Genomic DNA, 57,671 nt, shown 5'->3' with positions numbered 1-57,671 from the left:
CGCCGCGCCGAGTGCACAACGAGAACGTCGTACGGGTCGGCCGGCTCACCGCCGAGGTGGTGTACCTGTCCGAGCACCCAGACGGGCAGGTACTCGGCATCAAGGACCTCGGCGTCACCGCCGACCCCGACCAGCTCTACCTGGTGCAGCTCTCCACAGGTCGACGCGTCATCCCGCACATTCCACACGCTCTCGACACCACCGTGCAGACACCGCCACTCGCCAGATTCATCGCCGAGGTCGCCGACGCCCGCAGCGCCGTGTTCGGCCCACTCGACCTCGGCGCCGCCGCCCGTACCCTGCCCTACACACCCCGCGTCCGCTACCGGCGCACAGTCCTGGCCCCTGCCCGCTGGCTGCTGAGCACCGACGACCTGCCCAGCACGTCGACCGCAGGCGCGTCGGGCCGCGACGACCCGTGGGAACAGGCGATGCACGGATGGCGGCAGCGGTGGCGTGTCCCGGCCCGCGTCATCGTCTGCCACGGCGAATTGCGCCTGCCTCTCGACCTCGACCAACCCCTCGACCGTGCCCTGCTGCGGACCCGCCTGACTCGCGCGGGCCGGCTCGAACTGCGCGAAGACGGCCCCGCCGACGGGCACGGCTGGTTCGGCCGACCCGCCGAACTACTCATTCCGATGACTCTGCACGCGCCGCCACCACGGCCGCTGCCGGTGACCGCCCCGCCCGGCCCGACGCTGCGCCCAGGCAACTCCGCCGTCGTCCACGCGCGGCTAGTCGGCAACCCCGCACGCTTCGACCACCTGCTGGCCAGCCACATCCCGGCACTGTGCGACAGCCTCACCGACCTCGGCGTCGACCGGTGGTGGGTACGACGCCACCGCGACACCATCCGGCTCGACGCCGACCAGCACCTGTCGCTCTTCCTCCAACTCGCCAGCCCCGCCGCGTACGGGCCAGTCGCCGCACGGCTCGCCGAGTTCACCGCACGCCTCCACGAGCAGGGACTGCCGGCCGAACTCACCTTCGCCCCGTACCACCAGCACCCCGCCCGCTACGGGCACGGACCGGTCATGGCGGTGGCCGAGCAGGTCTTCGCCGCCGACACCACCGCGGCGATCAACCAGCTCCGCCTGGCCGACCAGGCCAAGATCCCCACCCAGTCGCTCGCCGCCGCCTCGATGGCCCACCTCGCCGCCGGATTCGCCACCGACCCGCCGACCGGATACCGGGCACTGCTCGCCTGCCTCCACCAGCAGACCGAGCCAGCGGACCGCATGCTGAGCGACCTGGCGCGTGCCCTCGCCGACCCCACCGGCGGGTTCCGAAACCTTCGTACGCTGCCGGGCGGCGACGCCGTCGCCGCATCCTGGCAGGCTCGGCACACCGCCCTGCACGCCTATCACACGGCCCTCACACCACAGCGGGACCCGGCGAGCGTGCTCCGAACCCTGCTGCACGAGCACCACGTACGCGCGGTCGGCGTCGACCCGGAGTTCGAACGCAAGACCGGCCACCTCGCCCGAGCAGCAGCGATGCGCTGCCTCGCCCGAACGGACGCCCGATGACCGCCACCCACACCCCGGCGGCCCTCACCCTGGCCGAGGCCGGACCGCAGTCACTGGCGACCGGCGCCGTCGGCGCCGCGCTGGTGGCGATCGAACGCGCACTCAACGGCACCGACGACTGGACAGACGCCCAGCAGTCCGTCAGGCAGGCAACCGTCGGACCAGTCGACGCCGGGAGCCACACCGGCCTCTACTACGGGGCTCCCGCCATCGCCTTCATGCTCCACACCACCACAGCCGACGGCCGTCCCCGCTACCAGACGGCGCGACAGACACTGGACCAGCACATACGGCGACTCACCCGGCAACGCCTCAACGCGGCAGGGGACCGCGTACGCCAGGGCCGGTCCGCCACTTTCGCCGAGTACGACCTCTTCCACGGCCTCGTCGGCATCGGCGCCCTCCTGCTGCACCAAGCGCCAGACAGCGACGAACTCGGCGACGTGCTGCGCCACGTCGTCCGGCTGACCGAACCCCGCCGGCACGACGGGCTGCCCGTCCCCGGGTGGTGGGTCGACCACGACCCCGACCCGATCCTGCCCACCCCTGGCGGGCACGCCAACGCCGGCATGGCACACGGCGCGGCCGGACTGCTCGCCCTACTCGCCCACGCCACCCTCGCCGGTCGAAAGATCGACGGCCAGGCGGAGGCCATCGAACGGCTGTGCGCCTGGTTCGACCAGTGGCGACAGGAGTCACCGGACGGACCGTGGTGGCCGCAATGGATAAGCCGAGACCAGCTCCGTACCGGCCGCATCCACGGTCCCGGCCGACCCTCCTGGTGCTACGGCGCCCCCGGAATCGCCCGCGCCCAACAACTCGCCGCCACCGCCACCGGCGACCGAACCCGCCAGGCGACCGCCGAGCAGACGCTGGCCGCGTGCCTCACCAGCCCCCAACTGGATCGGATCACCGACCCGGGCCTCTGCCACGGGCTCGCCGGCCTCTACCAGACCGCGTACCGGGCAGCCGCCGACGCCAGCACCCCCACCATCGCCCAGCGGCTCCCAGCCCTGGCCGAGCTCATTCTCGGAAGCGGGCGGGCAGCCGGCGACGGATTCCTGACCGGCCACGCCGGGGTCGCGCTGACGAGGGAAACCATCCGCACCGGGACACCGCCGCGCACGAGGTGGGACGCATGCCTCCTGATCACCTGACCCTTTCCGCCGAACGGCTCGCCACCCACGTGCAGGCGCTCCTCGCCGGGAACCCGTTGACGCAGGTCGCGACCGAGGCCGACATCGACCCGGCCGACCTCGCCGACGCGGCGGAGACCTACCACGCCGCCGGCCTCGCGGCGCTCCAACGCCGGCAAGAACAATCCTGGTACGCCGTACGGCTCACGCTGCCGAACTGGGAAGAAGCGGAAAAGACCTTTGCCGTACGCGTCGCGCCCCGCCTCGACCAGCTCGACAACGGGCAAGCGGCCTGGTGGTTCCTGCGGAAGCACCCGTGCTGGCGGCTGCGCGTACGCACCAACCAGCCGGACGCGGTCACGGCGCTACTCGACGAACTCGTCGCGGCCGGGGCGATCGACCAGTGGCGGCCCGCCATCTACGAGCCCGAGTCCGCAGCCTTCGGCGGCTCCGCCGGAATGGACCTCATCCACGACCTGCATTGTGTCGACAGCCGGGGTGTACTCGCCTACGCCCACCAGCACACGCACCAGCTCGGCCGCCGCGAACTATCACTGCTGCTGATCAGGGCACTGCAACAGCACGCCGGCCTTGACTGGTTCGAAGCCGGCGACGTCTTCGACCGTGTGACCCAGATCCGCCCCGCACCAGCTCCGGCGGACACGCCGCGAATCGACAACCTGGCGGAGCGGACGCGGCCGCTGCTGACCATCCCGGTCCAAGCCGACAACCCGCTGTTCGCCCCAGACGGACCCGCCGCCAACGCCGCCCCCTGGCTGCACGGATTCATCCGGGCCGGGCGGCAACTCGGCGAAGCCGCCACCGCCGGACGACTCGACCGTGGCCTACGAGCCGTTCTCGCCCAGTTCGTGATCTTCCACTGGAACCGCCTCGGCCTGTCCGCGAATACCCAAGGCCTCCTCGCGCACGCGGCGAAGACCGCCATCCTGCCCCGGAGCTGACCATGCCCCACGACGCCCTCGCCGCCGCCGTCCGACGCTTCCCGCTCCTCGGCCGCCCCCGACCCACCTGCCCAGCCCTGCCAACCCGCGTCCGAGAGGTCACCGACGCCGTCCAGGTCGCTGCTCACAAGGCCGAGCACGGGATGGCCGACGCCGCACACGCCCTCAACAAGGCCGCCCTGATCGCCAGCGACTGCGGACTGCCACACCTCGCCCGCCGACTGTGCTGGCAACACATCGACGCGTACCGCCGCGCGGACCGGCCGTTGACCATCCTCGAAACCCGATACCTGCTCGAACCCGTCCTGAACCTCACCCGCCTGCACATCCGCGCCAACCAGACACTCCACGCACTACAGCTACTCAAAGCAATGCACCAAGCGATCACCAACCGCTGCGACCTCACCGTGGACGACCACTCCCTACCCCTCGCCAACCTGACCGGCGAGCAGCAGGAACGCCGCCAGCTTCGCGAATGGGTCTGGCTACAACTCATCGGCGAAGGCGTACGCGCATTCGCACTGGCCGACCGTTGGACCGAAGCCGCAGACCACGCCCGTGCCTACCATGGCATCGGCGTCCACCTCATGGAGGGCCGCCAAGCCGCCATCATCGCCTACTGCACCCAAGGCGAGCTGACCCGAGGACGGGCACTGCTCGCCCAGAGCGCCCCGACCCAGCCCTGGGAACAGGAGATCGGCACCTGCCTGCTCGTGATGTGCACGCAGCCCGACGACCCGGTCATGGCGCACCACCTCACCAAGGCCGCCGCCCGCTTCACCGCACGAACACCGGCGGCCGGCTACGCCTCGTACCGCGCACGCCTCGGTCTCACCATCGCCACCCTCGCCAGCGGCACGCGACCCGACCTGGCGACAGAGCTAATCCGGCAGACCGCCGACGAAGCGATCGCCTCCGCCGACGGGTACACCGCACGCGACGTACTCGTATTCCGAGAGCCCGTCGACGGCATCTCACAACGCCAGTACGAGCGACTCACCCAGCTTGTAGCAGAGTCGGGCTTGGGCGCCGGAACGCTACCCGAACTGACCCTGCGACGGCTGACCGCAGCCGCCGACGACGCGGTCGGCGTGCTCGACTCCGCACTCCGCACGGACCCGACGTCCGGTGAACGGCGCTCCCCATAAAGCGGTCACCTCCTTTGGACCGCCCGAGACGCGCCTCCAGTAGGTACGAGAACCCAGGCTGCGCGGGCGCTCAAGCAGCACCAGCGGCGAGCGTTGCTCCTGGGACGCGGCGGGGCAAGCTGCCCGAGATCCGGTTTCGTATGGGCGTCGTGCTGCCCGACCAAACCGCGCGGATCGCCCTGCCGGAGGTGGCGGCGACACTGGCGGTGAACCACCCGACGGACCATTCGGGCCTCCGGTGCTCCGCGGACGGCGCTCGCACCCCGGCGACTGCCATCTGAGGTTGGGGCGTTGCACTGGGTGTGGTCTTGTTTCGTGCGGCCCGCATAGCGCGTTGGGCTTGCCTGGCCGCGGAGCAGAGGCCCGCCTGGTCGGTGCATTGCAGGTTCACGCAGCGGTTGTCGGGCCCAGGCTGGTGCGCCGTGAGAACGTCGACCGCGAGTCGCCACAGCAGCGGGTCGGTGACATCGGCGGGTACGCGTGCCAGGTCGGAGGGACGGGTTCGGCTGCGGTCGGGCATCGTGGTGACCTCTCACTGGGCTGCGGGCAGGGGTCACCGGCCGAACATGTCAGCTGCGTCTTGCCTGCTGGCATGGTTCGGACGATGACCACTACGATCGACGCTCATCTCTCGATCAAGGTCAAGTCGTCGCGTAATGGGCGGTGCTTTCGCGGAGGTCTCGGAGGCGGTGCCGGTTTGACCGGTAGCCGGTAGCCGGGCTTTGTGGGTGGCGCCGCGCCGTTGCTCAAACGGGTGCTGAAAGAGGGAAAGGCCGGCCGTCTTGCTGGCCGGTAGCGGTGAGCGGATGCCCCTGCCCTGGGGCGGCAGGCGTTTGTCGCGACACCTGCGCTATGCAGGGATGTGGAAATCTTGGCTTTCCCGTGGCGGAGCCGGGTTCTGGTGGCGGTGTACCTGTTCGGTGGCGGCTGCTCGAATCGGTGACGGGACCGGTGGCGCCTGCCGCGTCGAGGAGATCTCCATTCTGGGCGGTCCCTACCTCAGGGTGGGTGGGGCAAGCTGGCCGCGCGTGCCGGTGGTCGCCTCTGTCGTGCGGTTGGGCTCGACGTACCCGGATAATCGCGAGTTTGTGCCGGTGGCCGTCTCGGAGCGGACGTGCAGGGTGTGTGGGGCGTCGGTGCTGCCGGATGAGGTGGGGTTGGTGGGTGCGACCGTCGGAGGTCGTCGCGGGCGCGTGGGCCGACCGGCCGGCGTGCGGCGGGTGGGCGTCACTTGCCGGGATGCGGCGAGCGGGTCCGAGGGTGGGACCTACCGGGTGGATCTGCGCGAGGTGTTGTAGTTCCACGAACGATAGCCCCCTGGTCTGTCAGACGAGGGTCGCCTCATGATCCTCGCATAGGGCTTTGACCTGCACTGTGAGTCACCCCGGCGGGGTGACGGCTGGTGTCGGCGTGCGTACCGCAAGGTCTCGCCGCACTCACAGATGACCTTGTTTCCTGACAGACGCGGACGGCAGTCGGCGACGCGGGTCTCGAAGAACGCGGCGGCGGCGATCTGGGGGTGGTGGACAGCAGGTAGTGCTCGGCGAGCAGCGACAGCAGGAACGGTCGTGGAGAACGATACGACTGAACACGGCGAGCGGGTCGGGCTTGGCGGAACGTGAGGGGACACGGGTATACACGGATGCTCCTCAGGGAGGAATGGGTCCCTCCCTATCGGGAGGGTGTCTGGACGGGCAGTGATTGCTGAGGTGGCGCTGTCAGGGGCACGTGCGGCACTGACAGCCCAGGTCGCCGGTGTTCCGGCAGCGGAAATGGTGACCTGGGGCGAGCCGGATCGCGGCCCGGTTGACGGCCCAGTGGACGCCACCGTTGACAGAAGACCAATCTGGTTAGGGGCCGGTGGTTCTCGGCCGGGTCCGTCGAGCGTCGTCGGGCTTGCGGCTGAGTGTGTCGACGAGGTCGTCGATCCCACTGAGGGCCTGCGGGGGACAGCCCGGTCCGCGGCCTGCCGGATGGCCGTCGCCTCGCCGACCACGGGCTTCGGTCCCCGGGTACGCATCGTGGAAGCCACCGTCTGTCTACCGTCCACGACGAGGCGGGCGGCGGCGGTGTAGGCGTCCAGGTGGGTCAGGTCATGTTCGCCGAGTTCGGAGGGTGTGGCCCTCGAGCCCAAGCGGACCACGATGGTCACGATCCGGACGGCGTTGACACACGCCTCACGTCGCCCGGAGGCGGGCAGGACCAGCGAGCGTAAAAGCTCCGAAAAGTCCCGCACCCCCAAACCGGGTCTTGTGATCCCTGGCGAACACTTGCCGCACTCACAAACCGCTCACACCGTTCGGTCAGCACTCACAGTGCACGCCAGCCCATGTCTCACCGACAAACGAGCGGTCGGACACGAGCGGATTGCAGACCGTGCGGCACCGCCAGCCTGTGAGTGCGTGTCAGTGCGGCAAGGTCTCCTGGCCCTCGACAGGCCTTGACATCGAGCGTCGGTCAGACGGACTTAGCGAGCGGATTCCGCCACAACGGGCTCACGGAACCTCTGACGGAGTTGCTCACAACCGATCACCGCTCACTCCCGGCCCCTGTCAGAGATGCGTGCACGAAAGATGTCATCGACTGTGATTGATGACAGAGGCTCTGGTAAAGGTAGGTTGACCTGCCCTGTGACAAGCGCTCGCGGCAGCTCTGACACGGCTCACTCTCGCAACCTGTGACACGACGCCAACACTCACAGCGCCCCCAGAGCAAATTTTGTGACAACCCGGCCCGCTCACGGCGGTGGTGCGCAGGTCGCCATCTGCCCACCTGTGCCAGCTCGCCAGGCACCGGTGGCAGTCGCGGATCCTCTGTCACCGCTCGCTGACACGACGAAACCTGTGACAGATGGCGTGATGGTGCCATCGGCCCAAAGCTCTGACGCTCACACAACTCTCACAGTGCCGGCCAACGCAGCGATCCACCTCGACGCCAACAACTCGCCACACGCCGCGACCGCAAATCGTCGCCGCTTCTGTCAGTGACGTACCGTAACTGAGCTTAGGAAGAGCTCTGCCAGCGTCTGTCGTTCGACGGGCTGTGCTACCCGTAGTGCCGGCGGCCGACGGCAAGCTTGCGGCGGGCGGGGTTGAGCTGGTTCTCCATCCGGGCCTTCGGGCCGTCGGCTTCCCCGAACTACACGGCTTCGCCGCCGGACTGGACAGAGACCGCGACGCCGTCGTCGCCGGCCTGACGCAGGTTTGGAGCTCCGGGATTATCGAGAGCCACGTCGGTCAGGCGCATCGCGGCGAAGACGGCGTAGTGGGGGATCGTCGTCGATGTTGGTCAGATGGGGCGGTGAATGGAAGGCTCGCCGCGGTCGCGGCGGCGTAGCCGTGCGGGGTCGTGCACGTGAGATTCGATCTTCCGGAAGATGCAGACTGCCGGCCCGGTGAGGTCCATCAGTCCACATTTGATTGATCTCTGCGTCGGTCGCTGCGGATGTAGGGGAGTCACGCGAACGGTTGAGTGCGCGCAGCGGCGGGACCGGTACCGAACGGACAGGCCTACTTAGCTCGTGATGGTCGGATCGCGTGTCCATGGTCTCGTCGGTAGGACAGGGCATTCTCCAGTCGGTAACCCGACGAAGCAGAAACGACTCGAGTTGTGACCGGTACGGTGCCGACGGTGCGAACACTCACTCTTAAGGCTGGCGGCCTCGGTCGTTCGTGGCACGCAGCCCACATACTTCTCTCGATCGTCACGGGTGGCTGGTGGCTTCCCGTTTACGGCATTCACGCCATTGTCTCCAGTATGAACCGTCCGACGGTGCACCTCCAGGTTCCCGATGGGCACCGAGTCGAGTATCGCGATGGCTGGCCTAACGTGCTTGGGCCTGACGAGTACTTGAAACCGCGCACGGCCAGAGACAAAGCGCTGATCTTTGTTGGCTACGCGTCGCCGATCCTGATCGCCGCTGCGATCCTGGCTGGAGTGGCAATCAGAACCTGATGCTATGGACACCACGACTCTGGGCTCCGAAATCCATCACCTCGACCACGACGTTCCGCCCCGGGCGAGCGGCGAGAGTCTGATCCCAGGTTCCGGTGGGCCACCATGTCCGCGACCTGCTGGTTACTGCCGGAGCCAGCCCCGCCGGCAGACTCGATCTGCCGGATGACCTTCTGGACCAGGTTGGTCAGCCACAGGCCACGTACCGCTTCCTGTACTTCGGGGCGGAGCTTGTACCGGTCGTACATCGACAGCCGTCGCCGGGTCCATCGGCTGTGCGCGTCGACGCCACAGACCTGCACCGAATCTACGAGCCCGATAGGTTGCCGGGTGGTGGTTGCAGAGTGAATGCGGTTCGGGTTGTGCCACATCGGTCCACATGCGTCCGATCTACCCGCTGGGCTGAAACCAGATGATTTTGGCGCTTCGCCCCCGCGCTGACTGTGTAAATTCAGGATTGACCGGCATGGGCGGCCCTTGCTGGCTGGTCATTGCTTGCTTCGCCGAGATGGTGAGCCAGGGCAAGCGGCACTACCGTGCCCGCGAAGCGGCGCCCCCGCGCGGACCGAGTTGGGAATGCTTGCGCCGGCGACGAGCGCGGCGGGAGTAAGGCTGGCTGGTCGCGGTGCCGAGGCTGGGCCCGAAGCGTGCGGCAAGAACGGCCGCGCCGGCGTCCCCCGTTCGCAAGTTTAGTATGAACCTGCGGCCGTATTCTCTGTCACATTCCCGCGCTACTGTCCCCACCGTGGTGGAAACAGTGAGTGATGTCGGGTTTGCTCAGCGCGTCAAGGCGCTGGCCTGCACTGCACCGTTACACGATCTTGACAACCGCAAGACGCAGGTCCAGACCGGGGACTTCTCCGTCTACCAGATGAGCGAGCTAGCGCTGAACGCTATCGATCTGGTCACCCTGGCGATGGACTTCGACGCGGGGGCTCCGCCCGAGCGTATTGAAACTGATCTTTCCTGCTTTGTCGCTCGTCAGGCGCCCGACCATGACGAAGCCGAACACCGACGGGTTGCCCGGTGGGTGCTGGAGAACCTGCTCAACGTCGGCTCGACCGACCGGGGCTTCCGCGCGTTGTACGGCATGACCGCCGGCGATGGCAGCTACAGCCGCTACGCGTTCGACTTCAAGCTGCTGGAAGAGGTCTCTGGGCCGGACGGCGGGATCTTCCTGCGGGCCACGAACGAGGCAGTCAACGTGCTCGTCGGTGCGCTCGAAATCGACATCGAGTCGGCCCAGATCGCCGCAGACCTGCGCTTGGAGACGCTGATCAGGCGCGGCCGGCTGTCCGACGCTCAGGCTGCCGCCCAGGCCGCCCGCTACCGAACCATTCAGTACGGGGAGAAGCTGCGCCGGCGTCTGGAAGCGACCGAGCGCGATGTGCGCACCGTCGACTGGCTGCATGAGATCCCGCAGTTCATCGCCGAGGCGATCGAGCACATCGAGGCCCGCTACAAGGCGGAGAACGCGATTCTCGTCAACATCACCGAGGCGCGTGACACCGCCGATACCGCGGCCCGCAAGCTGCAGGCCGCCCAACTGGTCGAGGTCGTCCGTGACTGCCTGCGCCGGCATGAACAGTTGCAGGCAGCGTTGCAGGGCGCGGGTCGGCGGTTCCGGGCGCAGCAGGACCGGCAGACGTTCGCCCCGGGGAGCGCCGGGGCAGCCTTGGATCTGCACGCCCAGTTACTCCTGCCGGTCCTCGCGCTGCCGGTCGCACATGCCGACGAGGTCCTCGCCGCGTATTTCGTGCGTGGCGTCGGCGTGCGGGTTCCGTCGGCGCTGCGCCTGGTCGACCTGTTCACCGCGCTGGTGACCGCGCCGACCGAGCGGGAGCTGCTCGGCGGCGAGATCGAGGACCCCGACCTCGACGAGGTCGTGGAGGAATCCGCCTTCCCGGCCGAGTGCTACGAGCTGCTCGACGACCTGCTCGATCTGGATGTGGAGGCGCCGCGGAGGCTGTCCGGCCTACTGGAAGAGGCCCGCACCCGGCACCCCGAACTCGCCGCGCTCGTCGTGGTCCGGGTCATTGCGCTCGCCGCGCAGGAAATCAACCCGGCGATGCGTCATCAAGCATCCAGCGTCTTTATCGCCGTTGACGATGGCACGCCACTGCACGATCCGGAGTACGGCGGAGCCGACCTCCTCGTGGCGCGTGCCGCCATCGAGCGCGTGTACGCCGCCGACCGCCCCGTTTCTCGTATTTCGACGTCGATACCGGAGGAGGACGCCGCGTGACAACCGCAGCGCAGCTCACGGCAGATGCGGCCCGGCTGATTGGCTACGGGTTCCGACCCAAGCTCGTACCGGCTCGCGATGACACGTACCGCGACCTCGTCCTGCGCGCCCGCACCGATGACGACTTCGCGGCGGCGGTCCAGGCGGTCGCTACGGGACTCGACCTGGTCGTCCTGGAGATCAGCGACCGCAGCGGCATTGTGGTCGGCTCCACCGAGGACAGCGTCTTCGCGGTGAAGATGACCGACTACGCCCGCCGCACCGGAGGCGAGGGCAAAGCGTCCGAGCGGGTCCTGCACGCCCTGGCCCATCTAGGCGCGGCGACATTGGCCTTTCCCCGGCCGGCCGACCTGGCCAACGAGACCTATTTAGGTCGGATCACCGTCGACGGCGTCGAAGCGTTCGTTCGTGAAGCGGCCGGCCGTCTCGCCGAGGCGGCCGTCGAAACCGACACCGCGGACGTCGCGACCGATCAGCCGGGGCTGGAGGCAGCCTGGCGTGTCTACACCCGGCGGGCACGAACCGGTAGCACCGGCGACGGCCGCAAACTGGCCAGCAGCACGACGGGAATCGTGAGCAAGGCGCTGACCTTCCTGGCCGATCAAGGACTTCTCGTGCGCACGGGCGATGAACGCCGCGGCACCTTCCGCACCACACCGCGCTACCGCACCCAGGTCCGCGAGGCCGGCGTGGTGATGTTCGAGGAGCTGCTCCGGCTCGGGATCACCGAGATCAGCGATGGCACCGGGACCGTCACGGTCGGCTGGACGGCCGAGTCGCTGGCGCAGATGTAGGGAGAAAACGATGTACGAGCTCAACCGCGTCCGGTTGTTCTGTGTCGGCCCGCGCGGGGCCCGGTATACGGACGTCACGCTGGACCTGTCCGGTGTGGGGCAGATCATCGCCGGGCAGGGCAGCCTGTTCAGTACGACCGTGCGGCGCCCCAGTCCGTACAGCCTGCTCCTGCTCGAGAACGGCGGAGGCAAGAGCGTACTGCTCAAGCTGCTCTTCTCCGTCGTGTTGCCGGGCCGGCGCAACGCCGTCGGCGGGTCGGCCGCGGTGATGGAGAAGTTCGTCCTCGGCGACGATGCCGCACACATCGTCCTGGAATGGATGCATGTCCGCACCGGTGACCGTGTCATCACCGGAAAGACGCTGCAGCGGCGACGGAGCGGCTCGGCCGCCGACCGGCTGGCCGAACACTGGTGGTCGCTGCGCCCGCACCACGGCGTGGAGATCGAGACCCTGCCGTTCACGGCCGACGGCCGGCGGCTGCGATTGGAGGGGTTCCGCGAGGCGCTTCAGGAGATTGATCGCGCGGCACCGATCACTCAGCTGACCTGGGTCGGCGCGGAGGTAGGCGCCTGGGCCGACCATTTGCGAGACACCGGGATCGAACCGGACCTGTTCGGGATCCAGCGACGGATGAACGCGGACGAGGGCGACGCGGCCAGCGCGTTCAAGTTCAAGTCCAGCCGGGAGTTCGTCGAATGGCTGCTGAAAATCGTCCTCGACGCCGAGGACGCGGTGAGCGTCGCGGGAAACTTCGACAGCTACGCGCGAACGGTCGGCGATCGACACGCGATGCTGTTGGAGCGTGACTTCGCGGCTGGTGCTGTGGCGGCGTTGCGGCCGGTGGCGGACGCCCACGAGCGTCATCGCGCCGTGCGCACCGGCCGCGAGAGCGCCGTCCACGACGGGACCGCGCTGCTGCTGCGCGTCCGGGCTCGGGAGGCGGCCGAAGCCGATTCCACGCAGCGGTTGCGCCAGCTGGCCAAGGACGCCGCGGCGACTGCCACTGCCCGGGAAGGCGACCGCGATCGGGCGCGCGACGTCGTCAACGAGACCCGCCGGCAGACATTCGTCCTGGAACGCGCCGACGCTCAAGAAGCGCATGATCAGGCGAAAGCTGGGCGTGACGCGGCCGATGCCGACCTGCGCGGATGGGCACTTGCCGACCTGATCGAACGCAAGACGGCGGCCGAGCAGAAGTCTGCCCGGCTCGCTGAACAGATCACCCAGGCCGAACGTGATGCCCGGCCGGCGTTGGACGCTCGCGACCGAGCTGCCGGTGCGTTACTGAGCAAGCTGCACGCCGAGGCAGCAGCCGCCCGCGACGAGCGAGACCGACGGAACGAGCTCGCGGCGGCGCACTTGGGCAACGCCGCAGAATTAGACAAGGAAGGTAGACAAGCGCTCGTCGAGGTCGAGCGGCAGCGGGCCGAACAAAAGGCGATCATGAAAGAGGTCGCTAACAGCCGGGCGAAGGTGGAGGCCGCTGTCACGGCAGGCCTGCTCGCGGCGGGCCAGGGCGTGGCGGAGGCATCGTCCGAGGCGCAGGAGACGGCCAGGCTCATTGCCGAGCGAATAGAACAGGGTGAGCAGGCGCTCGAAGGCGCGAAGGGCGCCGTTCGTGACACCGCGAAGGCCGCTCAGAAAACACGCGAGGCGTTGAGCGTCGCTCGCGGTCGCCACGAGGATGCCAACCGGCATCTTCAAGCTGTCCTCGACCCGGCCGCCCGGCTGACCGCGAACGAGCTCGTCCAGGTGGCGCTGTCCACCGATGTCGTCGACATCGACATGCTGGACGACAGCGCCGACGCGCTGGCCGAGCGGTTGCACGACGACGACGTGGAACGCGGGCTGGAGCTCGACGAGCTACGCGACGCTCAGCGCGAGGACCAGCGCCTGCTCGACGCGCTCGGCGACGGCGGCCTGCTCCCGCCGCGCGTCGAGGTCGAGGCAAGCCTGGAAGCCCTGCGAGCCGCCGGCATCGGAGCGCATCCCGGCTGGCGCTACCTAGCCGAGAACGTGCCCGCCGCCGCGCGCGGCCAGGTGATCGAAGCGCATCCGCAGCTGACCGACGGCGTCGTCATCGTTGACCCCGCCGCCATGCCCGCCGCCCGCCAAGCGCTGAACGCCGCGCGACTGCTCCCGGCTGCCGCGGTGGCCGTCGGCACCGGCGCCCGCATGTTGACCACCGTCGCCGAGCAGCCGGGTTTCGATCCGGCCGATGCCGTCGACGAGCAGTTCGTCGTGCAGCCCAACCCGGCGCTGTTCGACGCCGAGGCCGCGGAGATTAAACGTGGCCAACTCCGCGAGACGATGGAACTCCGCGGCAGCGAGATCAACTCTGTCACCGCCACGCTGACGGGCCTTCGGGAGGTTCAGGTTGAGCTGACCGCCTGGCGGCGAGGTTGTCCTGCTGGACGGCTCGACGAGCTACGCGAGGCCCTCACCACCCGTGCGCAGGAGCTGGCGGATGCCGAGGAAGCCGACGGAATCGCCGTTGCAGCAGCCGAAGCGGCTGCGACGCTCTGTGAAGGGATGGAGGACGAGCTCCATGATCTTCGCCCGGTCGAACGGGCCGCCGCTGACCGGGCGGGGGAACTGGACCGGCTCGCGACAGCCGTAGCGGCTACCGAAGAGCAGCGCAAACGACTGCCCGAAATCGACGATGCGATTGCCTTGGGCGAGCGGACCGCCGAAGAACTGACCCAACAACGCGACCGAGCGCAGGAGCAGGCGACCGAGGCCGCACTTGCCGCCGAGAACGCGAGCGCCCGTGCCGAGCGTCACCGTGCCGAAATGGGCGACGTTGTCACCTCCACCGGTGAGCACGCCGCGACAGTGCCAGCCGACGACATCCCGATGCTGCGCTCCGCCTATCGGGCTGCGGCAGCCGCCTACGCCGCGGTCGAGGTCGGCCAAGACCTGCGCGCCGCAGCCGACACCGCGGACTCCGATGCAGCACGGCTCCGAGCCGACGTCAACGGCCACGACCAGGACGACATCGCCCGCGCATCGGAGCTGCTGAGAAGTCCAGACGGCGCGGATGCGGCCGGTCGGCAAGCCGCCATCGCCCGAACCAAGCGTGAACGGACTCGCTGCGACGAAGCCATGAGCGCCGCCAAAGAAAAGGTCGGTGTGGTCACCGGAGAGCTGAAAGCGGTGACACCGTCGGACAACCGCAACGTGTGGATCCAGCTGCCCGAGGAACGCCGGCCCACCAGTGTTGAGCACGGCCGGCAGTTGCTGACGGCAGCGATCGTTGACCAGCGGGCCGGCCAGCAACGCTACGAGGAGTCATTCGCCGAGGCAACTCGCCTGCAACAGCGCGCTGGCGACGCCGGCGAGGCGACCCGTGCGTTCGGTGCGGTCGGTGAGCCCCTGGCAGCCCGGCTGGACCAGCCCGACGTTGACTTGGATACCGGCTCCGTCGAACCGTACGCCGGCACCTCGGAGCAAGCCCGCATAGCCGCCGTGGCAGCGCAGGAAAGGCTGCGGGAGACCATGGCAGCCGAACGGAGCACGCATCAGGAGGTCATCCGGCTCGTCGACGTGGCGGTGCGTCTGGCCAGCGAACCGAAGTTCGAGGCGATGACCAACGTCGCCCGGCGCGCCCTTGTCGGCCTCGACCGGGAACAGCTGGCGGCCCGCGCGGGCGAGTTCGCCACCCAACTCGAACAGCGCCTGGCCACCCTCACCAGCGACCTCGACTCCGCCAGCCGGCACCGCAAACTAATCGTCGACCGCCTGGCCGCGCTCGTCGACGGCGCGCTCAAAACCTTGCGAACCGCATCGCGGCTCTCCAAACTGCCCTCCGGGCTCGGCGAATGGGAAGGCAAAGAGTTCCTTCGCATTCGCTTCGCCGAACCCGATCCGAGCCTGCTCACCGCCCGGGTCGGTGAGGTCGTGGACGAGTTGTCCGCTACGGCCACCGGACGGGCCGGCGGCGCATCTGCACCAAAGCGGGATGGCCTTGCTCTGCTGCTGCGCAGCATCGAGGCAGCCGTGCCGAAGGGCTTTCTCGTCGACCTCCTCAAACCCGACGCGGTCCTGCGTGACGAACGAGTGCCGATCGAGAACATGAACGAGGTGTTCTCCGGTGGGCAGGAGCTGACCGCTGCCATCGTCCTCTACTGCACGATGGCGGCCCTGCGGGCCAACGAACGCGGTCAGATTCGGGCCCGGCACTCTGGCGTGTTGTTCCTGGACAACCCGATCGGCAAGGCCAGCGCCGAATACCTGCTGGAACTGCAACAAGGCGTCGCGGCGGCGCTCGGCGTGCAACTGGTGTACACGACCGGGCTGTCCGACGATCGCGCCTTGTCGGCCTTCCCCCTGTGGGTGAGGATGCGCAACGACGCCGACCTGCGGGCCGGACTGAAACACATTCGCGTCGCCGAGGTTGTGCGTCGCCAACTGCCCGAGCCGTTCGCCGACGATGACCCATCGCCGAGCGGGACCGCGCTGGGTACGGTCACCGCCACGCGTGTCTACCGCAGGCCCGTATGAGCGTCGGGACTTACCTCGCGTCGCCAGCTGACCATCCGCTGAGCCCGCGCGCCGCGCGGCTGGCCGCCGAGCTTGAAGCCTGGGGCAGGCGCACCATCACGCTCGCCGAGCTCTGGCCGCTGTTCGCCCGCGCTGACCCGGCCTCAGCCGCCCGGCCGACCCGCCGCGCTGATCTTGCCGCCACGATCGCCGTACTGGCCACGGCCGGCATGGTGACGACGTCGAGGAACCTCGACCGAACGGCCGAACCGCCGCTGCCGGCGAGGCTGACGATGTCTCAGCCAACGGCAACGATGTCCGCCGCCGCGCTCGCTCTGGCGGTGCCGTGGCGCCCGGAGCTCGCCTGGGCGGCCACGGCGCGGCTCACCGTCGGGCAGGTCGGCGTACTTCAAGTCGTGAACACCTGGCTGCGCGACCACGGCCGGGACAACGACTTCCTGCCCCTGCGAGAGCGATCCCTGGATCTGTTCGGTTACGAGAAGCGACTCGACGCTCTGCTGGGCACGTCGCTGTTCGGACCGGACCGTCTCACCCTGCGAATGCTGCGCACCTTCCGATCCCATCCGCCGCTTCCCGTCCGCCGCATCGGCGACGGCCCAATCCTGCTGGTCGTCGAGAACGCCGACACCTTCGACTCCCTGCGCAGGGCGTTGGCCGCCGCCTCCAGTGCGGTCGGGCACATCGCATGGGGTGCGGGCGCGGCCTTCGAGGCATCGGTGCTCACCATCGGCGAACTACCCGAGGTGCGCGACGTCGCCTACTTTGGCGACCTCGACGCCGACGGGCTGCGCATCCCAGCATCGGCCGCGGTGTCGGCCGCCGCCGAGAATCTACCTCCTATACGCCCAGCCCACGGCCTGTACCAACTGCTACTCGATCAAGGTTTTCCGCAACCAGGGCAGAGACCCGTGGACCCGCACCGGGCCATCGAGCTCGCGGGCTGGCTGGGCAAACCAGCGGCGACGGTCGAAGATCTGCTGGTCAGAGGGCTGCGCATCCCGCAGGAGGCCGCGTCGGCCAGGATGCTCGGCCACACGGTTGGCAGCTGGATTGCAGACTTGCGCTGACCCCCTTTTGGGGCACCGCCGTCGCCGTGGGAGCAACCCGGGCTTTGTGCGGTCGCCCGATAGGCTCGAACCAGAAGATCTTGCCGGATCTCGGGAACGTACCGTCTGGACGCGCTGGCATCGGACGGCGGCAGTCATCTGCTGGCTGTGAACGGCCCAGGAAGGTGAGGACGCCTCTGCTTTCGCTCTGCGTGTCGGCTTGGTGATGTGGGCTGGCTGAGGGCTGGGAGGCGGCACCGGAACTGGTGTGTGTCCTCCATCCACCGGTGATCGGGTGCACGCTCATCGACCGATCAAGATGTTGAGCGACGACAGAGGCCGCTACGGTGTGTGATGGTGGGCGGCGCGCCGCCGCGCACCGTCGGCGGCAGAAGCGCGCGGCATCGATCCTCGTCGTGTTTAGGAGTGGCATGCCATGAGCATGATGCCCGAGGCCGGCGGTTAGGATCGGTGGCTCGCACTTGTCGATACCACGAGGAGCGCCAAAATGGCGTGGTTCCGCCGGGCCAAGACGAGCGACGAGGGGGAGGCGATCGGTGTGGGGCGGCTGCGGTCGCCAGCCCACGGGAACCTGTACGCCGACGATCCGGTGGGGGCCGGGCAGGACCGGCTCGACCGCGGGCGGCTGGCCGATCAGCTGACGCGTTCCGTCGTGGCCGTCTCGGAGCAGTCGGATAGTGCGGTCGTTGCACTTGTCGGGCCGTGGGGAAGCGGCAAGTCGAGTCTCTTGCTCGGCATCGAGGAGCGGCTGCGGACGGGAGGGTGGTATCTGGCCCGGCACAATCCGTGGATGTACTCGTCGTATGACAGCGCGGTCGCGGGGTTCTTCGCCGAGATTCGCGACGCGGTGCCCGACGAGGTCATGGGTCCGGACCGGCGCCAGACGTTGGGTGAGTGGGTCGACCGACTTGCCCCGGCGGGCGCCATCGGTTCGTTAGCCGGCGTCGATGCCACTGGCGCCGTGACGGCGACGGCGGCGCTCATCAAGGGCGATCGAAGCCCCGAGCGGCTCCGGAAGAGCACTGCGGAGGCGTTGGCCGCACTGGACCAGCCGGTGCTGGTGATTCTCGACGATCTGGATCGGCTGCAACCTGATGAACTGCTGCTGACGTTCAAGCTGGTCAGGCTGATCGGTCGGCTGCCGAATCTCTACTACCTGCTCGCCTATGACGAGGAGACGCTGTCTGAGGTCCTTCAGCACACCAAGCTGATAGGCGCGGACCCAGGGCGTGCGCGGCAGTACCTGGAGAAGATGGTGCAGGTGCGGCTTGACATCCCGCCGCTGCTCGAGGACCAAAAGATTGGTCTGGTCGACCAGGGCATCGACGGCATTTGCGCGGCGCACGGCTTTCAACTTGGGCCGGCCGACCAGGAGCGCCTCGGGGCGGCATGGTCCGACTGCCTTACGCTGTACCTCAACCAGCCCCGGGCCGTCAAACGCTTGTTCACTCAGGTTGACGCATTCTGGCTGGAGGTCGACGGGGAAGTCGACTTCGTCGACTTCCTGTTGATGACGTTTCTACGCACCTTCGAGCGCGACGTCTACGAGTTGGTCGTTCACTCCAGGGACGAGCTACTTGGCTCCGATCTCGCGGTGAGCCGGGGGACAGAGACGAACGCCGAGCGGTGGAACCGCTGGAAGCATCTGATCAGCGAGCAGGGCAGACCACGGCATCCCGACGGCATCGCCGCGCTCCTCGCCGTACTGTTTCTGTACCTCCGCGGCGCCCAAGAGAACACCTCCTACTCCTTTGAGTTCCGCGAGGACGTGCGGCGGCGGCGCGGCGTGGACAGCGAGGAGTTCTTCGACCGCTACACACAGGTCGGGGTGCCCGCCGGTGACCTGCCCGACAAACTGGTTGCGGCCGCCGCTGCCGAGCTGCGCAACGGCCAAGTTGGCCTTGCGCTAGACCAGTTCCAGGCATGGCTCGAAGAGGACGCTGCCAAGGCCGTGCAAAAACTCTCGCGGGCCGACGAGCAGGAGCCCCTGCCCGTCGATTCGACCCTCGCCTTGCTGGGCCGGAACTATCTCACCGCTGCGCAGCAGCGGTCGGGATTCTTTGCACTATCCGCCGATAGACAGGTCTTGAGCACCGCGCTGCGCATCGTCGATCGGGCGGATGCGGCTAGCCTCGACACACTGGCCGCCTGCGGGCCCTCGGAGCTTGCTCTCGCTGCGGATCTACTCCGGAAGACTAAGCGTAACGCCTCCGCCGCGAGGCATGGATGGCTGGCGGACGCGAGCCGTGTCGTATCGGCTGCACTCGAGGCACACCTACGATCAGCGTCGGCCCGGAAGCTAACTGTGGCCTCGGACATCGCCCGGTATGCCTACGCCTTCTGGGATCTGCGCGGGCGTGAGAGCACCCACATTCTCCTGTGGGAGCTGCTCGAGTCCCCGGAATGGACACTGGAAGACCTGCTTGCAGCCCTCGTGCCGGTGGGGCAGGCTGCCAACGGCAGACGGACCTGGCAGACCCTGGGCGACCTGGAGGCCGGCAACGTTGACGAGCTCCTTGGCCTTGAGCGGGTGCTCGCGGCGCTGCCCGAGACCTCTACGGAGGATGCGGACGAGTCCGATGTCTCGTTCGAGAGCCGCAGGCGCCTTGCGCTGCGGGCGATGGAGCGCGTACGCGCTGGTCGTGGCGATCCCGCGGTACATCCTGCGACGTAGCGTACGACGAGGATTCACCTGGTCAGGCGGCCTCGCCGTCGGATTATTGATCACCGCAGAAATTGGCTACACCTCATTCGTCTTCGCGTATGGACGGCCCGGCACGTGTGAACACGCCTTCGCCGAGTTAGGAGACATCCTTTAGGAAGTCCTCGCGGTCGCCGGGCTTGGGTCCGGCTTGATGCGAGAGCTCGTCCACAGCGGCAGCGTAGGCATCCGCTCCTCGACACGACCGGACGTCCACGCACCTAGCCGCGCTAGGGTCCACGGCTACCGAAGGTGACGGCCTCGCTGGCAACGGCGCGTACGACCTGCGGCAGAACCGTGAACCTGGCCGTAGAAACGGGACGGCCGTAGCGGGCAGAGATCGCGGGCTGAGGGCCGGTGGTCAGTTCCATCCCGTGGCGTTGCAGGACACGGTCTGGCAGTCCTCGCAGATGAAGAGGCTGCGCCAGCCGTCGCCGTACTCGCGGATCCGGTTCTCGACCGTCACGACGTGGAACATCAGCCGGCTACAGGAAGGGCAGGACGGATTCGAGTAGAGGCCGATCGGCGGGCCGCCGGCAGTGCCGACGACACCGGGGGTCAGCTGGATGTGACCGTTGCAATATACGAGGTCCGCGTCGTAGGGCCGCAGTTCCACGGAGCCCAATCCAAAGCCGGGTACCTCCAGCGAGCGGTAGGTCTCCTCTTCCTCGACGGCAGGCGGCTCGTCGTACGTCACGGCCGCGTTGTGGTAGCGACCGTAGTTGTCAATACCCGCGTGGAGGGTCCACGGGTATCCGGCCCGTACCCCGACGAGGTGGACACGGTCAGCCGGCCAAGCTGGCAGGCCCGGCACATCCGTGTGGCGCAACGACAGGTAGTGCCAGGAGATCAGGGTGGCCGAAGGCCCCTGCGCTACCTGATCGACGGGCAGTCCCACGGGGTGATCTACGGCCGCGAGTTCTTCCGGCCCGTTGACGGGCTGCAGACAAACGGCGCGGCGATGGAGTGAGAACCGGATTCGTGCCGGTCCTGTCGGCGGCACCCAGACCCCGCAGAGCTCATACTCTTCACGGTCTCCGCCGTTGCGCACATCCTCTGCGATCGCCTCCAGAGCGGCAGCACTGCCGATCGCGGCGAGCGCCCACGCGTCACCGAACGACCAGTGATGACGCAACCTCCGCGCCAGGTGCTCCACACACTGATCCGGTGCACCACCCAACAGCACACACTGGTCCGCGAAGCTGACACCGAACCGTCCCAGCATGCCGGTAATGACTGCCTCTTGGTACGGCCGGAACAACTCCGGTTGCGTCCCTGCGAGGAAAGCGAGATGGTCACCGAGCCCTCGGGCGTCCGAGTCAGGCCGTTGGAGAAGTTCCATCAGCTTGGCAACATCATCCGGACCATCCAGCGGCATCGGTGCCATACCCGTCACGGGCTCGACCGGCATCGCAGCAAAGTACCACCTCAGCCTGCGGACAACTGGCTCGGCCACACAGCCGGCCATCGTCCAACGGCTGGCGTCTCAACTGCCCTGCTCCTCAGCAGTCAGGATGTCGGGCACGACATGGGCCCAGACCGAACACCGAACGTGACGGCTCGTGGTTCGCCTGCGCGCCCGGTCGGCGGCAGATGAGGTTGTCTGCCACCCCCTGCCCATGTCGGTCAGCCACGAGGCATTTCGAGGCTATGTCTCGCCCTCGGCCAAGGTTAGATCCTCTGGCGCGACGTTCAGCTCGCCTTCGCCCTGTGGATGCTTGACGGCGTAACGCAGGGGTGGCCCGGACGAGGCGGACAACCGATACGTGCCGCTGACGACGGTGGTTACGGAGCCTGCGAAATCACCTGAAAGCAGCCGCACTCGGACGCCTGGCGAGTAACCAGCCGAGCCGGCCAACGGTGGCATGGCGGGATCTCGCCAGTGCGGTCCGGGTGCGCGTGCTGACACCAGCAGTTCACCCGGTCTGTATTCGTCCGCATCCACTTGGACGCCGTATCCGAGCGACCGCAGGATCGTCTTCAAGGCTTCTTGCATGGCGTCCCGGACGACTGCGCAGTGGTGCATGGCGGGATGACCGTCAAACCCGTCAGGACTGTCAGGACGCCACGCGCCGACCTTGAACGCACGCGCCGAAGCCTCGCTCAGCGGGCTGTTGATCTGCCAGGACACCCACACGCCTCCTTCGTCAAGCTCGATCGAGACACCACTGGCCTCCTCGGCAAGAACGTCATAGTTGTCTGGGAGGACCGGTAGGCCCGTGGCTGCCAGTTCGGTACGCACCTCGTCTGCCAAAGTTTGAAGCACGATCCACCGTAGACGCACACTCATCTCGGCAGTTCAGGATGCCGGCACCACGGGACGCCCGAACACCGAGCGTGACGGCTCGTCGTCTGCCTGGGAGCACGAAAGGCGGCAGATCCGAACGCCTGATCATGATCGCGATTTTGCGCAGGTAAGAACAGAATCAGCTCCTCGTCCTGCTGCGGACTTCAGCCGGCGATGCGGCCCTCTGGGGCGTCAACCACGAAGCATGCGGATTGCAGGATCTCCAGGAGTGCGGCACGGACCCGTCGGATCGCGGCGGCGTCCATGTCGAGGTCTAGGCGGCAGTCGCGCGGGAAGCCGAGGGCCGCGGCGGTCTGTGTACCCAGTTCGAGGGAGAGCTCGTGGCCGATGAGGGTCCAAGCGCCCGACCCGTTCGCGACCGATCCGGCGCTGTTGATCACCTCGTCCGCCCAGCCGTCGTAGCGCAGCCGGATCAGCATGACGTGGACACCTGCGGCGCCGAGGATCAGCGTGAGTCCGTCGTCGGTCTGCCGCACGTCGGCCCGGTCGACGCGGAGCGGCGTACTGTCCACGCGGCGACCATACGGCGACGCCAGCACGGGCGCGACAGCAATACGGCGGCGCACACATCGACACGTCCGGACGTCCTCGTAGCTGGCTACGCTGATTTCGGCGGCTACCGAAGGTGACGGACGATCTGGCACTGGCGCACACGACCAGCGGCAAATTCGTGCACCGGATCAGACTCGGGCGGCCGTCGTCGCGGACCTGATTCGCGGCGTCGCGCTGGCAGGTACGCGAGCGATGCTAGTCGTGCCTATCCTCGGCGCGTACTCAAGCCGGTGCACTCGAACGGATATCCTGGGCGGCTGCCCGACGGAAGGCTGACCACGTTGACGGTTGATCGTATCGAACTGCCCGATTTTAGGCTGTTTACCTGGCGTGACGTAGACCCTGCCATGCGCCCCGATTTCGATCCGGCCAGTGTGGCCGAACTGGTGCGGTCGCTGCCCCCGGCCGCCGAGGTCCCGCCGGCCGGCACCGACTGGCGGCTTGCCGATTTCTGGTGGGATCGGATGACGGCGGCTCTGGTCGAGCGGCTCGGCGAGTGGGCGGTGGGCTGGCAGCACACGGTGGTGATGGAGGACTACCCCGGCCGCGGCGTCATCCCGATCTGGTGGAACGTGGAGCTGGCGATCACGACGCCGGCCGAGACCCTGGACCGCCTCGCCCGAGCCCTGGTGGCCTGGCACGAACTGACTGTCGAACTCGCCACCGACGCCTACGGCCGGTTCGCCGGGGCGGCGCCGGCCACGACCGACAGCAGTGGTGACCCGGTGGCCTGGCGGGCGGTGAAGGCGCCTGGTATCAGCCGCTTCAACCCCGCACACTTCAGCCGGAGTTTTCCCCACCCGGCAAGCCTCAGCTGGGTCGACGTCGACCCGCGAGACCGGGACTTCGATCCGGCATCGGTTGCGGCCGTGGCCGCCGAACTGGTCACGGCCGAAAATCTTCCGGCGAAGGACGCGGACTGGCGTCTACGGGACCTGTGGCTGGAGAGCGTATCGATCGGTTTCACCGAACGGTACGGGGTGTGGACGGTCGGCTGGCGCTGGTCGGTCGGCGAGGGCGACCTCGACGGCGGGCCGGTCGGCAACTGGTGCTGCTTCCCGCACTCGGTCGCGACCCCGGACCAGACCGCCGCCACCGTCGCCGCCGCACTGATCGAGTGGCGCGACTGGTTGCAGGACATCGCCGAACGGTTCGACCGATTCCTCCCGCTGGCCGCCGATGACCTGGACGGCTGGGAACGCGCGGTCGCTCACCTGGTGACCGCCGTTGGCGACCGCACCCGGTACGAGTCCGCCTGGTACGGCTGCTGCACCACCGTCCTCGGCTGGTTCCTCGAAGCGGCCGGCATCGCCGCAAGCGAGCACGGGAAGCTGCTCGAACACGCGATCGGCGGCCGGTTCGCCAGCTGGGCAGAGCCGGACCGGAAACTCGTCGCATCGGTGGCCGAGCGCCTGGCCGGGCAGGTGGCCGGTGCCTGACCAGCTCACGACCTGGCAGCGGGTCCGCGAGCAGGTACCCTGGCGCGAAGTCGTTCCGCACCTGCAAACCCCGGTTCGGGCTCTCCGGGACGGGTTCGTCGCTCATGCCACGATCGGCGATGACCAACGACGGCAGAGTCTGCTGCTGGCCGCGTACGGCGACGTCGGGTGTACGGCAGCGGCCGGAGTCGGCCTTACCCCGGACCTGACGGCCCGCTGGAACGCGATGCTGCGTGGCATCCCGGCCGCCGCTTTCCGCCGGGGCCCGGCATTCGCCAAGAACGGCCGGGATCGGTACGGGCTACACGCCGACACCCAGCAGCGGTACGAGTCGTGCCTGTCGGAAGCCGCCGACCTGACGATCCCGGTGGCGGCCCGCGCGGCCCGAACATATCTCGACGTCGCGTTCTACCACCCGTACGACGACGGCAACGCCCGTTTGGGCGGCCTGGTGATGCACTTCGTAATGCTGCGTGCCGGCGTCGAGCTCGACGAGGCCCACCCGATCCTCACCACTGTCCGCCGCGCTGACGACCCGGAAGGCGCAGCCGGCTTCGCTCGCCTGGTGCACGGGATAGCCACAGCCACTCACCGCCGCTGGCTCCGCTCGGCGCATTCCGACCGGCAGCCGACGACGCCATGACCTCCGACGCACGACAAGGGGCAGGCATCGCTGCCAAAGCAGAGCTCCCGCGCCTCGCGGAGTAGAGGCCAGTCTCCGAGGGCCCGCGCTCGCCTGGCCGGAACTTGTTGCCGCCGCCCACCAGGCAGACCAGGGAAACGCTTGGGGTGAGCGGTTGCTCTTGCTGCTGCCGGGCTGCGCGGACAGCGACCGCCCGAGCACAGCAATCGACATGGTGACGGCGGCCCTGACCTCTCTGGGCGCCGGACCCGATGCGCGTCAGGTAGGCGCCGAGTTGCTCGACAGCCGCCGCTACTGGACCCAATCGTGTCAGTGGGCCACCGTTGACGGCGTACTGGTCTGTCTCGGAGCGCCCGCATACCGCAGCCTCGGAAGCGAGCTTTCGGCAAGCGACTTGCGCCTCGTCACCGAAGCGTTCACCGCGCTGAAACCCGGGCGTCCATAGCCGCAACGCCCAGTCGTCTCGGAAGTGTGTTAGGCGGCCCGTCGCTGGTGGTCCGATGGCTCGTTCGGCGTAGATGTAGGGGAGGAGATTGGGAGCAGCGGGGCGCTCCCAACGGCGCTGAACAGCGCTCAATGCCGTTGAGCTGCGCAAATCCGATCCGCGTGACCTGGGTTCGGTTGTGTTGTTCCTGGTCAGGGCGTCGCGGACCGTTCCTTGACACGGAAGAGGTCACTGGTTCAAACCCAGTATCGCCCACCAGCTATATGAGCAGGTCAAACGGCTCGTTACCGGAAGTCCGGTAACGAGCCGTTCCCGTTGTGCCCCTTACGTTGGGAGCAAATTGGGAACACATGATCATCTTCCGTGGTCGGGCGGCGGGAGTGGGACTGCGTAGATTTCCGTGTTTGACCTGGGTGTGGTCCGTTGGACAGGACGTCGATCCTGTCCAGGAAGGACCACGTCATGGCAGACAAGAAGAACGCTGCTCAGCTTCCGCAGCCGACAGCGGCGGAGGTGGAGTTCGCCCAGCAACTGGTCGAGCGGGCCAAGGCCGACGGAGTGTCGTTGGTCGGGCCCGGTGGGCTCCTCGCGGGGATAACCCGCACCGCGCTCGAGTCGGCCCTGGACGCCGAACTCGACGCCCATCTCGACGAGGCTGGTGTCGATCAGAAGTCCGGTCGGCGAGTCAACATCCGTAACGGTCATGGAGCGAAGACGGTGCAGACCGAGGTCGGGCCGGTGCGTATTCAGGTTCCTCGGGATCGGGCGGGGTCGTTCACCCCGAGGATCCTCCCGAAGCACGCCCGGCGGTTGGATGGGTTCAACGAGGCGATCCTGTCGCTGTATGCGAAAGGGTTGACGACCGGGGAGATCGCCGCTCATCTGGCGGACGTGTACGACGCGGACGTGTCCCGTGAGCTGATCAGCCGGGTCACCGACAGTGTCGTTGACGAAATGGAGGCTTGGCGGCAACGGCCTCTCGACCGGGTCTATCCGGTGGTGTTCATCGACGCCCTGGTGATGAAGATCCGGCAGGGGCAGGTCGCGAACCGGCGCGTGTACGTCGTGGTCGGGATCAGCCTCGACGGGGAACGCGACGTGCTGGGCATGTGGGCCGGCACCGGCGGGGAGGGCGCGAAGCAGTGGGCCGGGTACCTCACCGAACTGCGCAACCGGGGCGTGCAGGACGTGTTTATGGTCTGCTCCGACGGCCTCAAGGGCATGACCGACGCGATTGAGCAGGTCTGGCCCCACGCGGTTCACCAGCAGTGTGTCGTCCACCTCGTCCGGGCGTCGCTGCGATACACCAACCGCAAGGACTGGCAGAAGATCACTCCCGCGTTGCGGGAGATCTACACCGCCCCGACCGTCGCCGCCGCGGAGGCACGGTTCGAGGCGTTCGCCGCCGAGTTCGGCGACCAGTACCCGGCCGTCATCAAACTGTGGCGGACCTCCTAGCCGCAGTTCGTGCCCTTCCTGGACTACGACCACGAGGTCCGCAAGGTCCTCTACACCACCAACATCATCGAGTCCCTCAACGCCCGGTTCCGGCAGGCCGCCCGCAGGCGCGGGCACTTCCCGACCGAGCAGGCCGCGATGAAGGTCCTCTACCTCGTCGTCCAGCAAAAACGCAAGGGTGGTGGGAGCATCACCGGCCGGGTCTACGGTTGGGCCAAGGCACTCAACGCCCTGATCCTCGCCTACGGCGACCGGATCACCATCTAACAACCTCGATCACACCACAGGCCCAAACACGGAAATCGACACACTCCCGGGTGAGGAGCGGGTGTGCGCACACGGGAACGACTGGTCGGCCTGCCTGCGGGCCGGCGTGCCAACTGGCTGGTGCTCGGGATCTGGTTGATCGTCTTGGCCTCGTTCGGCTGGCTGGCCTCGCTCTCGGGCGGCGTTCAGGACAACGACGAGGCGAACTCGATGCCGGCCGGGCGCGGGATCGACCCGGCAGCGAGCTCGCGGGCGCGCGGCAACCGGCGTGGCCCGCCGGCTCTTACGCCGGTGCGGGGACGTGCACATCTCCAGTCACATCGGCCGATGCCGGTCCACCCGCCGCCCCTCGGCTCTGGCACCATGGTCATCATGAAGCGGATTTCCTCCCGGATAGGCGCAATCGCCGAATCCGCCACGCTTGCCGTCGATGCCAAGGCCAAGATGATGAAGGAGGCCGGTCGACCGGTCGTCCTGTTCGGCGCTGGCGAACCTGACTTCCCGACTCCCGATTACATCGTCGAGGCAGCCCGGCAGGCGTGTGGGGCACCGAGGTTCCACCGTTACACGGCCAGCGCAGGGCTGCCCGAACTGCGCGAGGCGATCGCGGCGAAGACCCGGCGTGACTCCGGGTACCGCGTCGATTCCCACCAGGTGCTGGTCACCAACGGCGGCAAGCAGGCGGTGTACGAGGCGTTCGCGACGCTGCTGGATCCGGGCGACGAGGCGATCATCATCGCCCCGTACTGGACCACCTACCCTGAGGCGATCAAGCTGGCCGGCGGCGTGCCTGTCGCGGTCACCACCGATGAGGGGACGGGCTACCTGGCCGACGTCGCGCAGTTGGAAGCCGTACGTACCAGTCGCACGAAGCTCCTGGTCTTCGTCTCGCCGTCGAACCCCACCGGTGCCGTCTACCCGCGCGAGCAGGTGGCGGAGATCGGGCGCTGGGCCGTCGACCAGGGCATCTGGGTGGTCACCGACGAGATCTACGAACACCTGACGTACGGGGACACCGGGTTCACCAGCATCGTGACCGCGGTCCCCGAACTGGCGGACCAGTCCATCGTGCTCAACGGGGTCGCCAAGACGTACGCGATGACGGGATGGCGGGTCGGCTGGCTGATCGGCCCGCGGGACGTGGTGAAGGCCGCCACGAACCTCCAGTCCCACGCCACCTCCAACGTCTGCAACGTGGCACAGGCGGCCGCCCTCGCTGCGGTGTCCGGTGATCTCACCGCGGTAGCGGAGATGAAGACGGCGTTTGACCGCAGACGACAGACGATCGTACGGATGCTCAACGAGATTCCCGGCGTCGTCTGCCCGGAGCCGCGCGGTGCCTTCTACGCCTATCCGTCCGTCCGGGGCATCCTCGGGCGGGAACTGCGGGGGCGGTGCCCGAGCACCAGCGCCGAACTGGCCGACCTGGTGCTCACGGAGGCGGAGGTCGCGGTTGTCCCCGGCGAGGCCTTCGGCACCCCGGGCTATTTCCGCTTCTCGTACGCGCTTGCCGACGACGACCTGGTCGAAGGGGTGCAGCGGATCGCAAAGCTGTTCGCCGAGGCGCAGTAACGCCGAAGGCCGAGCCCGGGCACTCCGGTGGAGATCGAGGCGGAGGTGCTATTCCACGAGCACCTCCGCCGGCCGGCGGGCGTCGAGCGGTGGTGTCGCCCGCCGGACCACCGCCGGCACGGTGACGGCGACGAGCAGCAGGGCCGTCCCGAGCAGCAGCCAGCCCCAGCCTCCGTGGGGAAGCACGAGAGCCGTCACCAGGGTGGGGCCGACGATGCCCTGCACGATGGTCCCGAGGTTGAACACCGCCAGGTACTCCGTGCGCCGGTCCGGCGGGGCCAGCTCGAAGGAGATCCCCCAGGCACCGGCGGAATGCCAGAGCTCGCCCAGGGTCAGCGCGATCGCGGCCAGCAGTACCGCGACGACCGCTGGCCCCGCCGTGAGCTGGCTCGACAGCGCCAGGAGGACACAGAACGCGGCCAGTGCCGCCCCGGCTCGCCGTAGCCGTCCGGCGGCAACCGGCAGGTCGTCACACCCGCGGGACGCCCGGACCTGCAACAGCACGACGAGCACCGTGTTGGCGAGCAGGCAGAGGCCGATGACGGAGGGTGGCGCCTCGGTGTGCTCGACGATCCACAGCGGCAAACCCACCGTCAGCAGGGTCATGTGCAGCACCAGTGCCCCGTTGAGGGCGGTCAGCAGGAGATATCGACCGTCGCGCAGCGACCGCAGCTGCCGCCAGCCGGCGACGCGGCGGACACGGGCGACGGGCGTGGCGCGCAGTGGCAGCCCGCGCAGCAGCGCGGCGGCTACGAAGAAGGATACGGCGTTGAGCACGATCAGCCCGGCCAGTCCGATCTTCGAACCCACACCGATGACCAGCGTGCCGGCGAGTGCCCCGAGCCCGAACCCGGCGTTCTGGACGGAGCGCAGCAGAGCCATGGTCGTCACCCGCGCGGACTCCGTCGTGCTCGCCGCGACCACGGACTGTGTGAGCGGGCTGACGACCCGCAGCGCCAGCCCCAGCATGCAGCACACCACCAGATACGCGGGGAAGCTGCCCACGGCCAGGTAGGCGAGGAACCACCCGCCGCGCCAGACCTGGAGCAGGACCAACGCACGCACGATCCCGAGCCGTTCGGCGGCCACCGCGACCGGCACCGAGAGGAGCAGCGCCACCCCGGCGGACACCGACAGTCCGATTCCGATCTGACCCGAGGTGAGTCCCGCCAGCCGGGTGAGGAACAGCACCGAGGCGGTCAGGGACATGCCGCTCCCGATCGAGTCCACGAGCGTCACCGCAGCGAACCTGCGGGTCGCCGGATTGGCCGGGATCAGCTTGCCAAGCGCGGCCCTCATGCCTGGTCCGGGACGTACAGGATGTCTGCGTATCCGGCGCCGGCGGTGGCCCGGGTCCACTCGCGGAGCCGTCGGGTGACGACGTCCCGGGGTATCACCTGGAGCCGTTCCAGGAACCAGGACCGGGTCTCCTCAACCCGCTGGTCAAGTTCCTCCGTGGACGGCGTCACGAACATCACCTGGCCGATCCGCTTGCTCGTGCCCGAGAACGCACTGGGCAACACCGTGCCCGGCGGCAGGTCGATCCGGGCGAACTCCACCGCCGGCAGTTCTCGCAGCCGTTCCGCCGAAGAACACGACAGGAGGATTCCCGGCCGGCTGGGCAGGTACGACGAGCCGACCGTGCCGGGCCGGACCTTGACGTCCGGCACCTGACGATCGCCGAGGGCGCATCGCACCGCAGCCTCACCGAGATCGACGTTGAACTTGCAGTGGATCTCCTCATGCGTCAACGCCCCGCCGCGGCGCAACGCACACTCGCTGAACGCCACCCGTCCGCTATCCGGATCGTGGAACAGTTCCATGTGGAAGACGCCGTCCGTGGCGCCGAGCGCCGCCAGCGCCGCGTGCACGACCGGCCCCGCCAGGTCGTACGCCCATCGTTCGGCGTCCGGGTCGAACTTGCGCATCCGCAGCGGCGTGCCGGACTCTATCGCCGAGAGGCAGGAGGAGGCGTACTCGCCGAGCCCGTAGAAGATCACCTCACCGTGGGACACGACGCCGTCTGCCGTCCACTCCTGGCCAGGCATGAACTCCTCGGCCACGAACGTCCGGTTGGCCGTGCGCTGGTCCCGGTAAACCGAAGCCAGCCGCCGCAGCTCCGTCGCGTCGTTGACCACCGAGGTGAGGGACGTTCCCGCGCCGGTGATCGGCTTCACCACGGCGGGCGCGAAGGGCAGTCGCGCCCCTTCGCCGACGAGGTGGATGTCCTCCAGTACCGCGGAACGGGCGGCGGGGATTCCAGCGGCACGTACCCGCTCCTTCTGCAGGTGCTTGTCGCGGAACAGCACCGCGGTGCCGGGGTCGACCGTCCGACACCCGAGCGCGGTCCCGAGCACCGAGGTCGCCACCAGGGCCCACTCGTCGGTGGTCTGCACGGCGTCGAACCGCCGCCCGGCGAACCCGGCGCGGTGCAGGGCGGTCAGCACCGCCTCCGGGTTGCGGTGGTCGTCGCAGAAGACGGGCCGGACATGATCCGGGATCTCCTGCAGGCCGTTGTCCCTGGTTCCGGCGCCGTACACGGCCACAGCGTCGACGCCGAGCCGCCCGCAGGCGTCCAACACATACCGGTCAAGGCCAATCAACAGCATCATCGGCCGATTCATCCCAGACATGGTTCTTCCTCTCGGTGGCCGGCGGTCGACCGGCGGTTCGGGTCGCGGAAGGAATTGCGCGCCGTGCGAAGGCGCCAGGTTGTCGGACTCACCTGTCCCCGAGCCCGAGGTGCTGCCACTGTTCGGCGTTCCAGAGGTCGATCTCCGCGGCTGTCGGCGGCGTGTCGTCGGCGAACAGCGTCCACAACGGTGTAACGACCGCTCCTCGCAGGCGTTTGGCCTGTAGCGCGCTCTTTCCGAGTTGCACCCGCTGAAGACCGGCTGCCGCCGCGATCCGCAGTGGCTCGTAGTAGACGAGTTGGAAGTACTCCGCGTGAGCGCCGGCGCGGTCGTAGTCGAGGCCGTAGTCGAGGACATACAAATCCCCGTCCCACGGCACCAGCGAGGAGAATCCCACTATGCCGCTGGTGTCTCTCAACAGCAGGACGGTCAGATCGGGGCTCCAGTGCTCCACCATCCGGCGGTAGCGGGTCAGCCGCTTGCCCTCGGCCCCGACCGCGCCGTAGCGCTGGAATACCTGCGCGGACAGGCCCGCCAGCCTCCGCCAGTGATCACCCAGCCGGCCGCGCTCGAGGGTCAGCTTGCTTGCCTCGAAGGCCGCCTGCTCGCGACGAATGTTCAACCGCCGGCGGTAGGGGCATGCGGCCAGGTAGTCGCTCCATGCCGGGCCGGGGACCGGGAGGTACGCCTCGGCGCTCTCCACGACAGGAGTCAGGTCCGGCGCCGCGTCGCGCATGTCGGGCAGTGCCTCGTCGATCACATGGCGGTAGAGCAGCGCCGAGGCGCCGATCTCCCGGCGCCGGTCGTGTGCCGCGCGGTGCAGCAGCCGGAGTGCCGCCGACCGCTCGGCGACGGTTAGGGCCGGATGCACGATCAGGGTGCTGCGGTAGCCGTGGCCGACACCGGCAAGCAGGGCGTCGCGCCATTGAGCGGCCGGGGCGGTGTGCCCCATCGGCCAGTCGGCGGCCAGCCCGGGCAGGACGTCTAGGGCCGCCGGCAGGTACGTTGGGAGCGCGGCGAGAGCCCTCCCCGCCCCATCCGTCACCACGAGGTACTCCGTAGCGGCGCCCGGAACCACCTCGACCGTACGCAGGTAGCCGTAGCTCTGCTGCAGCGGTGCTCCGGCCGCCATGGCGTCCCATGCCGCCTGCCCCACGTTTGCGACGCTGCTCACGGCGCTAACCTGTAGCGCCGCGCCGCCCTGCTCGACCGGCGTGACCGTCACCTGGTCACCTCCCGTGAGCACCCGGCGGCTGCCCGGTTCATCCGCGCGATCTCCAACACCGACGCCGCGGCAATGAGTTCGCCACAGCCGCTACGCACCAGTTCACGCGCGATCATGGGATCTTTGCGCAACTCACCGCAGACAAGGAACGGCACGTCGTGTGCCGCGGCGGTCGCACAGATGTCCTCGACGATCCTGCGGTTCACATCGCTGTACGGATCGACCCGGAGCGCCTTGTGACTGCGGTCCACGCCGTTGACCAGGGCAAACAGATCGGAGGTGCCCACCGCGACGAACCCCGGCCGGTGCCGCTCCAGCAGCGTGGGCAGCGCGTACACCATGGCGGGAACCTCCACGGTCAGGCCCAACTCGACCCGCTTCCGCAGCCCGGCCTTGTTGAACATCGCAACGACGGCGGCGAACTCGTCGATGTTGGAGACGAAGGGAACACTCACCTGGATCTGGATGTCCGGCGCTTCCGCGGCCACGGTCCTGATCGCGTTGATCTCCGGCCACCAGAGCTCAGCCGCTCGCGGCCCCCGGACACCTAGCTCGGGGTTATCCTCCGCATCCACCGCGAGGCCGAGCTGGCGCAGCTCACCCGAGGTCGGGTCGGAGAGCACGATGCGTACCCGGCGCCAGCCTTGCGCGACCAGCTGGCGCAGCCGTTCGGTGAATGCAGTCTCAAGCCGGTGCGGATCCTGGTATGCGCCGGGCTCCGTGGCGAGCAGCTGGAACAGGCAGAACTTGAGCCGGAAGTAGCCCACGTCCCGGACGTTCCACGCCTTGTAGAGCGCCTCGTTCTCCTCGTTGAGGTGGGAGCAGATGGCAGTCACCGGCACCGCGAGTCGTTCCAGGTCGACCAGGCCGCTGGCGTCGACCTGGTACTGCCCGCCGTCGCGGAGCCGATCGAGGGGCTCGTCGCTGAGCACGAGCACCTTGCCGCTCTCCTGCAGCATCTTCCGCGCGTGGTCGGGCAGCTGCGTACCGCTGCGGACGACCACGGCCCGCACGGCCCGCTCCTGCAACGCCTGGTCGGCAACGTCGAAGGTCAACTCGTCGCGGACCAGGAGCAGCGGGCCCGTCCCGGTGATGGCGCGGTCGACATGTGCCTTCGCGACGAGCGGCAGGTCGGGTTTGATCACGGTGCGTGATTGGATCACCGCTCCGGATGGCGGGGGTAGGACGGCTGGAACGACCGGGCTGACCGAGCCGGACGGGGCTACGGCCTCGGCCGGCAGTGCCGACTCGGGACCTTCCAGGGCGAGGACGGCGGAGGAGGGCGTCATCGGGTCACCTCTACAGGGGGCAGGAGCGTGGCGGTTCGGTCAGCGGCGAGGAGCCGGGAGCCGGCCTCCAGCACGGCAACGCAGTAACCGACGGTGTTGTGGACGTATGCCTGCGTGATGATCTGGGTGATGCCGGCACCGGGGAGCACATCCGGCACGACGATCAGATGTGTCGGGGCGGTGATCACGGTCGCGGCCGACCGGGACTGGGAGAACGCCCGGGAGCCGATCGGGACGTCGGCAAGCGAGATCACCGTTGGCAGCGCCTTGGCGGCCTGCCGGAAACCGGCCAGGACGTCGTCGTAGGTGAGTTCGGCCCGGACGAAGAACCGGCAGACCTGATAGCCCGGCGGCTGGGTGAGCACGCGCAGCGAAACCGTGTTCAACATGGAGGCTCCGGGCACGCGGGACATCGACCCCTTCAGCTGGGAGAATCCCGGGCGCAGGTTGTCCCTGGCGTCCTCCCGCCGGGCACCGACACCCGTGGTGCCGAATTGGCTGGAGGCGGTGTCGGGGTGGACGATGTCGACCTCGGCGCGCACGAGGCCGACCGCTCCGGCTCGGGAGAGACGTGCCGCTTCCAACACACCACGCAACTGCGCGGTCCACCCCACGCACTGGCAGCTGCCCAACGTGTAGACGCCACCATCCGGATCCGGCACGGTGGAGGTCATCCCCAGCAGGCTCAGGTCGGCGCCGGCCAGCGGCACATACAGGCCGGGCAGTGCGGTGTTCTCCGCCACCCCGATGACGTGCTCCGCGACCTTTCGAAACCGATCCATGATGGTTCGTGACCTGATGTGGTCCCGATGTGTGGCCACGATCGCCAGGTCGAACCGGCCCAGCCCGAGCACGCTGTCATCGGTCACATCGGCGAAGTGCACCCGCACCTGCCGCTCACGGACCAGCAGGATATTGCGGGCCTCGTCTACGTCGACCTGGCCGAGCAGCGACGGGTCGGCCAGCAGCAGCCGGCCGTGGAGTTGCCTCATCGGACCCAGCGGCGCCAGTGCCGGATCGGCGTCGATGTGCCGGGTCACCACGTCCGTGATGGCGAAACCGTCCCGTCGTGGATCGTTCTGGGCGATCAAGTTGCTGCCGATGTCGGCACCGGCGCCAAAGAGCACTGCTGTCCTGAATCTGTCGCTCATCCTGATACCCCCGTGAATCCGCAGCCCAGCGCAGCTCCCTGGGCTAGCAGCGTGGTTTCCCTCTCGGTGTCGGTGCGGATCCGCGTCCGACGCGCGAACCACTCCACGACCTCCGCCATGCGGCGCAGCAGCGCCGGCTCGTCGTCCGCCGCCAGCACCGCCAGGCCGCCGTGAGGACGGTTCTCCCGTCGCATGTCGGCCATCCACGAGCCAACGCTGACGTTGATCTGGCCGTCCACGACCTGCGGCAGCGCGAGCAGCTCGTCGGTCGTAGGCGCGGCCGTGACAGCACCCGGCAGCGCCGGAAGGGACACCTTCCCGACCGCTCCGGCGATCGGTGCCCCCAGCAGCGCCGGCGGGCGGGCCAGAACCGCGTCCAGGCCTCGACCTGCGAGGTCGACGCCGAACTTGTGCCGCACCACGTCGGGAATGCCGCCTCCGCCTGGCCGAGCCGCGCACTCACCGAACCAAAGTTCCTCCTTCTCTGGCCGGTAGAAGGCTTCCAGGTGGAAGACGCCGTCGCGCAGGCCGAGCGCATCGAGCGTGGCAGCGGAGAACGTCCTCGCGAGCCGGTACCGGTCGGCGGAACGCTCGGGGTCGAACACGAAAAGTTGCGTGGCGAAGCCGCGCGTCACGTCGAGGCACGGCGTGACGTACCTGCCGACCGACAGGAACTCGAGCCGGCCGTCGCGCACGACGCCGTCGAGGTGCCACTCCTCCGCGAAGTCGACGCGTTCCTCCACCAGGATCTCCCCGTCGGTCGCGGCCCACGCGGCGGTGTACCGGTCGAGGGCCTCCATCGACGTGATGATCTCTGTGGCGCCGCAGGCCACCCCTCGTAGTGGCTTCACCACGACGGGGCGGAAGGGCTCGCCAACCACCGCCGAAGCGGCCAGACCAGACGGACTTCCCACGAACAGCACCTTCGCGGCGGGAATGCCGGCAGACGCGACGAGTTGCTTCTGTAGCGCCTTGTCGCGACTGACGACGGCCACGCGCAGCGGCAACGCGCATGCCCCGGCGGCTGCACCAAGACAGGCCGCCGTCACGACACCCTTTTCCTTGGCGGACAGGACGGCTAGAAAGTGTTCAGGACGGAATCCGGCCCGCAGGACGGCGCTCAGCACGGCCTCCGGTGCGCCGATGTCGGCCACGGGCAGTAGGAGTTCTGCGGCGAGCCCGCTCACCCCCGATGCCGCCACCTCCGCAGCATCCGCACAAGTCACGGTCGGAAGGCCGCGGACGTCACAGGCTTGGCGAAGATAGCGGTTTGCCCCGAGTAGAAGAATCATGCGTCCGGCGTAGGCGCGAGCGAAGTCGCTGCCCAGACCGGATGGTCTGCCAACCATTGAATCGTGCTCCCCGTGTAAGCAGCCAAAGTGACTGCGTGGCACCTTTCGCGGCGCCATTGCCGCAGCATTCGAGAGGCCGGCAGCTATGCCGGGCGCACGGGGGCACACGACGCGGATCGCCCGCGGATTTCACGCGCTCGTTCGACTTGGCCAAATCGGCCGAACTCACCCCCGTGATGTTCAATAGGGCGACTATAGACGGTCGTTCGGCGCCCGGCAGTCCCCCCGAACTCGCCCTCGGTCCGGGTCATCTACCGGTCGACGGCAGCATAATTCCAGCTAGAAGTGGATCGATGGACGAGCGTCGGACGTGAACGCTTGCAGATCCCCGGTCTATGATTTCCGTCACGGAAGATGGTCGAGGTGCCGGATAAGAAGGGGGTGGATCGATCCTGCAGATGCTGCTACATTTCCTACTCGGCTGGCAGCGTCGCCGCCCACAGTCCTAGGCTTCAACTTGGGAGGGCGGATGTCCGCACGGGGGATGACGCACGTCGGAATGAGGTCGGCTGAGTTGCTGGCCGAACGCGATCGCTATGTGGCCGCCTGTGTCGCCACGTCGCCAGTCTTCGTCGAGCGCGCACATGGGGCGCGTCTGTGGGACGTGGACGGTCGGGAATACATCGACTTCGCAGGTGGGATCGGCTCGCTCAATGGCGGGCACACCCCACCGGACGTGATTGCCGCAATTCACGACCAGGCTGATCGCTATCTGCATATTGGATACTCCGTGGCGCAGTACGAGCCCTACATCCAGGTGTGCAAGCGTCTCGTCGCCTGCCATCCAGGGCCGGGCCCGTACAAAGCGGTACTGGTGAACTCCGGCGTCGAGGCGGTCGAGCTCGCGGTCAAGGTGGCGCGCGCCGCCTCGGGGCGTCCCGGAGTCATCTGCTTCGATCAAGCGTTCCACGGCCGGACGCTGCTCGGTGCGACCCTGAGCTACAAGGCACGCCCGTACAAGAGAACCTTTGGGCCGTTGGCGCCGGGTGTCTATCGGGCGGCCGCGCCCTACCCCTACCGCGGCGTCGGTGTCGAGGACTCGCTTCTATCGATCCGGCGCCTGTTGCTGGGCGAGGTGGACCCGGCGGAGGTCGCTGCGGTCATCTACGAGCCGGTTCAGGGCGAGGGGGGCTTCCTTCCCGCGCCACCGGACTTCCTGCCTCAGCTCCAAGACCTCTGCCGGGAGCACGGCATCCTGCTGATCGCCGACGAGATCCAATCCGGGATGTGCCGGACTGGGCTACCCGCAGCGACGATGCACTACGAGGGGGTGGAGCCGGACATCGTGGCCTGGGGCAAGTCAATGGGCGGTGGCATGCCGGTGGCCGGCGTCACCGGGCGTGCCCAACTCATGGACGCTGTTCACCAGGGCGGCCTGGCGAGTGGCACGTTCGGTGGGAACCCGGTGTCCTGCGCGGCTTCGATCGTCGCCCTAGACCAGGTGCTGGACCCTGGATACCAGGACCACGCACAGCGCTTCGGCGACGACCTGAGAGCCGCACTGGAGGGCCTGGCGCGGGAGTTCAGCCAGGTCGGCGAGGTGCGCGGTCTAGGGGCTATGCTTGCGCTCGAGTTGATCACCGACCCGGCGACGAAAGCGCCAGCAACGAGGATCGCGGAGCGCACGGCGGTGCAAGCACGGGAGCGCGGCCTTATCGTGAAGACTTGCGGTACCTACGGCAACGTCATACGGATTCTCGTCCCGCTCGTCGCCACCCCTCGCGACGTCGAAGAGGGGCTCGCCATCCTGACCGGCGCTCTCCGCGACTGCGTGACGACCGAATAGGATCGCGGGGCCCTGCGCTTGCCGAAATCTCCATCCGAGCAGGTGAGAGCGCTGTCTCATTATCCCAAAACCTCGATGGCTGCCACCTGAGCCGGACGCGCTGCACAGGCCGTCGCTCGCTACGGCAACATAATCATCCGTGCAGGTGGTGAAGTACCAGTAGACCGTCTGCCACGGTGGCAGGTCGTGGGGTAGGTAGCGCCAGGCGATGCCGGTGCGGTTGACGTAGAGGATGGCGTTGAAGATTTCTCGAAGGTCGTGGGTAGCGGTTCGTCCGCCGACTCCGGCGTCGGTTCGGGCCTGGCGCCACGCGGTTAGCCGGGGGGCGATCAGTGCCCAGCGGGCGTCGGACAGGTCGGAAGGGTAGGTGGGTCGTTCGGTCATATGACGGGTCTACTGCGGATGAAGGAGAGTAGATCGCACGTCGAGTCCGACAATCCCTCAGCTTTTTGATTCAGACACGATCTACGGAACGATGCCGGCATTTCGACTGGGTGTTGATCGGGTCGAAATGGTTCCTATAGGTGCAACATGGCTGGCCGGCCGGCTGGGTGGTCAGCCAGTCAAGCCTGGCGAATCCCACCCAGAAATGATTGAAACGTCCTCTTAGTCATGTCCCGTCCTGCTGGGGTGTCGCGTCGGTGACGGCGTCACCGAACGGGCTCGTCAATCGGGCCGGCGTCGTTCCGGCCGCGGCGGCGGCCTCGATGGATCCAGTGGCCCGTACCGCCGCCCGATAACCGCTTGCCCTCGTTCCGTCAAGACAACCGATCATACCGAATTCCCGACGCTTAGGTCGAGTGTCGGCCATCGACATAGATCACTAGCGTTGGGTTGTCGTGCTCGGATCACGAGGATCACGGATCGCCAACGGGGAGGCGCCGGTGCACACAAAATGGACTTATGGCGTGGGCCTTGGCGTGATAGTCAGCCTATTAGCCCAGGCCATACCGGGGTGCCACTGACACCGGCCGACGCTCGTCCACTTTCAGCCCAGGCGGTGACGCCGACGCCACCGCCTGCAGCGGTGGAGCCGCCGCCAGATTTGCACGTCACCGAGACCGTTGGGCCAACCGAGGTTTCGGAGGACATTTCGGTCGACACGATTTGGGGCCCCCAAGGGTCGCCGTACGTCCTCCGTGGCCCCATACATGTAAGTCGATCAGCATCACTCACCCTCCTTCCCGGCACCGTCTTGAAGATTGATCTCGATAGCGACTTTATCGTTAATGGTCAGCTCCTCGCATTAGGCACTCCCAGAAATAGAATCACCATCACTTCGATACGCGATGACTCCATCATGGGCGACACCGGCGGCGACAGCAACAGCACCGCGCCAGCGATGGGCGACTGGGATGAGATCCGAATCGCGAGCATGGACTTCCGGACACCCGCGAGCATGTTCGACTATGTCGACATCAAATACGGCGGAACAGGTTCGTCCGGATGCATCAACGCTGCCGTCAACGTCGATTCAGTAGCTTCCCGTACATTTGTCACGAACTCGACATTCGCGGCCACGGCCGGCGGCGTCTACTCCGGCGCAGAAAGCAAGGGTATCGCCGCCGTCTACAACTCTCAATTCCTATCCGGTACCTGCGGGGTATCCGTCTATGGCGGAGCTCGTGCGGAGATCATCGGCAACACCTTCGGACAGTCACTCACCAGGGCCCTACACGCATCGAATCCCGGAAAGATCCGGTTCTGGTTCAACCAGACAGAGGAAGACGTTTCTGTCTTCAACCTTGGCGGCCCCAGGCCGACCAGAACTCTCGTCGACGTACGATACAACACCTTACTGGGCGGGGTGAACGGAGCAGATACCTACGACAATCACCACTCCTTGGATGACTGGTCGGGCAATTGGTTCGGACATGACGCGAATGCCGCCCTGCCGACATGCATGGATCCTGCGGTCGCCGCGAGCCTGAATCCTCCCGTCCGGACGCAGGCGTCGACCGTTTGTCCCGCTGGGCAGCAGGCCGTCGTGGGCTACCGCAACGCGGTGGTGCCAGCGCTGTCGGCGTCGCCACAGGTGCTCCCAGAGGCTGCCCGGGAGACGGCGGCACCCCGGTTCGGCCCCGTCAACACTTATACGGGGGCATTGACATACCAGGTCCAGGATCTGGCTGTGCAGGATGCGGGGAAGCAACTGACGGCTACCCGCACGTACCGCTCGGATCGACTCGCCGGCGGAGATGCCGGTTAAGGCTGGACGAGCGCGTTCTCCACGAGCCAACGGCATGGTCATCACCCAGGAGTACGACTGGGCGGGGCGCCTGGTCACGGAGCGCACTGGGCGCACCGGCACACACACCGTTTACGACGGCGAGGGCCGGGTCATCTCCCGAATCACGGGCGTGCCGGATGTCCCCATGACGCGATACGGGCCATCCGCGCCAGCAACCCTGTACGACGGCAAGGGTGACCCGGTCATGACCGTAGATCAGAGGGGCAGTTTCACCACAACAACCTTCAATGATCACCATCAACCGCTGGTCACCACTCGCACCGACGGCTCGACAATCAGCCGGACCTACGACAGCCAGGGACGGCTCGCAATAATCATCGACCCCCTCAATAGGGTATGGCAGTACGGACACAACGATCGCGGGCAGGCAATCTCGCAACTCGACCCACTCGGCCGCGCCCGGAGCGTCAGCTACGAGCCGGATGGTGACCCGTCCTCGGTAACCGACGAGACCGAGGCCACAACCGCATTCGAATACGACTCGTACGGGCGGCGTACCTCAATCACCGACCCGCTTGGCAATCGAACGCAGATCAGCTACACCTCCTGGGACGAGGTGCGCCAGACAGTGCGGCCCCGTGGCGGCACCACCACGGTCGAGTTCGACAACGACCGCCAGCCACACAGTAACCGATCCTGTCGGCGCCGCCACCAGCTACGAGTACGACTCCGCGGGTCGCCTGGAATCGACCACGGACGCGCTCAACGGCGCGACCTTGGTCGACTACGACGCTGTTGGTCGAGTCCTCAAGGTGACCGACGCACGGGGCTTCGTCCTCGGCGACACACTGTGCGACGAAACCCGAACCGCAATCGGCTGCGCCACCACCGGAGCCGCAGCCGGCGCCGTCGCCGGACTCACCGGCGGCCTCGCCGCCAGCACCGGAGCCGGCACACTCGCTGTCGGCGCCCTCTCCGGCCTCACCGGCGACGCCACCGAACAAATCCTCTCCACCGGAACCATCGACACCCAACGACTCGCCAGCGCCACCCTCGCCGGCGGAGCCCTCGGCTGGGCCGGCGGCAAGTTGCTCAGCAGGCTCGGAGCCTCGCCAGTCAGTAAGCCTGCGCTAGCAACCCCGCCGAAAAGCCTTGCGATTCTTCCTCGCCACTATGAGTTTGATATGGTGACGAATCCCGGTCCGCTCGCATCGCTTCGAGGTGCTCCTGCCGGAAACTTCGCTGGTGGCCGATACAATGCGACGTCACTGACAGCCGACACTATCTTTTATCGGGCAGGCAAGGCAGGCGGAGGACCTAATGGCTTAGGGCAATGGTTTACGACTACGCCTCCGAATTCTGTCGCGCATGCCAGAATCGACACAGCCGTCCGAGCGCAATGGTTTGACCCTGGTACGGGCGGCTTTACCGGAGCGTCTCCTTTGGAGTCGGCGTACGCTGTTTCGATTCCAAAGGAAACCACGGTCTATAGTGGGCCAACCGGCAGCCAGGGGGAATCTTCGTGGGCGGTGAGCAGCAGACGTTCGTTCCGGAGCCCTGGAAAATCAGCGGAGTTAAGGTCCTATGGGAGAGGCCCTATCGTGACACAAGAGTCATCACGCACAGAAGTCCGTGAGGCCCTCAGGCGCTTGCATGACCTGGTTTACCCCGAAGGGCATGAGGCCAGCCGATGGGTGCAACTTATTCGCGCCGCCCAAGCCGTCGCCGCGAGTCCAGACGTTCTGGACCTCGACGCATTGCAGGAGGTTCGCTCTATTTATCGATCGATGTACGGAGGTGGACGTAACTTCAGCGATTTCTTCCTTTGGCGAGAGGATTTTCAAGATCGCCTGATTGCCAACGAAGAGCTCAAATCAGCAAAGGATGAATTGGAGAGAGTCTTAGATATTAATTGACTGGCGGGGCGGCCTATATCTCGATCCGGGGCTTCGATGTTGGCGGTGGCGACCAGGGCGTGCCTCCGGCGGGGCGCTCAGACACTCCCGGATGTTGGCGCCATCCCGACAACCCTTGTCCGGGCGGAGCCGAGCGGACAGGGCCTGCCCGGTCAAGGTCGTTCAGCCGCTGGGTGCTCTACCTTGACCGGGCAGGCCCAGCCCACTCCACAATGTGCGGACGAAGGCCGACGGGATGACTAGGCTGCGGGACTTGCTCGCCTTGCTCGCCTCCGAAGGCGCTTACTCGTCGCATGAAGGAAGAAGAGGCGGTTCTTTCTTGCAAGCTGCCGTCCCTCCACGGACTTTCCTAGAGCCTGCACAAACGGTACAGCCGCTCCTACTACGCCAGGCAGGAGTACACCGACATGCCCGAGGTGGCAGCACTGACCGCGACGACAACCCCGGCAGCGCTCAAGAGTGCGTCCTTACCTTCGGTTACTGCCCCTAGAAGGTCTCGAAGGTACCTTGACCTACGAGTTTCGTAGTCCAACTCTGCGACGATGGGCGCAACTTTTTCATGCCAAACGAGGCTTACCTCGCGCTCAATATCTGCATCCGTGCGTTCGAGTGAGCGCTTCGGCTCAGCTCCGATCATAGATAAGGAAGCTGGATCGATCATTATTGGGCGGTCGAGCTCGTTGACTGCCTTGCCCAGCTCAGCGGTTGCCCGGTTCCAAAGCGATGTGTATGGCTCAGGCGGGACCGTAGGGGTGCTATTCCAGTGGTGAACCTCGACCAACCCCAGCTTTACGGCATGGTCGATTGCACCTGATTGCATCGACGTATAGCCCTTACGCAACTCGCGGAAGTACGCCTCGTTAAGCTCTCTAATCTGATGCTCGTGTTGCCTCCAAAACTCAAGGGGTCCCCCCAACTCTCGGACAATCTCATACCCGGCTTGTCTGAAGCGTTGCAGATCCGGCACCTTGCCCAGGTCGACCCCTAGGGCTTGAAGTTGGGCATCCGAATAATCGTCTAGGAGGCTGAAAAACTGGCTTGGTGCAAGCATGGGCAGCCGGAGCTTTGCTGCCTCCGAAGTGAGACTTTGAGCAAGAGTGCTTCGGTAGGAGTACAAGTCGACGTGGTCTGCATAGAGCAATCCCGGCTTCAGACATTCCTCGTCATATCGGGAGAAGTCCGACAGATCGAAATTGGACGGGATTCGAATGATCGAATCGCCGCCGGGAGAAGTGACCACTGCTAGCTGGAACGCGTCCACGCCACCCCGCATCGATCGCTTAGGTTGTTTTGGCAGGATGACACGCGGTAGCAAGCGGTGGGTTAAGGGTCAACGGCGGTTACGGCGTCAGCTCGTTGACTAGCGTCAACAGAGGTAGCGGGATCACAAAACCGATACGGGCGACCGTCTCTAAACCGCGTGTCGAGGTGGAGAGGTCCGGGGGAGTACAGCAGGGAGGTACAGCAACCGACCACGACGCACGGAACCGGCAGCAGGTGTGGGACACCGGCCCGCGTCGCGTGAGGCTGCATCCGACCGTACCGCCCGAACGTGACATGAAGGGTGCAACGGCGCTGAGCGGACGTCAACTGCTCTCTATCTTGCCTGACAGAGTCAGGTGCGGGGAGAGCGCGGTAACGGGTGCCGGTCCTGCTGAACGTTTCCTCGGGAGCAGATTTGGGAGCAGCGGTTTCGGCGCCCGAGAACTTCGGAAGAGTGCTCCGCTCTAGCGCTGTAAGGGTTGTGACCAGGGCCGATGTCGAGCTTGACCTCTTCTCGGAGTCGGAAGTGCTCAGGCTTGCGCACGTCCCTCCGTCAGCAGAGGGCGTCGCACCTTCATGGCGAGCGGAAGAGGGGGCCCGACGCGGTCCGACAACGCAGGTCGGCCGCAGCACAGGCGTGCGCATCACGGCGCCCCGGTTGTGGCTGGTGCCTCTCGGCGTATATGGCCAGGCTGAGGTCTCCCCGTCGCTGCGGGTGCCTGGGCTGACGCACCGCCCGTTGCCGCGCCCTGGGTCTTGGTCGATCTGTTGTGTTGCTGCCGCGGCGTGGGAGGTCCGACAGAGCCAGGTCCCTATAAGCGATCACGGAAGAGGTCACTGGTTCAAACCCAGTGTCGCCCACCAGCAGTATGAGCAGGTCAGACGGCTCGTTACCGGAAGTCCGGTAACGAGCCGTTCCCGTTGTGGCCCATTATGTTGGGAGCAAATTGGGAGCACATGATCATCTTGCGTGTGATTGGGCGTCGGGTCGAGCGGCGCGGGTGCGACCGGGGCAGACGTCCAGGTCGACCAACCCCCGGCGACTCCCGTACGTCTTGCTCAGCTTCTCCAGCCGAATAACATCTCCCATGCCTTCAACAGTATCGAGATTTCAGAGATCTCCGAACATTGGGAGACGTTAGGATTTCGTCAGGATGAGCGACGAGAGAACGGCGATGGCAGCCTTGAGTGATCCCGCTGAGCGGCTGGCCCTGGCCCTCACCCAGGGCGGCCTGCAACGGATGACCGCACGGGTACTCGCCGCGCTGCTGTTCACCGAACAGGAGACCATGACGGCGGGGGAGATCGCCGAAACGTTGGGGATCAGCTCGGGCAGCGTCTCTACGTCGGTGAAGGCGCTGACCGGGGTCGGGCTGATCGAGCGGGTACCCGCCCCAGGAAGCCGCCGGGAACACTTCCGCCTACCCGAGGGCGCCTGGGCCACCCTCATGTCCGGCCAGAACATGATGGTGAAGACCATGAGCGATGCCGCCGAACAGGGCATCGCCACCACCGGCGAGGAGAGCATTGCAGGCCGCCGCCTGACCGAGATGCGCGACTTCTACGACTACCTCTGGCGGGAGCTTCCCGCCCTGATCGACCGCTGGCGCAGCACGAAGACCGAACAATCCTGACCTGCTCAGTCGACCACCGGTCTCGTGTTCCTGGATCAGGCGCAGCTCCGGCTACTCATGGCACCGAACGGCTAGCCTCGCCGGCTGGCGTCTCGCCTTCAGTGCCGTCAGGATGATCGTGAAGGGGGTGGGCATGTGCTGCATCTCAGGGTGATCGTCCCGGCCGAACGGAGCCAGGCGGTCGTCGACCTGCTGTCCACCGACCCCGCAGTCACGCACGTCGTCGTGCTGCCTGGCGCGGCCAAGGTTCCGCCCGGCGACCTGGTGCTCTGCGACGTGGTCCGAGAAGGCGCCGACGGGGTCCTGGTCGCGCTGCAGAAACTGGGCGTGGACAAGGATGGCGGGATCGCCGTCGAGGGCGTGGACACCACGCTCTCCACTGCGGCCGACCGGGCTGGTCGTGCCGCGCCGGGGTTGGGCACGGACGCCGTTGTCTGGGACGAGGTCGCCCGCAAGACCGGTGAGGAGACCCGGCTCTCCGCGACGTACCTGTTGCTGATCACCCTGGCCACCATCATCGCCGGGATTGGGGTTCTGCTGGACCAGCCGATCCTGATCGTCGGCGCGATGGTGGTCGGTCCGGAGTTCGGTCCGCTCGCCGCACTCAGCGTGGCGCTGGTCCGGTGGCGGCCTCCGATCATCCGGCGATCCGCGACGGCCCTGGTGGTCGGCTTTCTCGTCGCGATGGCGGTGACCGTGCTCAGCACCTGGGTGTTGACCTCGGCGGATCTGATCGACCGGGAGATGCTGCTCGCCGAACGGCCCCTGACCGATTTCATCTGGCGGCCCGACGCACTGTCCTGGGTGGTGGGATTCCTGGCGGGGGTGGCCGGCATGCTCTCGGTGACCTCGAACAAGTCCGGCTCGCTGGTCGGTGTACTGATCTCCGTGACGACCGTGCCAGCGGCGGCCAACGTCGCGGTCGCGCTCGCGTACAACGTGCCCAGCGAGGCGATCGGCTCCGCCCTCCAACTGTTGATCAACCTCGCCGCGATCGTGCTCGCCGGGGTGCTGACGCTGCTGGTGCAACGGCTGTGGTGGTCGCGGATCACCGCTTCCCGTCGATCCTGGGCGGATCGATTGGGCGGACCAGTCGTGCCCCACGGGAGCGGCCGGGCGTCGCGGCGGCCGGCCCCATCTCCGGGTACGGCCGACCCTGCCGTTCCGGCTATCCGAGACGATGACCGGTCGGCTGTGTGAGGTCGGCCCACCGCGGGTCGCCGGATTGGATCGGCACACAGCCAAGATTCGCCCAGTCGGTCTTCGTGGCTGTACTCCGTTGTATATGAGCGGATGAGGGTCTGGCTGGGCACGTATGCGAACCCGACCTTCGGGACGTGTCTGACGCAGGTAGTCCGGTCCTGATGTCCGTGTGAAGAAATCGGCCGAAGGCGTATCGGATTCGTCAAGACCCCTTGGCGGCAGACACGGGGCGCGCTCCCATAGGTAGCGAGAGGGCGCGCGAGCGGCCGGTGCTGGTGAAGGAAGACGATGGCCATGCGTCGCGAGGCCGCTTCGGAAAATGACCTATCCGAAAATTCGGGCCTGAGTCTCCGTCTCGTGGCGGGCTGGGCGGTGGTGGTAGCCGCCGCTGTCGTCGTTGCGCTGTTGGTCCCGGCCGATGCGTTGCCGCTCCGAGTGCTGGTGCTGGCTGCGGTCGTCGGCGTCTACGCCGCGGTCGTTCCCGACACGCGGGCCACCCTGGGAACAGCCCTGATCGCCGTGTTGGTATTCACGGGCTTCCTTGCCGCTGGGTACGGTGCGCTGGGCTTCCGTGCCGGTGACATCGCGTCTTACACGGCTCTGATTGGGTTCGCGACCGTGCTCGGTCTCGGGCAGCGGTGGATGCGCGCGGGCTTTGTGCGCCCGGAACCCGGCGCCGCGACGCCGCCGCCGGGCACCGATACCCCTGGCGCAACAACCCAGCGCAGCTTGTCTGACAGCGCAGTACCCGCCGCGCTCCCTCGCTGACGTCGGATTCGGTCTGCCGACACCCGGGTCAACCGCCGACGTGGATGCCGGGGCGGTGAGCGGGGTTGCCGCACCGCCGCGGTCCGCCGGCACGTGCTCGACATGCCCGCCCCGATCGTCGCCACCGCGCTCGGCTACCACCAGGTCACCGCCCCCGTCTCGCCACCGGCGACTGCACCACCTGGTGGAACTACGCCCCTGGCTATCATGGACGGTGAGATCCGAGACTGTGACCTTCAAAGCCGATTCGCTCAGGCGCTGCCGAACCGGGTCGAGCTGAAGTCCTCCTCGTCATGGGCGACATGGAAGCCGATCTCCTCCAGCCGCTCGATCTCGGTAATGGGCACCCCAGCCGGCTGGGCACAGACGGTCAGCTCACCCGGCGTGCAGTGCAGCGGGCTGATGTCGTTGTTGTGGGCCGGGGCGAGGATCGCCAGGGCCTCAACCAGCTCGCACCACGCAGGCGGCGCGTCGGGGCCGAGTAGTTGCCGGACTAAGGCCCGGCGGGTCCCGGGGTCCATGGTGATCTCAGGCTCGTCCTCGTAGCTGAAGATTTTCATGCCACTGCCTCCGTCTTGATCTGCTCTAAGGCTTGCCTGATACGCCTGCCGCTGCCGGCGGCCGGCCCACCATCATCAACCTCGAGATCCTGCGCGCCGGCCGCGGCATGCTGCCCACCCCAAACCCAACCAGCGTCACCTCCATCGCCCAGTTGCCTCGGCGTCAGCCCCGGTACCTGCTGCGAGTCGACGAAGCGCCCTCACCCAGGTCTTCGCGCAACCTCCCGCCACTACCGGACCCGGCAGTTTCATGTCCCTGAGGGCGAGAATCCGCGACGGTTAATAGGCGGTCTCACCAGTCGGGTGGCCTGGTGGCCAGGACCCCAACGAGGGGATCCGAGCCGTACCGGTGCCCTACGAACGACGAGTACGATCAAGGCGCCCGGAATCCGGGCGCCTTGATTCTCCGCTGGAAGCTATGGCAACGACCTAAGCTGGCGGTTGAGGTCGGTCCTGGAGTAGCTGGGGGTCGAAGTGGGCCTCGCCCTCCGGGTCGATGAGGTTCGCCGCCCGGATCTCTCGGTGCAGAATCGCCATGTTGCTGGGACATCACTCTGGCCCCGGTTCGTGTCGTAAGAGTGGCGAGTAGTTGATCTTGTGTGGGAGCGGCGTGGGAGCCGTGGCGATTACCGTCGTTCGCCGAGGATTGACGACGGCTACCAGCGTTCGGCGACGCCACCGGATGCGAAGATCATCAGCCGGGGCGTGGGGTCCGCGTGGGGTCCCTGGTCGGGGCTGCGACGCCTACCGGCAACTAACGACGCCTACCGCTCCCTGTCGACGGTTATCGACCGCAGGCGGGTACCCTGAGGAATCGCGCCCTCGTAGCTCAGGGGATAGAGCATCGGTTTCCTACACCGTGTGTCGCAGGTTCGAATCCTGCTGGGGGCACCCCGCTGACCAGCCGAAACGCAACCTGAGCGACGAGTCCACGGTCTCGGATGTCCGTTTTTGGCGTCCCGGTGGGAGCCGCGTGGGAGCGATGGTCGACAAATTGTTGGTCAAGATCATAATCTTATTGAGACATCCAGGACGGTGCCGGCCACGCCTCGGTGGCAACCACCCGCCGGTACGACCGAAGCTGCTGTTCTGGCTGGCTTGTGAGTCACCTCGTCGCGGTCGACCATTCGGCCGCCGTCACGGGGCTGTAGTAGCGGGTGAAACCGCACCTCCAGGCGATCGGGTCGGCGAGCGGCGCGCCGCCCCAGCGGGGTGTGCCGGACACGAGCAGCCGGGTGCCGATCTGATAGGCCGGGACGAACTCGGAGGTGGCGTCGTCCGTTCCGGCACCCGCGGTGGGCGGTGTCATGTCGACCGCCGCGGTGTCCGCGGCGCCGCCCTTGAACCAGGTGTGCACCTGGAAGGTCACCGATCGCAGGTCCAGCGGGGGATCCGTGCCGCGCTCGGTTCGTGCCGGTCCGATGCCGGTCACGGTGCCGTCGAAGGCGAAGGACTGTTCGGCCAGCGTCTTAGGTGAGTACGGCTTGACGCACTGCTCCGCGCCGGGGGCAAGCGCGTCGCCCGGCTCGACCCCGGCAGGCAGTTCGGCTCCCGGTGCCGAGGCGACCGGTCCGGCCGAGGAGGTGACTGGCGGTTGTGCCTGCGGTGTCGTGGCCGGCCGGTAGGCGCTGTACGCGCCTGCCGCGATGATCACTGCGGTGGTGGCTACGGCCGTCGTCAGGGTCCGGCGTCTGCGGTGGACCCGGCGGATCGCCGCAGCGGCCACGGCCTGCTCGTCGGGGGCGTCGGCGGCCTTGGCGGCGAACAGTTCGCGCAGCTCGTGCTCGGTCGACTGGTTCATAAGGTCTCTCTCTGTGCGTCGATGGCCGCGGGTCCGCGCAGGCTCGCCAGGGCGCGGGAGGCGGTGGCCCGCACCGAGCTCTCGCTGACCCCCATGGCCGCGGCGATCGCCGCGTCGTCCAGGTCGGCGTAGTAGCGCAGGACGAGCACGGTGCGGGCGCGCGGGGCGAGCCTGCTCAGCAGCATCCGCGTCTGGTCGCGGGCGGCGATGGCGTCGGCCGGGTCGGGCACCGTGGCGCCGGTCTCGTGGCGCAGGTCGGTCGGCCGTTCTGTGGTCCAGCGCCGGCGGCGCCAGCTCAGGTGTGCGTTGACCAGCATGCGGCGTACGCATGCCTCGGGGTCTGCTGCCGCGCGCACCCGTTTCCAGTGCCGGTAGACGTCGGCCAGCACCGTCTGGGCAAGGTCCTCCGCCACCTGCCGGTCGCCGCTCAGGACGACCGCCAGGCGCACCAGCGACCGGCCATGCACGGCCACGAATTCCTCGAACGACACGCCTGCTCCCGTCAGTGCTCCTCACTAGGGAGACGCATCGGCCGCCGCCCGGCGCTGCAACCCGGCGCGTGCCGGTCCCTGCCGGATCTGTGCTGACGATGGTCACCCTACCCGGCGCCGCCCACGCGTCCCCTGAAGCGATCATCGATCCGGACGCGCAGTACGCCGCCTTCCTGGCGGAGAAGGAGGCGGACGGCAGCTGGGCGGGCTCCGCTGATCCGGGCGCCAAGGCCAAGGCGCCGGCCACCGACCTTGCCGCCTTCCCGAAGCTCACCGACGAGCAGCTCGCCGCGATGGAGGCGTCGGCGCACAAGGCCGCGCCGGCCGCCGTGGAAGAGGCGGTGACCGTGTAGGACGTGCGGCTCACGTCGGCGGGCACTGCCGTGACCACGTACGACCCGGCACCGGGTTTCACGCCGGAGCAGCTGGCGAAGAAGCTCCGGGCACAGGGGAAGGCGTCGGTCCGCGTCGTCCGTTCGGCGCCGGCCGACGGGGTCACCGTGATCGCGCCCGGCGACTGCTCGTACGGATCGGCCGGGACATCGCCGCCGCCGACGCCCTGGTCGTCGCCGCGTGCGGACTGGTGCGCGACCCGGCGGCCGCGGTGACCGGCACCGTGTGGACGCTGCCGCAGGAGGCTGCCGTGCAGGTGTCGCTGCCGGAGCTGCTCGCCGAGCGCATCACGGCGAAGGCCCGCGCCCAGCACTGGTACGACCAGGCCGACGCCGAGCTGCACCGCCGGCAGCGAGCCGACCGGCTCGGCCTGGTCGACGTCGCCGACGTCGCCCGGCTCCTGGGTGCGCCGGCCGCCGCGTTCCTCGGGTACGCGATCGGCCACCACCCGCGCGCCATGGCCGACGCGGATCCGGAGCTGGCCGACGCGGTCCTCGGCTGGTGGGACGGGGACCGTGCCGACCCGGCCGCCGCGGGCCGGCAGCGCGAGGTCCTGGTCGACCGGCACCACCAGGAGTGGACCCGGCAGGCCCGCAGCCTCCTGGCCGCCGTCGACCAGCACGGCGACCAACCCCGGCTCTGCGCGGCCGCTGATCGGATCCAGCGGGGGGAGCTGCTGACGCGTACCGAGGTCGACCTGCTCGCACTGCCGCCGGGCCGCAGCCGGGAGCAGATCCAGCAGACCGCGCTCGCCGGCTACCAGACCGACCGGGACGCGGCCGCCGCCGCGGCGTACGACGCGCTGCCGTGCGCGGGCCCGCCGCCGCACGACGGTCGACGAGCTGGCCGTCGCCCGCGACGTCGACCGGCTGCTGGTGTGCGGGACGCCGAGCAAGCTGGAGAAGAACTGTTAGTTACGCCCGTACGGGCGCCAGCGTGGCCGGCCGCCGTCGAGGGTGGGGCGCCCGGCTGCCGCGCCGGCGGGGCCGGCTTGCCACCTGTCCCGTCCAATTGAGGATGGCGAGTCACGCGGGCGCTGAGCTGGAGTCCGTCATGTGGATGTGGATGCTGCGGGCGTCAGGTGTCCAGGTTTAGTTGGCGGATTTGTGGATCTTGGGGAGGGTTGTGCCGATGGTTGTTCGGGGCGCTGTGCGATGAAGACCATCTCGCGGCCCGGCCGATCCGGCGCCTGTCGTACCTCGTTGACGAGGTAGCCGGCGGCGGTCAGGGATGCGCTCACCTCGTCGTGGTGACGGAACCGCAGGGTGGAGTCTGAGGTCAGCCGTGTGCCGTCGGAGGTGAAGACGAAGGTCCAGCGGAACGAGACCAGGTTGCCGCTGACATCTGTCAGGTCGACCCACGTCTCGACCTCGCCGATGCCGGGAATTTTCGTGCGCTGGTGTGATCGTTCGTGGGTCCACTCCAGCCATGCTTTCGCAGTCGGATCGCGGGTCTCGAAGACCAGGCGCCCTCCTGGGCGCAGCGCTGCATGCGCCGTCAACAGCGTCGAGGCCCAGTCCTCGTCGGTGAGGAAGACCTGGGCGACGTTCGCGGTCATCGTCACCAGATCCACGTGAAGTAGGGGCAGGTCCGTCGCGTAGCCGAGTACCCAGTGCACTCGATCAGCACCAGGTTTGGCTCGGGCGACCTCCAGCGACGCCGCCGCCGGATCCACCGCGATCACGTCGAAGCCCTGATTGGCAAGTAGGCACGCGAATGTCCCGGTGCCGCAGCCGATGTCCAGGACGCGGTGGGCGCCGAACTCGTGGGCGATGGACGCGTATGCGTCCAGGTCGCTGCGGTCGGGATCCAGGGGGTCGTAGATCTGCGCCAGACGATGTTCCGCGAAGATCGGATCAGCCACGCGGTTACCGTATTGGCAGCCGTGATGGTGCGCAGCAGGATTACCCGCGACCGTAGAGCGGGGCACGTATGGCTATGGTGCGAGGTGTGCAGTCGCTGGCGTTGTTCGACCTGGACAACACACTCGTGGATCGCGACAGGGCATTTCGGGCGTGGGCGGAGGAGTTTGTCGTCGCCCAAGAACTCGATGATGCCGCGCTGACCTTCCTGCTCATGGCCGACGCGCACCACTCGGGGCCGATGGACAACTTCTTCGCGACCGTCTGTCAGACGTTCGACCTGTCCGTGCCGCCGGAGCAGTTGTGGGGGCAGTACCGCCGCCGGATGCCTGAACTGGCGTCGTGTCACCCGGACGATCATGATGCGTTGAAGCGACTACGTCGTGCAGGCTGGCGGGTCGGTATCGTCACCAACGGGATGGCGGACAACCAGTTGGGGAAGATCCGCAACACCGGGTTGGACAGGCTGGTCGACGCGTGGTGCATCTCTGACGACGTCGGTATTCGCAAGCCGGACCCTGAGATCTTCCGTCTCGCCGCTGAACGCTGTGGAAGCGGCTGTGGCCAGGGCGGATGGATGATCGGTGACAGCCTTGTTCTCGATATCGCCGGTGGCCATGCAGCTGGGCTGCGCACGATCTGGTTGCAGCCGAAGCGTCGACCCGACTCGTGGGCGTTCGTCGGGCCTGCGCCGGACGTCATCGTGGACTCGGTGTCCGAGGCCGTCGAGGTGCTCTTCGGCTCGCCATGACCCGGACTCAACCGGTGAACCTGCCATGAATGAGTGAGATCGCGGCGTCCAGGCCAGCGAGTGAGTCGGCCGCCCGCGCGATCGCTGCATCAAGGTCGGTCGGGGTTCGGCGCTCGTCGCTGGCGGCGTCGAGGATCCGGCCAAGTTCGCTGCGCATCTGGTTGACCGTGACTCGGGTGCGGAACATCTCGGCCTGTAGGCGGGCGAGGGCTTGCTGTTCTGCCCGCTCGGTGGCGTTCATATGCACGCTGCGGGCAGCGTCGAGGGCGGCTTGAGCGCAGAAGCCAGTCGGGGTGAGCCCGGCCAGGTCCGCGGCGGTGGTGAGTTCGCTGTACTCGTCGTCGGTGAAGCGGGCGTTGACGGCTCGGGGGCGGCCGGGGAAGAGGTGTGGCCGGTCGCGGCCAGCCCGTGGGCGCGCAACGCGGCCTGGCCGATCGGGGGTTACTTCGTTCACGAGGACCGCCAGGTGAGGCGCAAGTTGGTGAGGGTCAGGTCGACGGCCAGGCGGGACCCGCTGTACCAAATCGTTTCGCCGGCAGCGTTGTAGTCGTCGGGTAGCGCGACCGCGTACCCGACGATCTGGTTCGGGCTGGTGGTGCTGAGACGAAGCCGGACGAGCAGACCCACCTCGTGGAGGCGGTCGACGAAGTCCTGTTCGTTGCTGGCCGTCGAGGCTGTGGCGCGGACGATCCGCTGGAGGTGGTTGCGGGGCACCTCGTCTCGGTCTTGGCGGGTGGTCTTGTTCATCTCGGCCGGGGTGGGCCAACGGTTGTCGGGACGCTGAACGCCAACTCGACGCAGTCCGTAGTGCTGTTCCAGCTTGCGGCAGCAGCGTTGCGCGCGGTGGTAGTCATGCCAGGCCCAGACGGTGCGGCGGTCTTGGCGGACCAACGTGGCGACGAGGTGGATGTGGGTGTCGGCGTGCCGAATGCCGATCCAGCGGACCGCATCAGTGTCGCCGTGCGGGGCGAGACCGGTCACTGTGGCGACCTCGGTGGCGACGCGTTGCCACTGCTGGTCGGACAGGGTTGGGTCGTCAGGATGGTTGTGAATCGAGCAGTGCCAGACCGGCAGGACGGGTGGGTTGATCCCGACGCGGACCGGTTGTTCCAGCAGTTCGGCCAGCTTCCGCAGCGGACGGCGGCCGTTCGGGCTCGGCCAGCATCCAGGCACACCCGGACGGGCGCTACACGGTGGCTATCGGCGCCGCGGACATCGGCACCGGCACCTGGACGGCGCTGGCACAGGTCGCCGCCGACGCCCTCGGCGTCGACGTGGACCAGGTGGAACTTCACATCGGCGACACGAACTACCCGCGCGCCTCGGAAGCCGCGGCCTCGTCCGGGATCACCAGCTGGGGCGCCGCGATCTGCGAGGCGGCCGATCAGCTACGCGACGCGCTAGCCAACCAACACGGCGGCCAGATTCCCCCGGAGGGCCTAAAAGTCACCGCCGAAATGCCCGACAACCCATACCTCAAGCAGTATTCGATGCACAGCTTCGGCGCACAGTTCGCCGAGGTCCGGGTCAACGAGTTCACCGGAGAAATCCGGGTCCCCCGGCAACTGGGCGTGTTCGCCGTCGGCCGCATCGTCAACCCCAAGACCGCCCGTTCACAACTGCTCGGCGGCATGACCTGGGGCCTGTCCATGGCACTGCACGAACACGGCGTCCTCGATCCCCGCTTCGGCACCACCATCACCCAGGACCTGGCCACCTACCACGTCGCCAGCAACGCCGACGTCGGCAACATCGAGGTGCACTGGCTCGACGAGTACGACCCGTACGTCAACCCCATGGGCACCAAGGGAATCGGCGAGATCGGAATGGTCTCCGCAGCGGCCGCCATCGCCAACGCCGTCCACCACGCCACCGGAGTCCGCGTTCGCGACCTACCGATCACCCTGGACAAACTACTGCCCGAAAACAGACCTGCCACCCCCTAAGGATTCCGCTGCTACGCACTCAAGGCCGGAGACACCTTCTGCAGACGGCAACGACCACCGCCTCAACTCGTGGATTGCCGAGGTCAAGGCCACGGACCTGCCTGCGAGTATTCGTTGATCAACCCGCCGAGGATCGGGCGCCGTCGGATCCTGGCGGCGGTCAGGTCAGTGACCCTCGACGGCGGGTTGGGCGGCTGCTGGCCGAGCGATCGATGTGGTCGGTGGTTGTTGTAGTGGGCCGTGTACTCGGCGAGGATGGCCGCGAGGTGGCGCTCGCCGACGATGAGCATTTGGTCAGTGCACTCCCGGCGTACGGCGCCCACCCATCGTTCGGCGAACGCGTTCGCCCGGGGTGCCTGCGGCGGGGTCTTGATCACCTCGATGGCTTCGGCGGTGAACACCGCGTCGAAGATGTTCGTGAACTTCGTATCCCGGTCGCGCAGTAGAAACCGCAGCCCTGCCGCGCGTGGTCGAGGTCCATCAGCAGATTCCGTGCCTGCTGGGCCACCCAGGGGCCGGGGCCAGTTGGATGGGCGGTCACCCCGACCACGTGGACTTGGCGGGTGGCGATCTCAACGACGAACAGCACGTAGATCCGCTTGAGCAGGACGGTGGTGATGCTCTGCCATCGCCCTCTCGAACACCCCCTCTGACTCACCAGTTCGTGCCGGCATCCGCGTACGGGCCGGGCTGGGCCCGGGACTGCACCCAAACTCGGTGCCGGGGCGACCGTACGGAGTTATCGGATGGATGACCGGCGGCCAACCCCGTGACAACTGCACGGCAGATCGTGTTGGCGGTCGCCGAGGATGCTCGGGCGACCTTGTTGAGCGAAGAGGCGGTTCCGGTGGATTCTGGCCTGGTGGTGGGCGTGCTGGCGGGGTTGGTCCTGCTGGTTATCGTCCTGCTGGTCGCCGCGGTACGCGGCTACAACCGGCTTGTACGGCTGAGGGCCCAGGTGCGGGCGTCGTGGGCGCAGGTGGACGTCCAGCTCAAGCGGCGCCACTCGGTGATCCCGAACCTGGTGGAGACGGTACGTGGGTACGCCGGCCACGAGCGGGCGACGCTTGAGGCGGTGACCGCCGCTCGGGTCGCCGCGACGGGGACGCCGGGCGGTACGCCGGCACGGGTCGCCGCCGAGGGCGCGTTGACCCGGTCGCTCGGCAGGTTGTTCGCGATAGCCGAGGCGTACCCGCAGTTGCGGGCGAGTGAGAACTTCGTCGAACTCCAACGCGAACTGGCCGGCACCGAGAACCAGCTCGCGTACGCCCGGCAGTTCTACAACAGCGCGGTCCAGTCACTGAACACGGCGGTGCAGACGCTGCCGGTCAACATCATCGCCGGTCTGGGCGGGTTCCGGGCCGAGCCGTACTTCGAGGCGGCGGGCGACGAACGTGTCGACGTCGCGGTGCGGTTCTGAGGATCCTGGCTAACACTGGAGTCACGTGATGAATTCCGTTGACCTGGCCGTCGAGCTGGGACTGCCGGCGGTGTGCCTGCTCGGCTGGGCCATCGTCTATTGGGCCGCCTGGCTGCTCACCCGGCCGGCCGACGTTGCCCCCGCCCCGGCCTCTATGACGTTGCCCGGCCCGGAGTCCCCGGCGGTGGTCAACCTGCTGGCCAACCGGTGGAGCCTCACCGTCGACGCCGCCGAGGCGACCCTGCTCGACCTGGCCGCCCGGGGCTATCTGGAACTGCGGCAGGCCGGCCCGGATCCGCGCGACAGCACCGTGCACCCGACGGGTCGTACCGACGGGCTCACCGAATACGAGCGCCAGGTCCTCGACCGGGTGGTCGAGCGCGCGGTCGGTGGGTTGGTACCGCTGACCGCCCTGGCCTTCGCCGACGAGAAGCGCGCCGGTCTCTGGGCCAGTTCGCTGCGCCGCGCGGTCATCGACGAGGCCCGCCGGCTCGGCCTGACCCGGCGCCGGTTCCCCAAGGGCCTGGTCGTCGCGCTCAGTCTGCTTGGCGCCCTCGCCGCGCTGGGCGTCGCCGCCGGCTCTTACCACTATCTGTCCCGGACCCAGGAAGACGACCGTTGGGGCGGTGTGGGCGCGGCCTTCTTCGTCACGATCATGGTCCTCTTCGCCATCGCGCGGCGGAACATGGGCGAGCGCGACACCCCGTTGGGCCGGGCTGTCGCCGCTCGTTGGCTCGGCCTGCGCGACTGGTTGGCCGGGCACGAGGCGTTCGCGGACCTGCCCCCGGCAGCCGTGACGGTCTGGCACCGCTACCTGTCGTACGGGGCCGCGCTCGGTGCGACCCGGGGGGCGTCGGAGGTCATCCACCTCGGCCTGGGGGACCGGAGTCGCATCTGGTCGGCGTACGGCGGCACCTGGCGCCAGGTCGGGGTCAGCTACCCGAACACCCTGCCCCGGTACGGTCAGCCGCTCGGTTGGCCCTTTGTCCGGGCCGTGGGCGCCGGCTGGTTCGGCTGGGCGCTCGTCGGCATCGTCGGGCCGGCAGCGGCCCGCCAGGCGAGCCTGCCGGTCGACCCGGCCGACGATCCGCTCCACTTCCTCTTCGGCCAGTGGTTCGAGCCGTGGCGCAACCTTGCCGAACTCGACCTGATCACGCTCGGCATCCTCCTCGTCGGACTCGCCCTGCTCGGCTACGCGACGTACACGATGATTCGGGTCTTCGCCGACGTGGCGAGCACGGTCACCGTTTCCGGAGAAGTGATCTGGTACCAGATGTGGCAGTACCACAGCTCGGACGAGAGCACCGACCGG

45 protein-coding genes, 1 tRNA gene and 3 pseudogenes (2 of these 49 cut by a window edge) are annotated in these 57,671 nt (G+C 67.6%); 31 read left to right on the top strand and 18 right to left on the bottom strand.

Features of this window, described 5'->3' with window-relative positions:
* From AB0J90_RS18495 to AB0J90_RS18445, 11 genes are all read left to right on the top strand, one after another.
* Positions 1–1,529, top strand: partial view of a lantibiotic dehydratase gene (locus tag AB0J90_RS18495; RefSeq protein WP_363597301.1) — the final stretch only. 1,564 nt of this gene lie to the left of the window's left edge; 1,529 of the gene's 3,093 nt are visible here — the last part of the coding sequence; its start codon lies beyond the left edge, outside the window; the stop codon is at positions 1,527–1,529.
* Complete coding sequence (locus AB0J90_RS18490; RefSeq protein WP_363597299.1) at positions 1,526–2,686, top strand: lanthionine synthetase C family protein; 1,161 nt, start codon at positions 1,526–1,528, stop codon at positions 2,684–2,686. Before AB0J90_RS18495 ends, AB0J90_RS18490 begins: the two co-directional genes overlap by 4 nt.
* Positions 2,668–3,627, top strand: a complete 960-nt coding sequence (locus AB0J90_RS18485) for a thiopeptide-type bacteriocin biosynthesis protein (protein ID WP_363597297.1) — start codon at positions 2,668–2,670, stop codon at positions 3,625–3,627. Before AB0J90_RS18490 ends, AB0J90_RS18485 begins: the two co-directional genes overlap by 19 nt.
* Positions 3,628–3,629: 2 nt before the next feature.
* Positions 3,630–4,775, top strand: coding sequence for a hypothetical protein (locus AB0J90_RS18480; RefSeq protein ID WP_363597295.1), 1,146 nt, complete (start codon positions 3,630–3,632; stop codon positions 4,773–4,775).
* Between the two features lie 3,054 nt (positions 4,776–7,829).
* The gene (locus tag AB0J90_RS18475; RefSeq protein ID WP_363597353.1) at positions 7,830–8,111 is read left to right on the top strand and encodes a hypothetical protein; all 282 of its coding nucleotides are present in this window, start codon (positions 7,830–7,832) and stop codon (positions 8,109–8,111) included.
* 294 nt (positions 8,112–8,405) lie between these two features.
* The gene (locus AB0J90_RS18470) at positions 8,406–8,729 is read left to right on the top strand and encodes a hypothetical protein (protein WP_363597293.1); all 324 of its coding nucleotides are present in this window, start codon (positions 8,406–8,408) and stop codon (positions 8,727–8,729) included.
* A 745-nt stretch (positions 8,730–9,474) separates the two neighbouring features.
* The gene (locus AB0J90_RS18465) at positions 9,475–10,974 is read left to right on the top strand and encodes a hypothetical protein (protein ID WP_363597291.1); all 1,500 of its coding nucleotides are present in this window, start codon (positions 9,475–9,477) and stop codon (positions 10,972–10,974) included.
* A complete protein-coding gene (locus AB0J90_RS18460; protein ID WP_363597289.1) occupies positions 10,971–11,768 on the top strand; it encodes a hypothetical protein in 798 nt (265 codons plus the stop codon). The genes AB0J90_RS18465 and AB0J90_RS18460 overlap by 4 nt, the downstream gene beginning before the upstream one ends.
* 10 nt (positions 11,769–11,778) lie before the next feature.
* Positions 11,779–16,272 carry a hypothetical protein gene (locus AB0J90_RS18455; protein WP_363597287.1) on the top strand — a complete coding sequence of 1,498 codons (4,494 nt, stop codon included), beginning with the start codon at positions 11,779–11,781 and terminating at the stop codon, positions 16,270–16,272.
* Entirely contained in the window at positions 16,269–17,339 is a 1,071-nt protein-coding gene (locus tag AB0J90_RS18450) for a Wadjet anti-phage system protein JetD domain-containing protein (RefSeq protein ID WP_363597285.1), read from the top strand. Before AB0J90_RS18455 ends, AB0J90_RS18450 begins: the two co-directional genes overlap by 4 nt.
* A 487-nt stretch (positions 17,340–17,826) precedes the next feature.
* Positions 17,827–20,013: a P-loop NTPase fold protein gene (locus tag AB0J90_RS18445; RefSeq protein ID WP_363597283.1), complete on the top strand. Its 2,187-nt coding sequence runs from the start codon at positions 17,827–17,829 to the stop codon at positions 20,011–20,013.
* Between the two features lie 388 nt (positions 20,014–20,401).
* On the opposite strand, the gene AB0J90_RS18440 is transcribed toward AB0J90_RS18445, so the two are convergent.
* From AB0J90_RS18440 to AB0J90_RS18430, 3 genes are all read right to left on the bottom strand, one after another.
* Complete coding sequence (locus AB0J90_RS18440; protein WP_363597281.1) at positions 20,402–21,451, bottom strand: hypothetical protein; 1,050 nt, start codon at positions 21,449–21,451, stop codon at positions 20,402–20,404.
* Positions 21,452–21,688: 237 nt separating this feature from the next.
* The gene (locus tag AB0J90_RS18435; protein WP_363597279.1) at positions 21,689–22,282 is read right to left on the bottom strand and encodes a hypothetical protein; all 594 of its coding nucleotides are present in this window, start codon (positions 22,280–22,282) and stop codon (positions 21,689–21,691) included.
* A 209-nt stretch (positions 22,283–22,491) separates the two neighbouring features.
* On the bottom strand, positions 22,492–22,860 hold the full coding sequence (locus AB0J90_RS18430; protein ID WP_363597277.1) for a hypothetical protein: 369 nt from the start codon (positions 22,858–22,860) through the stop codon (positions 22,492–22,494).
* A 321-nt stretch (positions 22,861–23,181) separates the two neighbouring features.
* Here AB0J90_RS18430 and AB0J90_RS18425 point away from each other — a divergent pair, with 321 nt between their 5' ends.
* From AB0J90_RS18425 to AB0J90_RS18405, 5 genes and pseudogenes are all read left to right on the top strand, one after another.
* A complete protein-coding gene (locus AB0J90_RS18425; RefSeq protein WP_363597275.1) occupies positions 23,182–24,339 on the top strand; it encodes a hypothetical protein in 1,158 nt (385 codons plus the stop codon).
* Positions 24,332–24,982, top strand: a complete 651-nt coding sequence (locus AB0J90_RS18420; RefSeq protein ID WP_363597273.1) for a hypothetical protein — start codon at positions 24,332–24,334, stop codon at positions 24,980–24,982. The genes AB0J90_RS18425 and AB0J90_RS18420 overlap by 8 nt, the downstream gene beginning before the upstream one ends.
* A 154-nt stretch (positions 24,983–25,136) precedes the next feature.
* Positions 25,137–25,427 (top strand): hypothetical protein, encoded by a 291-nt coding sequence (locus AB0J90_RS18415; protein ID WP_363597271.1) that lies wholly within the window; start codon positions 25,137–25,139, stop codon positions 25,425–25,427.
* A 462-nt stretch (positions 25,428–25,889) separates the two neighbouring features.
* Positions 25,890–27,152, top strand: a pseudogene (locus AB0J90_RS18410) (IS256 family transposase).
* Positions 27,153–27,524: 372 nt separating this feature from the next.
* Complete coding sequence (locus AB0J90_RS18405) at positions 27,525–28,724, top strand: pyridoxal phosphate-dependent aminotransferase (RefSeq protein WP_363597269.1); 1,200 nt, start codon at positions 27,525–27,527, stop codon at positions 28,722–28,724.
* 48 nt (positions 28,725–28,772) lie between these two features.
* Here the strand turns inward: AB0J90_RS18405 and AB0J90_RS18400 are convergent, their stop codons facing one another.
* From AB0J90_RS18400 to AB0J90_RS18375, 6 genes are all read right to left on the bottom strand, one after another.
* Positions 28,773–30,023: an MFS transporter gene (locus tag AB0J90_RS18400; RefSeq protein WP_363597267.1), complete on the bottom strand. Its 1,251-nt coding sequence runs from the start codon at positions 30,021–30,023 to the stop codon at positions 28,773–28,775.
* Positions 30,020–31,357, bottom strand: coding sequence for a hypothetical protein (locus AB0J90_RS18395; protein WP_363597265.1), 1,338 nt, complete (start codon positions 31,355–31,357; stop codon positions 30,020–30,022). The genes AB0J90_RS18400 and AB0J90_RS18395 overlap by 4 nt, the downstream gene beginning before the upstream one ends.
* A gap of 88 nt (positions 31,358–31,445) precedes the next feature.
* A complete protein-coding gene (locus tag AB0J90_RS18390; RefSeq protein WP_363597263.1) occupies positions 31,446–32,531 on the bottom strand; it encodes a GNAT family N-acetyltransferase in 1,086 nt (361 codons plus the stop codon).
* 47 nt (positions 32,532–32,578) lie between these two features.
* Positions 32,579–33,727, bottom strand: coding sequence for a putative PEP-binding protein (locus tag AB0J90_RS18385; protein ID WP_363597261.1), 1,149 nt, complete (start codon positions 33,725–33,727; stop codon positions 32,579–32,581).
* 140 nt (positions 33,728–33,867) lie between these two features.
* Entirely contained in the window at positions 33,868–35,022 is a 1,155-nt protein-coding gene (locus AB0J90_RS18380; RefSeq protein ID WP_363597259.1) for a hypothetical protein, read from the bottom strand.
* A complete protein-coding gene (locus AB0J90_RS18375; protein ID WP_363597257.1) occupies positions 35,019–36,209 on the bottom strand; it encodes a hypothetical protein in 1,191 nt (396 codons plus the stop codon). Before AB0J90_RS18375 ends, AB0J90_RS18380 begins: the two co-directional genes overlap by 4 nt.
* Positions 36,210–36,843: 634 nt before the next feature.
* Here AB0J90_RS18375 and AB0J90_RS18370 point away from each other — a divergent pair.
* The gene (locus tag AB0J90_RS18370; protein WP_363597255.1) at positions 36,844–38,160 is read left to right on the top strand and encodes an aspartate aminotransferase family protein; all 1,317 of its coding nucleotides are present in this window, start codon (positions 36,844–36,846) and stop codon (positions 38,158–38,160) included.
* A gap of 132 nt (positions 38,161–38,292) precedes the next feature.
* Here the strand turns inward: AB0J90_RS18370 and AB0J90_RS18365 are convergent.
* Positions 38,293–38,544 (bottom strand): annotated as a pseudogene (locus tag AB0J90_RS18365) (transposase); the annotation flags it as partial.
* A 916-nt stretch (positions 38,545–39,460) separates the two neighbouring features.
* Here AB0J90_RS18365 and AB0J90_RS18360 point away from each other — a divergent pair.
* From AB0J90_RS18360 to AB0J90_RS18350, 3 genes and pseudogenes are all read left to right on the top strand, one after another.
* Positions 39,461–40,369 carry a hypothetical protein gene (locus AB0J90_RS18360; RefSeq protein WP_363597253.1) on the top strand — a complete coding sequence of 303 codons (909 nt, stop codon included), beginning with the start codon at positions 39,461–39,463 and terminating at the stop codon, positions 40,367–40,369.
* Positions 40,359–40,931 (top strand): annotated as a pseudogene (locus AB0J90_RS18355) (hypothetical protein); the annotation flags it as partial. The gene AB0J90_RS18360 and the pseudogene AB0J90_RS18355, both read left to right, overlap by 11 nt.
* A gap of 58 nt (positions 40,932–40,989) precedes the next feature.
* Complete coding sequence (locus AB0J90_RS18350; protein ID WP_363597251.1) at positions 40,990–42,267, top strand: hypothetical protein; 1,278 nt, start codon at positions 40,990–40,992, stop codon at positions 42,265–42,267.
* A gap of 382 nt (positions 42,268–42,649) precedes the next feature.
* Here the strand turns inward: AB0J90_RS18350 and AB0J90_RS18345 are convergent, their stop codons facing one another.
* On the bottom strand, positions 42,650–43,528 hold the full coding sequence (locus AB0J90_RS18345) for a hypothetical protein (protein ID WP_363597249.1): 879 nt from the start codon (positions 43,526–43,528) through the stop codon (positions 42,650–42,652).
* Between the two features lie 1,156 nt (positions 43,529–44,684).
* Here AB0J90_RS18345 and AB0J90_RS18340 point away from each other — a divergent pair.
* From AB0J90_RS18340 to AB0J90_RS18330, 3 genes are all read left to right on the top strand, one after another.
* On the top strand, positions 44,685–45,164 hold the full coding sequence (locus tag AB0J90_RS18340; protein ID WP_363597247.1) for a MarR family transcriptional regulator: 480 nt from the start codon (positions 44,685–44,687) through the stop codon (positions 45,162–45,164).
* Positions 45,165–45,299: 135 nt separating this feature from the next.
* Positions 45,300–46,364 (top strand): DUF389 domain-containing protein, encoded by a 1,065-nt coding sequence (locus tag AB0J90_RS18335; protein WP_363597245.1) that lies wholly within the window; start codon positions 45,300–45,302, stop codon positions 46,362–46,364.
* A 291-nt stretch (positions 46,365–46,655) separates the two neighbouring features.
* The gene (locus AB0J90_RS18330; RefSeq protein WP_363597243.1) at positions 46,656–47,135 is read left to right on the top strand and encodes a hypothetical protein; all 480 of its coding nucleotides are present in this window, start codon (positions 46,656–46,658) and stop codon (positions 47,133–47,135) included.
* A gap of 251 nt (positions 47,136–47,386) precedes the next feature.
* Here AB0J90_RS18330 and AB0J90_RS18325 read toward each other — a convergent pair whose 3' ends face one another.
* Complete coding sequence (locus tag AB0J90_RS18325) at positions 47,387–47,695, bottom strand: hypothetical protein (RefSeq protein WP_363597241.1); 309 nt, start codon at positions 47,693–47,695, stop codon at positions 47,387–47,389.
* Between the two features lie 818 nt (positions 47,696–48,513).
* On the opposite strand from AB0J90_RS18325, the gene AB0J90_RS18320 reads away from it, so the two are divergent.
* Positions 48,514–48,586 (top strand) — tRNA-Arg (locus tag AB0J90_RS18320).
* Positions 48,587–48,800: 214 nt separating this feature from the next.
* Here AB0J90_RS18320 and AB0J90_RS18315 read toward each other — a convergent pair.
* The gene (locus AB0J90_RS18315; protein WP_363597239.1) at positions 48,801–49,496 is read right to left on the bottom strand and encodes a hypothetical protein; all 696 of its coding nucleotides are present in this window, start codon (positions 49,494–49,496) and stop codon (positions 48,801–48,803) included.
* Positions 49,493–49,987: a sigma-70 family RNA polymerase sigma factor gene (locus tag AB0J90_RS18310; protein ID WP_363597237.1), complete on the bottom strand. Its 495-nt coding sequence runs from the start codon at positions 49,985–49,987 to the stop codon at positions 49,493–49,495. Before AB0J90_RS18310 ends, AB0J90_RS18315 begins: the two co-directional genes overlap by 4 nt.
* Positions 49,988–50,085: 98 nt before the next feature.
* Here AB0J90_RS18310 and AB0J90_RS18305 point away from each other — a divergent pair, with 98 nt between their 5' ends.
* Genes AB0J90_RS18305 through AB0J90_RS18295 form a run of 3 tightly spaced genes read left to right on the top strand, consistent with a single transcriptional unit; the run spans position 50,086 to position 51,395 of the window.
* A complete protein-coding gene (locus AB0J90_RS18305) occupies positions 50,086–50,340 on the top strand; it encodes a hypothetical protein (RefSeq protein WP_363597235.1) in 255 nt (84 codons plus the stop codon).
* 3 nt (positions 50,341–50,343) lie between these two features.
* Positions 50,344–50,595, top strand: a complete 252-nt coding sequence (locus tag AB0J90_RS18300; RefSeq protein WP_363597233.1) for a hypothetical protein — start codon at positions 50,344–50,346, stop codon at positions 50,593–50,595.
* The gene (locus AB0J90_RS18295; RefSeq protein WP_363597231.1) at positions 50,571–51,395 is read left to right on the top strand and encodes a hypothetical protein; all 825 of its coding nucleotides are present in this window, start codon (positions 50,571–50,573) and stop codon (positions 51,393–51,395) included. The genes AB0J90_RS18300 and AB0J90_RS18295 overlap by 25 nt, the downstream gene beginning before the upstream one ends.
* Positions 51,396–51,431: 36 nt before the next feature.
* Here the strand turns inward: AB0J90_RS18295 and AB0J90_RS18290 are convergent, their stop codons facing one another.
* Positions 51,432–52,244, bottom strand: a complete 813-nt coding sequence (locus AB0J90_RS18290; RefSeq protein WP_363597229.1) for a class I SAM-dependent methyltransferase — start codon at positions 52,242–52,244, stop codon at positions 51,432–51,434.
* An 86-nt stretch (positions 52,245–52,330) separates the two neighbouring features.
* Between AB0J90_RS18290 and AB0J90_RS18285 the strand changes: the two genes are divergently transcribed.
* Positions 52,331–52,993, top strand: a complete 663-nt coding sequence (locus AB0J90_RS18285) for an HAD family hydrolase (protein WP_363597227.1) — start codon at positions 52,331–52,333, stop codon at positions 52,991–52,993.
* 7 nt (positions 52,994–53,000) lie between these two features.
* Here the strand turns inward: AB0J90_RS18285 and AB0J90_RS18280 are convergent, their stop codons facing one another.
* Complete coding sequence (locus AB0J90_RS18280; protein ID WP_363597225.1) at positions 53,001–53,447, bottom strand: hypothetical protein; 447 nt, start codon at positions 53,445–53,447, stop codon at positions 53,001–53,003.
* Positions 53,444–54,166: a relaxase/mobilization nuclease domain-containing protein gene (locus AB0J90_RS18275; RefSeq protein WP_363597223.1), complete on the bottom strand. Its 723-nt coding sequence runs from the start codon at positions 54,164–54,166 to the stop codon at positions 53,444–53,446. The genes AB0J90_RS18280 and AB0J90_RS18275 overlap by 4 nt, the downstream gene beginning before the upstream one ends.
* On the opposite strand from AB0J90_RS18275, the gene AB0J90_RS18270 reads away from it, so the two are divergent.
* Positions 54,157–54,939: a molybdopterin cofactor-binding domain-containing protein gene (locus AB0J90_RS18270; protein WP_363597349.1), complete on the top strand. Its 783-nt coding sequence runs from the start codon at positions 54,157–54,159 to the stop codon at positions 54,937–54,939. The two genes, AB0J90_RS18275 and AB0J90_RS18270, sit on opposite strands and share 10 nt — an antisense overlap.
* Before the next feature lie 83 nt (positions 54,940–55,022).
* Here AB0J90_RS18270 and AB0J90_RS18265 read toward each other — a convergent pair whose 3' ends face one another.
* Positions 55,023–55,340, bottom strand: a complete 318-nt coding sequence (locus AB0J90_RS18265; RefSeq protein WP_363597221.1) for an integrase core domain-containing protein — start codon at positions 55,338–55,340, stop codon at positions 55,023–55,025.
* 446 nt (positions 55,341–55,786) lie between these two features.
* Here AB0J90_RS18265 and AB0J90_RS18260 point away from each other — a divergent pair, with 446 nt between their 5' ends.
* Both AB0J90_RS18260 and AB0J90_RS18255 read left to right on the top strand, forming a co-directional pair.
* Complete coding sequence (locus AB0J90_RS18260) at positions 55,787–56,359, top strand: LemA family protein (RefSeq protein WP_363597219.1); 573 nt, start codon at positions 55,787–55,789, stop codon at positions 56,357–56,359.
* Positions 56,360–56,387: 28 nt separating this feature from the next.
* Positions 56,388–57,671, top strand: the 5' portion of a protein-coding gene (locus AB0J90_RS18255; protein ID WP_363597217.1) for a hypothetical protein. It continues 609 nt past the right edge of the window; 1,284 of the gene's 1,893 nt are visible here — the first part of the coding sequence; it begins with the start codon at positions 56,388–56,390; its stop codon lies off the right edge, out of view.

It is taken from the genome of Micromonospora sp. NPDC049523, assembly GCF_040676775.1.
Classification (GTDB): Bacteria; Actinomycetota; Actinomycetes; order Mycobacteriales; family Micromonosporaceae; genus Micromonospora_G.
The sequence above is the reverse complement of the archived record's forward strand: the minus strand, read 5'-3'. Positions and strand labels throughout refer to the sequence as shown.

What these genes read in the sequence shown, in the direction of transcription:
- AB0J90_RS18490 (WP_363597299.1), top strand. Translation starts at nt 1,526, where the DNA reads ATGACCGCCACCCACACCCCGGCGGCCCTCACCCTGGCCGAGGCCGGA.
- AB0J90_RS18485 (WP_363597297.1), top strand. Translation starts at nt 2,668, where the DNA reads ATGCCTCCTGATCACCTGACCCTTTCCGCCGAACGGCTCGCCACCCAC.
- AB0J90_RS18480 (WP_363597295.1), top strand. Translation starts at nt 3,630, where the DNA reads ATGCCCCACGACGCCCTCGCCGCCGCCGTCCGACGCTTCCCGCTCCTC.
- AB0J90_RS18455 (WP_363597287.1), top strand. Translation starts at nt 11,779, where the DNA reads ATGTACGAGCTCAACCGCGTCCGGTTGTTCTGTGTCGGCCCGCGCGGG.
- AB0J90_RS18450 (WP_363597285.1), top strand. Translation starts at nt 16,269, where the DNA reads ATGAGCGTCGGGACTTACCTCGCGTCGCCAGCTGACCATCCGCTGAGC.
- AB0J90_RS18445 (WP_363597283.1), top strand. Translation starts at nt 17,827, where the DNA reads ATGGCGTGGTTCCGCCGGGCCAAGACGAGCGACGAGGGGGAGGCGATC.
- AB0J90_RS18440 (WP_363597281.1), bottom strand. Translation starts at nt 21,451, where the DNA reads ATGCCGGTCGAGCCCGTGACGGGTATGGCACCGATGCCGCTGGATGGT.
- AB0J90_RS18405 (WP_363597269.1), top strand. Translation starts at nt 27,525, where the DNA reads ATGAAGCGGATTTCCTCCCGGATAGGCGCAATCGCCGAATCCGCCACG.
- AB0J90_RS18400 (WP_363597267.1), bottom strand. Translation starts at nt 30,023, where the DNA reads ATGAGGGCCGCGCTTGGCAAGCTGATCCCGGCCAATCCGGCGACCCGC.
- AB0J90_RS18395 (WP_363597265.1), bottom strand. Translation starts at nt 31,357, where the DNA reads ATGTCTGGGATGAATCGGCCGATGATGCTGTTGATTGGCCTTGACCGG.
- AB0J90_RS18380 (WP_363597259.1), bottom strand. Translation starts at nt 35,022, where the DNA reads ATGAGCGACAGATTCAGGACAGCAGTGCTCTTTGGCGCCGGTGCCGAC.
- AB0J90_RS18370 (WP_363597255.1), top strand. Translation starts at nt 36,844, where the DNA reads ATGTCCGCACGGGGGATGACGCACGTCGGAATGAGGTCGGCTGAGTTG.
- AB0J90_RS18360 (WP_363597253.1), top strand. Translation starts at nt 39,461, where the DNA reads ATGGGCGACACCGGCGGCGACAGCAACAGCACCGCGCCAGCGATGGGC.
- AB0J90_RS18340 (WP_363597247.1), top strand. Translation starts at nt 44,685, where the DNA reads ATGAGCGACGAGAGAACGGCGATGGCAGCCTTGAGTGATCCCGCTGAG.
- AB0J90_RS18330 (WP_363597243.1), top strand. Translation starts at nt 46,656, where the DNA reads ATGGCCATGCGTCGCGAGGCCGCTTCGGAAAATGACCTATCCGAAAAT.
- AB0J90_RS18325 (WP_363597241.1), bottom strand. Translation starts at nt 47,695, where the DNA reads ATGAAAATCTTCAGCTACGAGGACGAGCCTGAGATCACCATGGACCCC.
- AB0J90_RS18315 (WP_363597239.1), bottom strand. Translation starts at nt 49,496, where the DNA reads ATGAACCAGTCGACCGAGCACGAGCTGCGCGAACTGTTCGCCGCCAAG.
- AB0J90_RS18305 (WP_363597235.1), top strand. Translation starts at nt 50,086, where the DNA reads ATGGTCACCCTACCCGGCGCCGCCCACGCGTCCCCTGAAGCGATCATC.